This window comes from Anabaena sp. TISTR 8404 (genome assembly GCF_056847745.1).
This window is the reverse complement of record NZ_CP180578.1, coordinates 5,847,133-5,904,803: the sequence shown is the minus strand read 5'-3', so window position 1 is coordinate 5,904,803 and position 57,671 is coordinate 5,847,133. Positions and strand designations below refer to the sequence as shown.

The window sequence follows — 57,671 nt, the reverse complement described above, 5'->3', positions numbered from 1 at the left end:
TGCGCCTTTGCGCCTCTGCGTGAGACATAAAATCCTGATTCTTAAATATGAAACAGCAACTCACTACCTTACCGCCATCATCCAGTCTCAATACTAAAGCAATCAAAGTAGAGAGTTTACACAAGCACTATGGAAACTTAGCTGCTGTTCGAGGGATTGATTTCAGCGTCCAGAAAGGCGAGATGTTTGGACTAATTGGCCCTGATGGTGCAGGAAAAACTACCACCTTTCACATCTTGGGCGGTGTGATGGAAGCAACGGCGGGAGAAGTGCAGATATTTGGACAACCTGCACGAGATGCCAGGTTAATGACAGGTTATCTCACCCAACAGTTTTCGCTGTATTTAGATTTGAGTATTGATGAGAATTTGCGTTACGCAGCAGGATTGCGGCAAGTAGCAGATGATTTGCTGTGGCAACGCCGCCAGAAATATTTAAAATTAATGAATTTGGATAAATTTGGCGATCGCTTGGCGGGGCAACTTTCTGGTGGAATGAAGCAAAAGCTGGCTTTATGTTGTGCTTTAGTTTCCCAGCCGGAAGTTTTGTTATTAGATGAACCTACCACAGGTGTTGACCCCGTTTCTCGGCGGGAATTTTGGGATGTGTTAGCGGAACTGTCAGCCGAGGGAATGACAATTGTTGTGGCGACACCTTACCTCGACGAAGCCGAACGCTGTCACCGTGTAGCTTTGATGTACAGTGGGCAAATTCATGAAATTGGCACACCCGCAGAGTTACGCGCTAACTTGGGCTTGCATCGCTTGGAAGTGCGAACAGCAAATTTAACAGCCACAGAAGAGATACTTTCTCAAACTACACAGAATAATATTATAGATGTGCAGATTTTTGGCGATCGCTTAGATGTTCTCGTTCCAAATTTAGACACTGGAGAAACTGAAGTCCGCCAACTCTTGCAACAACATGATTTACCCTCACCCACTATCGAACGTGGCGAACCCACATTAGAAAATGTCTTTGTTACGCGACTGCGCCAACAAGGTTCCGTACCGCAATTTTTTCCCTTTCCTCGTTCTCGCAAGCGAGGGAGTGGAGAGTGGGGAGTGGGGAGTACTCAGCACTCAGCACTAGCTATCTACGCCCGCAACCTCAGTCGGGTTTTTGGTAAATTCCAAGCTGTGAAAAATGTCAACGTCGAGGTACGCTACGGCGAAATATTTGGGTTATTGGGTGCAAACGGTGCAGGAAAAACCACCACAATCAAAATGCTGTGCGGACTTTTGGAAGCCAGTGGTGGAGAGATTTCTTTAGGTGGTGAAACGGGAAATTTGCGGAGTGCAGACTTACGGCGACGCATTGGTTATATGAGTCAAAAATTCACTCTCTATGACGATTTAACCATTCTCCAGAACCTAGAATTTTATAGCGGAGTTTACGGCGTACCCCGCAAACTGCGGCGGGAAAAAATTGACTGGGTAATTGCTACCTGCGGCTTAGAAGGACAAGAAAATCTCATCACCGGACAATTACCTGGAGGTTGGAAACAGCGTGTAGCTTTCGGTGCTTCCGTGATGCACGAACCAGATATTTTATTTTTAGATGAACCGACATCGGGCGTAGATCCTTTAGCGCGTCGCCAATTTTGGAAGCTAATTAATGACTTCGCCCGCAACGGTACAGCCATCTTAGTAACAACCCACTATCTAGAAGAAGCTGAACAGTGTAACCGGATGAGTTTTATGGTTGCAGGCGAAACTGTCGCCGAAGGTTCACCTAGTGCTATTAAAGCCTCCCAACCGGGAAAATTAATCGAAATCATCGTCAACCAAAACCAAGCAGCTTCCAAGTTACTCAAACAACACTTCGACTCTTGGCGAGTTTCGATTTTTGCCGATAGTTTACACGTTGTTCTCGACAACCCCGAACTAGAAATCGACCAAATAACTCAACTGTTAGCAACACATCAAATTACCATTAATTCCTTACGTCCTATTCCCTTCTCTTTAGAAGATGCCTTTATCGGCATAGTAGAACGCTCTCAAATATAAAAAACTCCGCGAAACTCCGCGTTAATCTCCGCGCCACTCTGCGTTAAAAATATACTATATATGAAAAGAATCATTGCCCAATGTATCAAAGAAATAGCCCAATTTCGCCGCGATCGCCTCACCTTAGCATTAGCATTTATCTTACCATTTATCACCTTAATAATTTTTGGCTTTGCTATCAGATTAGAAAGTAAAGATATTCCTTTAATTGTGCAAGATTTTAACCACACAAATCTCAGTAACAGCTACATTGAAAGATTATATGGTACCAATCAATTTATTCCAAAACAATGGTCAGGCGGCAATCCCATACGAGATGCTATAGATAAAGGCATCGCCAAAGCCGCTGTAATTATTCCACCTGAGTTTAGCCGCGATATTCAATCAGGTAAAAATACCACAGTGCAAGTTTTAATTGATGCGACAGATGTTAACAATGCGCGGGTAATTAGAAATAGTATTCAAAGAGTCACAAACTTTTTCATGCAAGAACATGGATTGTTACCACCTACTAATAGTATTACAGCGCGAATGCGTTTATGGTTTAATCCTGGTAGATTAGAATCACTGTATATTGTGCCAGGAGTATATGGCGTTGTGCTGTGGATTTTTCCTTCATTGCTGGCAGCGATCGCAATGGTACGAGAAAAAGAAAAAGGTACAATTTTACAAGTCTACGCTTCTAGTATTAGCGCTACTGAACTATTACTCGGTAAAGGATTAGCTTATTTATTAATTGCCATAACTGAGACATTAATAGTGATGGGATTAGGTTCCATTATTTTCCAAGTTGGTGTAGTTGGCAACCCTATAACTTTGTTAATTGGAACTTTTTTATTTCTCATAGATAGCGTTTTTTTCGGGTTACTTTTAGGAGTACGTAGCAGTAACCAAAACGCTGCTGTACAAGGGGTTTCCCTCGTTGGTTTTATCACATCCTTATTATTGTCTGGATTTATTTATCCACTGAATAATATTCCTTTCCCTCTCTCATTAGCGCCTAATGTAGTTCCAGCGCGTTATTACATTGATATTACTCGTGATGCTTTTGTGCGTGGTACAGGTTTTGCCGGAGTCTGGTTTGATTTACTCATGCTGGCAATCTTGGGATTGCTATTTTTTAATGTATCGCGCCGAGTTTTAAGCCGAATGCAGCTACCTAATTAACTATATGAAATTTATTCGTCAATTATTCGATAGCCCATTTTGGGCATTAGTAAGAAAAGAAATTAATCAAATTTTACGCAATAGACAGTTAATAGTTTTACTAATTGTCCCGCCAACAATACAACTATTACTTTATGGATTTATCCTGAATCCAGATGTGCATAACTTACGATTAGGTGTGATTGACTATGCCAACGTCAGTGCTAGTCGTGAGTTAGTGTCAGCTATGACATCAAATAGAATTTTCACACTTGAATCTGTACCAAGTAGTGAAAAAGATTTGAGTCGGCAGGTAGAAGAAGGTAAATTAGATGTTGGAGTCATAATTCCGCCTGATTTCTCTCGTCAAATAACACAAAAATCAGCAGAAATTCAAGTATTTATCGATGCAGTAAATGCTAATACAGCCGGGATTGCTGGAAATTATATGAATCAAATTATCCAGCAATATAATTTGCATTTAACTCAGGCGCGAGTTAGCCCGCCAGTCTCACCTGAAGTAGTATTTCTTTACAACCCTGGATTAACTAGTAGCTGGTTTTTTGTACCGGGTGTTATGGGTTTAGTTTTAACATTAATTGGCACATTAGTTTCTGCAATTACAGTTGTGCGGGAGAAAGATACCGGGACATTAGAACAATTATTAATGACTCCTGCTGCTAATTGGCAGATTTTGCTGTCAAAAATTTTGCCTTTAACTGTTTTGTTACTAGGTGATGTTCTACTAGCCTTGACATTAGGAACGGTAGTATTCCAAGTACCCTTTCGCGGTAATTTCCTATTATTTTTTGGGCTGTCGAGTATGTATGTGTTTGTGGGGATTAGTTTAGGAATTATGTTGGCGACTGTTTGCCGTTCTCAACAGCAAGTTGTACTGACATCTTTCTTTATCAATTTACCAATGGTACAGACTTCTGGCGCGATCGCACCTATTGAAGCTATGCCACCTTTGTTTCAAGTTTTGTCTTTACTCAACCCCCTACGTCATTACATCGCCATTATCCGAGGAATTTTACTCAAAGGAGTTGGGTTAGATGTACTGTGGATTAATGTTTTAGCATTAGTTGCTTTTGCGGTTGTTTTATTAACTATTAGTATTAACAAGTTTCGCAGCCAATTAAGCTAAAAATATTTCTACACTGCTTGGAATGGTTCAATTTGCAGTGTTTTTTTAAATGTAAAAAAGAATGTACTACCCTGCTCAACTTTTGATTCTACCCAAATCATTCCACCATACATCTCGACAATCTTCTTGACTATAGATAAACCAATTCCTGTGCTTTCTGAATCTTGAATAATAGATAATTTTTGAAAAATCTGGAATATTTTTGTAAAATATCGTTCTTCAATACCTATTCCATTATCAGCAACACTAATTTGCCAATAATCATCTTCTTCTGTACAACTAACTATAATTTTCCCTTCGGGTTTATCCGAGAACTTAATGGCATTACTCAGCAAATTTTGAAAAACTTGTTCAAGTTTAGTCTTTTCGCAGTAGATAATAGGTAAAGAATTACTTATTTCAATTTGAATATTTTTTCTGGGTTCTAGAATTTCAATTACATCTCTGACTAAATCATTCAAATTCACTTCTTTTTTCTCTTCTCTAATCCGCCCAACTCTTGAATATTCTAAAATTCCATCAATCAGATTTTGTAACTTATTAACCCTATTGATAAGTCTGTTAACTAAATCTTTTCCTTCTTCATCAAATTTATCTGCATAGTCATTTAATAACCATTCTGATAATAAACTAATACCTCTTAAAGGGGCTTTTAAATCGTGGGAAACTATATGAGCAAAATCATTTAATTCTTGATTAGTATTTTTTAGTTCTTGTAACAATTCGCTCATTCTTTCTTGAGATTTCTGACGTTGTGCAATCTCCATCTGAAGTTGTTTATTGGCTGTGGCTAGTTCAGTAGTGCGTTGTTCTACAAGTTCTTCTAAACGTTCTTTGTATTGGCGTAATTCATTTTCTACTAATTTACGTTCTGTGATTTCAACTTGTAAAGCTTGATTGGCTTTCTCAAGTTGTGCTGGACTTGGCAAAGCAAGCGCTTGAGGAACTAAAGGTATTAAAGTCAAAGCAGTATAGAAAGAAATAATCGCGGTCATTGCTTTTATAGTTCCAGATAGCCAATAATAGGGATGCCAAAGTGTCCATATCTCCATCACATGAGTTGTGCCACAAGAAATAATAAAAGCACTGAACAAAATAAAAATATTTTTAAATGGTATATCTTCTCTTTTACGGATAAAATACACCAGCATCAGTGGAATTGAATAATAAGAAAAAGAAATTAGAGAATCTGAAAAAATATGTAGCCAAACTAAATATGGTTGCCAGAGGTAGCAATGTCCATGAGGAATAAAGTTATTTGATACAAATAGATTAAGAAAAAGTGCCACTTAAACACGCCCCTGATTTATTCCACTTTTTAATACCATAAATCAGTTAGATTTTAACTTATATATCAAGAAAATATTATAAAAATATTGAGAGTAGTACAGCTTTACATTCCTACGAGTATCAATGTTCGTCTATAGTTATTATTTCTGTACTTACCTATGCGGGAATAGCTATATTCCTTGATTACTACTATGGTAAATATTGACCAGTATGAAAATAGAAGGTTTTTGGGAATATATTATTTATTTTAGAGGAGGCGATCGCATTTTCTCAGTAACAGTTAGTATACGTCAGGTCAGGCGATCGCATTGAAGAAGCATAATGATAAGCTGTTAATAAAGACTCAGTCCAAAAAATATGGAGAAAGCAGTAACCCTAGAAGAAGCTCTGGCATTGGTAAAGCAACTTTCATTAATAGATAAAATACGCTTGATTGAACAAGTTGCGCCCCAAATTGAAAAAGAGTTAACAATTCAGCCAAAACAACGAACTTCCTTAAGAGGACTGTGGAAGGGTAGTAACATCACAGAGTCAGATATTGCTGAAGTGAGACAGCAAATGTGGTCAAACTTCCCCCGCGAGGATGTTTGAGGGTACATTAGATAATGCACAGCTGACTCACTTATACTGTAATACAACAGTTAAGCATTAAATGCTTTTAGTGAAAAATAATGCACTTACTACCTCTTCATCGCTGGATATTGTTCCAACACCTGCTGTAAATATTTCCCAGTATAAGACTTAGAATTCTTCGCTACATCTTCGGGTGTTCCGAAAGCAATTACTTCTCCGCCTTTATCACCACCTTCTGGCCCTAAATCTATTACCCAGTCAGCACAACGAATCACATCTAAATTGTGTTCAATTACGAGAATAGAGTTACCTTTATCTACCAATCTTTGCAATACATCCAACAATTTATGCACATCATAAAAAGATAATCCTGTAGTGGGTTCGTCGATTAAATAAAGTGTCTTTCCTGTGGCGCGGCGAGATAATTCTGTGGCTAACTTAACGCGCTGTGCTTCACCACCAGACAAAGTAGTCGCAGGTTGTCCAAGTTGAACGTAACCTAAGCCAACATCAACTAAAGTTTGTAGTCGTGTCACCGCTTTCGGAATATTTTGGAAAAAGTCTAAACTTTCCTCAACAGTCATATTGAGAACATCAGAAATAGACTTATCTTTGTATTTCACTTGCAAAGTGTCGCGGTTATATCTTGCACCTTTACAAACTTCGCACTGCACGTAAACATCAGGTAAAAAGTTCATTTCAATGACGTTCACACCTTGTCCACTGCAAGCTTCACAACGTCCACCTTTAACGTTGAAAGAAAATTGTCCGGGTTTGTAACCTCTAGCTTTAGCTTCGACGGTTTGAGAAAAAACATCTCGAATTACATCAAAAACACCTGTGTAAGTTGCAGGGTTAGAACGTGGTGTGCGTCCGATAGGAGATTGGTCAATGACAATGGCTTTATCAACTGCATTTAATCCTTGAATTTTTTCTAATTCTTTGGGTAAAGGTACTTTCTTTGTCAGATGATGTTGCAGGGATGGGTACAGTAATTCGTTAATTAAAGTCGATTTACCAGAACCAGAAACCCCAGTCACGGCGACAAGTTTACCGAGAGGAATTTCAACATCAATATTTCTTAAATTGTTGCGATGGGCGTTTTTAATTATTAAACTTCTACCATTACCTTCGCGTCGTTCTGCTGGGGTTTGAATTACTTTTCTTCCTGATAAGTATGCACCTGTTAATGATTTTTCTGCTGTTAATAATGCTTGTAAATCACCTTGAGCAATAATATGCCCACCATGAATTCCTGCGCCAGGGCCAATATCAACTAAATAGTCAGCAGCCCTAATGGTTTCTTCATCATGTTCAACTACGATTAAAGTATTACCTAAATCACGTAATCTAATTAAAGTTTTGAGCAATCTACCGTTATCTCGTTGATGCAAACCAATACTTGGTTCGTCTAAAACGTAGAGAACTCCTGTTAAACCAGAACCGATTTGTGTAGCGAGGCGAATGCGTTGTGCTTCGCCACCAGAAAGAGTCATGGCGGGACGGTCGAGGGTCAGATAATCTAAACCGACATCTAACAAAAATTGCAATCTAGCTTTGATTTCTCGCAAGACTAAATCAGCAATTTGCATTTGGCGATCGCTCAATTTTAACTGATCAATTCTCTCCTGTGAATCTCGAATTGATACGCCTGTCAAATCCAAAATTCGGTATTGTCCCAACCGCACCGCTAACGCTTCCGGTTTCAACCGTTTTCCACCACAAACTTCACAAGGTTGGTCGATTAAATACTGTTCTAATTTTTGCTTAACTAACTCTGAACCACCTTCATATTGACGCTGCAATATGGGAAGAACGCCTTTAAAATTAGTTTTGGCTGTCTCTTTGTTTTTCTCTTCCCCATTTAAAATAATTTGCCGTTGTTCTTCCGACAACTTGCTCCAATTTGTTTGTAATTCAAATCCGTGTGCTTGACCTAAACTATAAAGTAGTTCCAAATAATAAGAATTTTCCTTTTCTGACCAAGGCGCGATCGCAGCGTATACTGGTGCTTCAGGGTCAGGTATAACTAACTCTGCCGAAAATCTTCTTAAAGTTCCAAGTCCATGACAGTGAGGACAAGCACCGTAGGGAGAGTTAAACGAAAACAACCTTGGCGATAACTCCTCCATCACCGCGCCATGTTCAGGACAAGCGAAGTTTTCCGAAAATACCATTTCTTCTTCTTTCGCTTCTAGGTTTTCAGTAGCTGGACTGATGAGGATGGTTGCAATACCTTCAGATTGCTTCAAACACGTAGACAAAGAATCAACTAAACGCTCTTGGATACCGTCTTTTTTCACCAAACGGTCAATTACAACTTCAATGGTGTGAGTAACATTTTTATCCAACTCAATCGAGTCTGAGAGTTCCCGCACTTCGCCATCAACTCGTACCCGCACAAAACCTTGGGAAGCCAAACTGGATAACAGCTTGCGGTGTGTACCTTTTTTCCCCCGAACCACAGGCGCAAGGATTTGAAATTTGGTGCGGTCTGGTAAGTCCATGATGCGGTCTACCATCTCGTCGATAGTTTGGGGGGCAATACAGCGATCGCATATGGGACAATGGGGTTCACCAGCCCGACCAAACAACAGCCGCAGATAGTCGTAAATTTCTGTTACCGTCCCCACAGTGGAACGGGGGTTATGCGAGGTAGATTTTTGGTCAATCGATATCGCCGGACTTAAACCTTCAATTGCTTCGACATCTGGTTTATTTAACTGTCCTAAAAATTGCCTAGCATAAGCACTGAGAGATTCGACATAACGCCGTTGACCTTCAGCAAAAATCGTATCGAAAGCCAGCGAAGACTTACCCGAACCTGATACACCAGTAAATACTATCAGGCGATCGCGTGGCAATTCCAAATCAATATTCTTCAGATTATGCTGTCTCGCACCCCGAATTCTAATCGTATTTTGGCTGTTGTTGTTTGTCTGGGGAAGATGCCCATTTAAAAGGGATGCGACTAGCTTGTTATCTGACATATTGGCAGGCTGATGGTGAGAGGCAGTATGAAACAGTTCTTAATAATACTATTTTTACTCTGCTTATACTAGAACAATAGTACTATTTTAAGTAGGGATTGCCCTATATTCAGACTATAGACATCTTCCCATGTCTGCTAATTTAAAAGCATCTCAATTCAACATCCTGCTGAGGGTGAAGTTGCCGAACAAGCCGAACAAGCTAGACACAATGTTATACCCCAGTTGTTGCAAATGGGTTTAAGCGTAGAACAAGTTGCTCAAGCTTTGAGTTTATCAGTAAAAGAAGTGCAAGCAATGTCTTCAGACATCACCCTCTAATATTCCAAATTCTGGGACACAACTTAAACTGCAAGTTACTTGACAAGCACTGTAGCGATCGCGTTATTTACAGCAAGATTATCTAATTATCATTTACTCTGTCTCGACAAGATTTCTCTATCTGCCAATTTCTTTTTGTAGCTAACGTTTATATCTGCGGAAAATACAGATCCCCGTTGTAATATTAAGTTTTGTAACTATTACTCCAAATTCCGCCCAATGACAGATGTCTTTATTAAAATTTAAACTGTGTCAAGTTATAAACAAGATCGGATTTTTACACTACCGTTTCCGAAAAAATTGCGATTTACTTAACGTAGTAAGAAATGGGTTCTGACGAAAATAGTTACTCTAATGTCTTATTGTATCTCTGTCAGAACAAGATTTTTCCGGTAAATCTGGTTGTCACATTGTATATATTCATCAGAAAGGTGAATACCCTCAATAATACAGAGGCTGAACCATGAAGGTATTCGATAATACCACAAAAAAGATTTTTCTGGCAAGCTGGGTTTTAATCAATCCGGCAGAGGTTAGCAAAACTCATGTAACCCAGCTGCACCCTCCAAAATCCCAGTCTGGCTTTGATATTCTCCAACCCCTAAAACGGTGGTTAGACAACATTCAAATCCGCGATCGCGAATTAGCTCATCGTTTGTGTCAACTGATCCCCGCTCAATGTCCTTTTGAACGCGATATTAAATTATTCGGCAAAACCGTACTACACATCCCGCCGATGTGCAAACTTAATCCTTTATATGAAGAAGTCGTAAGTTTGCGTTTCCGCGCCCTATGCTATTTAGCAGATGAATGCGGCGAAGACGTTTCGCAGTACTGTTGAGTGCTGAGTCAAGAAGTCAATGGTCAATAGTCCATAGTCAAGAGTAATTAACTTTGACTATGGACTATTGACTTTAGACTAATAACTATTTTTTCTGCCATTTGCGGATTGCTTCTTGAGCATCTTCGTAAACAGATGTGACCTCTGGAACTAAGGTGGCGGTGGCAATGGCTGCCTGGGGATCACCTTCAGCAGCACGGGTTTTCGCCAAATCTAAAATTTTTTCGCTCCATTTATTGATTGATTTTTGTGCCAAATCAAATCCGGGTTGACCTTGGGGGACTCGCTTGGCAACTTCAATGGCGCGATTATATGTAGATGCTTGCCCTGGCTTAATTAAGGCATTAGCTGCATCTAACAAAGTTTTGTTAGCTAGATATTGCTTGGCTTCTTGTCGCCACTGCTTAATTGCGGCTTGCGCTTTCGGATAAAGTGAGCTTTCTTTGCTGATTAATTGCGCCGCTGCGATCGCATTGGTATATTGCCTTTGTTTAGCACGACCCTCAGCTAAATTGAGGATCATATTGCTCCAAATATTGATATTTTCTTGAGCTTGTTCGTAAAGTGGTTCACCTGGCTGAATTTTCCGTGCCGTAGCAATAGCTAAACTCAAGTCGCTGGCTTGAGTTTGTCTGAGAGACATTTTCGCCAAATCTAATACTGCTTGATTTCGCTTCTTGGACTCGGAAAGAGAAGCTATTTGGGCATTAGACTGATTTTTGGCTGGAATTAACTTTTCATCAGGTGGGGCCGATAACATCTCTCGACCTGCAACAAATTTGGCTTGATTGCGGAGAAATACAACAGTTACCAAAGCCACTGCTAACATTGTTCCACCTCCCCAAAAGACAAACTGCTGCCACAATGAGGTCGTCTTTTTTTGTGGCAAACGCGAGATGTATGGTTGGGGAACATCGGGAATGAATCTACCTCCCAAACCTGCTTCTTGGGAGGGAGTGACTAATTGGGGTTGTTGATTGTAATGCTGTTCTTGAGTTACTAAGTCTGGTGATTTTGAGCGTTGTTGTTCTTCCAGAGTGAAATTTGGTAAGTTCAGTTGCGGCGATCGCCCTTTAATAAAAGACTGTAGAGACGAGGACTCTGCCCAAATCCCTACTTGCGAAGAATTATCTGTATTTTTTGGTGTTGGTGCTAAGGAGGGAGCCGCTAAAGCTACAGCAAAGTTTTCTTCTGGAAAAATACTGCCTTCTTCTTCATTTATCTCTAATTCATGAGGTGCGGCTTCAGATGGCTCTAACGTACTGGGAATTTCTGTATGAGGATGATTCACCTCTAGATGCGGCAAGATGACAGGGGGATCAGCTGGGACGATGGCGACCGGGCTTTGAGTAGGCCGCCAATAATGTTGGCATAATTCTGGAGTAAAAACATCTAAATAGCTGTCTAACTCTGCCAAACTGCTGCCATGACCAGAACGCAAAGCAGCTAACAACGCAGCAGTAAAAAATCCGTAACCTAGCTCACTACTTTCACGGGAAAATTCCTCTGGTTCGCAAGACAGAATCGTTGCTAGTTGTAATTCTTGAGCAAGTTCAATAGTTTCTTGTCCAACGGTTGCGTCTGCTTGGGTACTGGAAGCACGGTTAATATCCAGCAGCACCAAAACATTCAGGTCAGCTAGTTGCAGACTTTGCATTAGCGATCGCACTTCGATGGCAGTTTCTTGCACCAACTCTGGATTACCTTCCACAGGCATGAGGTAATCTTGCCCTGCGTGGTTAACACCATAACCGCTAAAGAAAAACCATAGATAATCGCCTGGTTGCCAACACGCCGCCGCCAAATCCTCCAGCAACAGCAGAATATTTTCTTTGGTGGGATAGGTAGATCTATCGCCAATCGGTGGCGAAGTATCTGTCATTAATAAACAGCGTTGGGGTGTAAAACCAGCTTCTTGAACCAAAAAATCTTTCAGCGCCTCGGCATCGGCTTGGGCGCAACGTAAAGGTTGAAAGAATTGATATTGATTGATGCCGATCGCGATCGCCCAGTAATTTGCCATCCGCTCTTTGTAGGTTGTGGTTGACTTGCCTAAAATTGCGGTTGGCTTTGCTGAAAAAACAAAGCTAACCTATGTCTTATAGTCTAGGAGTTTCTGATTAAATCCTAAAAACTAAGTAATTTTTATTGCCTTTAATTTCAGTAAAAATCCTCAGACAATTTCAATTACAGGCCATTAATAGTAAGGAGCTTTAAGGTTATGACCAGGAATGTTGCTTACCAACTATCATCGATCATTCCCTTTTTATTTATTAGCCAAGTTGCCAAACAAATCCGGATATTTCCATTAATATTTTTGCTCTTTTCTACCCTACCTGTATGGATTGTGGCAGAAGCAATATCACCGCAGATGGTAAGAGCTTACACCGCTAGAGTTGACTTAGTTATTGATAGATTACCAGATGAAAACTATGAAACAACACTGCGCAGAGCCGAAGCAACGGCTAGAGCGGCCGCTCAACGCAGTTTTGACCAGGATATATTAGCTACAGATGTATCGATTATCGTTTCCGTACAAAGTTACGGTGCGATCGCGCCAATTTTGTCCTTAGAAGTTAGCCGTCCCCAATGGCGTTCTCGTCCTGATGCTCAACGTTGGGCGACTTACTTTAAAACAGCGCGATCGCTACTATTCTTTGAAAAAACCCCAACTAACCCAGTTTCCATCACGCCAATTACTACTGTTGCGCCACCAACTACCACACCATAATACTTTCTCTCTCCTTGTCTCCGCGTCCCTCCCTTCGGGTTCACCAGTCGCCTACGGAGGGAAACCCTCCCGCAGCGCTGGTTCACTGCGCCAACCTTAGCGCTGCTTTGCGTTTAAATATTCCTCATAGGAACACCATTGCAGATGCCAATAGATGGCTTAGAATAGAAAGGTTGTCAAAAATTGCGATATCCGCTACTATGGCTGTCCCTAAGAAGAAAACTTCCAAATCTAAACGCGATAAACGTCGAGCCACTTGGAGACATAAAGCTGCTATTGAAGCTCAAAAAGCTCTCTCCCTTGGCAAGTCAATTTTGACTGGACGTTCTACATTTGTATATCCTGCTGCTGAAGAAGAGGAAGAAGAATCATAATTTCCGATTTAGGAAAAACACCAGCATCACCGAAGATTTGAGCGGTAAAAGTCACCGCTCAGGCTTTTCGGCAGTTTATCAAAAGTTTTTCCTAGATTACCTAAATAAATTAGCCACAATACATAGCGTGCAGAAACTCTTCGGGTAAATAAAAAATCGGTAATGAATAATCAGGAAAATCCATTATCCATTACCTCTTACCCATGACTGATGATCAGATAATCATAATCAAACAGTAAAGTATCTGGATATCCTAACGATTAGGTGTTCAGCAAAATTAATATTTGTTCTCTTCCTGAGTCTAATTGTTGATGCTCAGGCTCTCTAACACAGTTAGGATACGGTTTAGATAGTCATTTCAAAATAGCCCAGTATCTCACATAAAGAGTGCTGAGTTAAAAGTGCTGAGTGCTGAGTAGAAAGACCATACACAAGCAGCATTTACCAGGTCTCACGTCTTGCACCTAGCCCTAGCGATTAGAAATCGCGGCTATACAAACAAAGTCCGCCTGCGCGGACTAACAGAAAATCAAGGTTTTTAACCCGCGTAGGCGGGTTTTGCCTGTGTAGCCGCGACTTCCAGTCGCCTGGTGCAAGATATGAGAAGTCTAAAGTGATGAGTACTTTCTACATCACTCTGTACTCAGCATTTAGCACTGAGAAAGTAAACTGATTTTGCTGAGAGTATGTTAGGAAAGTTTTTTCAAAAACCAGATAAAGAACAGGGAGAACGTGTCCCGCCTGGACAACACCTAGCTAAGGGTTTTCCTGTATTAACTTATGGAGCAACACCCCAAGTCAATATAGAAGAGTGGGAATTTCGAGTTTGGGGTTTAGCCAAACCTGCTGTTTTCACTTGGTCAGACTTTATGGCGCTACCACAGCACGAATTTACAGCAGATTTCCACTGTGTCACCCGTTGGTCAAAACTAGATGTCAAGTGGATTGGCATTAAGGTAACAGACTTCATGAATTTGATAGAGGTAGAGCCAGAAGCAGCCTATGTGATGGAACATTGCTATGGCGGCTACACCACCAACATTGCAATGGAAGACTTTGTACGGGAAGAAAATTTCTTTGCTTTTCAATTATTTGGAGAGCCATTACCCGCAGAACATGGTGGCCCACTGCGTTTAGTTGTCCCCCACCTCTACGCCTGGAAAAGTGCCAAGTGGATTAATGGTTTAGAATTTCTGAATCGAGAAGAACTAGGTTTTTGGGAGCGTAACGGCTACCACCGCCGAGGTGAACCTTGGGCAGAAGAACGCTACAGCGGTGGTTTTGGGTTTTAGAATTTTGTAGAGACGTTGCATTACAACGTCTCTACATTTTTTACCCAATTAATCGCTTCAAGAAGGATAATTTGTCTTTATACGGAGCGTAGCGCCATTTTAAATCCAGCCAAAATGAATTACTAAGTACACTTTTCTTATGAGAAAAAGTGTCAAAAGAAGCTTTGCCATGATAGTTACCAATACCACTATCACCTACACCACCAAAGGGCAAAGATAAGACACCAAGATGCACTATTGTGTCGTTAATACAAACGCCTCCAGAGGAAGTTTCTTGTAAAACTCGCTGTTGCAAGTTTTTGTTTTGTGTGAACAAGTACAAAGCTAAGGGTTTCGGTTTGGAATTAATTAAGGCGATCGCTTCTTTAATATCTGTATATTCAACTATAGGTAAAATTGGCCCAAAAATTTCTTCCTGCATTACAGGGTCGGTTAACGAGACTTGATCAATTATTGTGGGAGCAATGTAGCGCTCTTCAATTTTGCTTTCTCCACCAATAATAATTTCGCCCTGATTCAGAAGATGCGTCAACCTTTCACAATGTTTTTGACTGATAATCCTGGCATAATCAGGGCTATTTTTGGGATTATCTCCATAAAATTCTACCAGGCTTTTTTTCAAGCCATGCAGTAAATCTTGTTTGATTTTTTTATCAACTAAAAGATAGTCGGGTGCAACACAAGTTTGTCCTGCATTAATGAATTTACCCCAAGCAATGCGCCTCGCTGTATGTTCTAAATTGACATCAGCATCAACAATACAAGGGCTTTTTCCACCTAGTTCTAAAGTCACTGGGGTGAGATGTTTTGCCGCTGCTTCCATAACAATTTTGCCGACAGCTGTGCCACCTGTAAAAAAGATATGATCAAATTTTTCTGCTAGAAGCTTTTGGCTGGCTTCTACACCACCTTCAACTACAGCAATAAACTCTGGCTCAAAATATTTACCAATAATCTGAGCTAACACACTAGAGGTAGCTGGTGCAATTTCTGAAGGCTTGAGAAGTGAGCAATTGCCTGCGGCGATCGCACCAACTAAAGGTGCAATAATTAAATTAAAGGGATAATTCCAAGGGCCGATAATTAAAATTACTCCTAAAGGTTCGGCATAAATTTTAGCTGAGTAGGAAAAAAAGTCTAAGGGAACTTCTGCTTTTTTAGGTTTAGTCCATGAGTGAATATTTTTAATAGCATAATCAATTTCTTTGATTACGCTCATTTCTCCTATGTAACTTTCAAATTCAGGTTTATGTAAATCTGCTTGCAAAGCTTGCACAATAGCTGTTTCGTTTTCTTTTATTGCTTGCTTAAGTGTTCTCAGTTTATCTAAACGAAAAGCTATATCTTTAGTTTTTCCTGTTTGAAAAAATTCGCGTTGTTTGTGAATAATCTCATTAATATTTGATAATTCTGTGGTAATCATTATGTTAGCCTCTGATAAAATATTTGGTAATAGTAATTAGAATTTAATTAAAATTATATTAGTTAATTTTTTAAGGTCACATAAATAAAAAATAAAAAATTACGAGTTAAGCAATCTAAACATCACATAACTCATAATTTATCATTCATTATTACTTCAACATTTAAATGGTAAGCGTACAATAAATTCACTACCCTTACCTAAGACGGAATTGACAAATATCTGGCCTTGATGTGCCTCGACAATACGACGAGATAGGTACAATCCTAAACCACTACCAGAACTTTTATGGCTGCCTTGGCGAAATCTTTGAAACAAGGTGCTTTGTTCTTCTGGCGGAATGCCTGAACCCGTATCGGCAACCACAATATTAATATAGTCACTACTAGAGGTGGATGACGAGACTCCAGAGGAGGAAAGTACATTATTTTCTTGTAGAGGCGAGAGGCGAATCGCTACGTAGCCAGATTCCGTAAATTTGATCGCATTACCTATCAGGTTAGTTAACAAACGGTGCAGTTCCAAGCGATCGCCCATAATGTTAGTGTTAGTTAATTCCTCCGCATAATCTAGTTTCATAGTTAATGCTTTAGCTTCTGCTAAGGGTGTCAGTTCCCCCACAACTTCTTCAACTAACTGTTTTAAATCAACTGGTTGAAATGCGAGAGTTTTGCGCCCAGCTTCAAAGCGATAAACTTCTAGTAAGGTATTCACCATCGACAACAAGTTAGCATTGCTACGCGCCATAATGGTGAGTGCTTCTCGCATTTGCGGTGATAAAGTACCTAAAGCACCTTGCTCAAACAGCATTAACATCCGATCTGCTGCAACTAAGGGAGTACGCAAGTCATGGGTGAGGCGGGAAACAAAATCTTCTCGCTGACGGGCAATTTCATCACGCTCATCCATACTATGCTTGAGCCGCAGGAGCGATCGCACTCTTGCCAATAATTCATCTACCGTCACAGGTTTACGAATAAAATCATCAGCACCCAAATCTAATCCATGTGCGACGTTGGGCGCATCGTGAGCTGTGATTAACAAAATTGGAATATATTGCTGCAAGTTCATCTCCCCACGAATGCGCTTGGTGACTTCATAGCCATCCATTCCTGGCATCATTAAATCCAGCAATACCAAGTCACAGGGAGAAGCTTCTAATTGTGCTAACGCTACAATACCGTTTTCTGCGGTACTAACCGTATATCCTTCTTCCTCAAGAATGGTTTTAATTAAAAAAACGTTATCTGGAGAGTCATCGACAACCAAAATTTTGTCAGGGTAAGGCGATAGTGAACTCATGTGTGAGGAAAGTTTCGGGTAGATGTGAGTTTTTCAGCGAAACTGCTATATTGCTACCACTTTTTGGTTATTTGTTTTTTAGCTTACATTCCGCCATATAAAGTGGCACAGTCAGCAATTTTACTTCAATTGTAGAATATTAAAAATCAGTTAAATTCAATAATTTCAGCTTGAATAAAAGCGGTCGCTGCATTTACAACAAGCCTCTAGAGAATGATTTTTGTTAGCATCCTCAGATAATATTTATTATCAGGCTGTTAATTATAACAAACAGAAAATTCTTATTAAAATTACTGTTAATAGTTATAAGTTTTTTCTATTAAAAATATCCGGCTATCAAACTAATCTAGCAGTCTAATAACCGGATATTCTCAAGAAGAATACAGAATTCAAGAGTTAGAATTCAGAATCAAGTGTTGGGTTTTCGCATAAATCAATCACCCAGTCTAAATTGCTACAAGCCTTACTATCACAGTTTTTTCATTTCAGACTTCAAACTTCAGACTTCAGCTGCTACCTTCTCTAAAATCAATTTAGAACGTTTTACTTGTTCAGGAATGGCGATGGGGTAATCTCCAGTAAAGCAGGCAGAACAAAAACTATTGGTATCTTCTCCTGTAGCTGTCAGCATTCCTTCCCAACTCAGATAAGCCAGGGTGTCTACTTTCAGTTGCTTGGCAATTTCTTCAACTGACTTGGTAGCAGCAATTAATTGATCTTGGCTATCAGTATCAATTCCATAAAAGCAAGGATGTGTGACAGGCGGGGAAGAAATTCGCATATGTACTTCCGCTGCGCCTGCATCACGCAAAGCTTTTACTAGTTTACGACTGGTAGTACCACGCACAATCGAATCATCCACAATCACGACTCGTTTACCCGCCAGCACATCTTTGAGAGGGTTGAGTTTCATGCGGATACCCGACTCACGCATATTTTGGGTTGGTTGAATAAAGGTTCGTCCTACATAGCGATTTTTAATCAGTCCTTCACCGTAGGGAACACCAGAAGCTTGAGAAAACCCAATAGCAGCGGGAATACCAGAATCAGGTACACCAAAAACAATATCAGCTGCGACAGCAGATTCGGCAGCTAGTTGTCGCCCTAAGCGCATCCGATAGCTATATAAACTTTCGTTATGCATAACGCTATCAGGACGAGCAAAGTAAATCATCTCAAAAATGCACAATTTACGTTGCGGTTTTTGACTCCAGTGGTAAGAAGCCAAACCTTCTTCAGTAATCCAAACTAACTCACCTGGTTCTACATCTCGGAGGTATTCAGCACCAATAATGTCTAAACCACAAGTTTCAGAAGACAATACATAACGGACTGGATTACTACCGACAGTCCCAATTACCAAAGGACGAATACCATTCGGATCACGGGTTCCCATTACCCCAATTGGTGTCCCGATGACTAAACTAAAGGCTCCTTGACAGCGGTGAAACGCTTGTATTGCACCATCTAACCAATCTGCACCCCCATTGATTGCTTCAGCGATCGCAAAGGCAATCATTTCTGAGTCGGTGGTAGTTACCAAGTTAAAATTACTCTTGAGCAATTCGTCACGCAATTGCGTTGTATTGACAAGATTCCCATTGTGTGCAAGAGCTATGGAGCCTAAGCGAGTTTCCACCACAGCGGGTTGAGCGTTGACTTTGCGACTAGAACCAGTGGTGGAATAACGAGTGTGACCGACGGCGAGATTTCCTGGTAACTCCTCTAATATTGACTCGTTAAATACTTGAGACACCAAGCCCATATCTTTGTGTAGGTGGACTTTTTCACCCTCAAAAGTGGCAATCCCAGCTGATTCTTGACCCCGGTGCTGGAGGGCATATAGTCCAAAGTAGGTCAGTTTCGCAACGTCTTCTCCTGGTGCGTAGAGTCCAAAGACACCGCAAGCTTCTTCTGGCTTGTCAGGACGATTTTCTTGACTATTAGTGAGGTTGGAAGTTTGTTCGGGGTATTCATCCGAAGTGACGGAATGAGTGGGAATCATGCTGGCTTTGCTCCTGGTGGGGGTGTCAACGCAAATTACTAATTCGTAATTTGGAATTCGTAATTAAACCGAGAGTTAGAGAAAGCGACCTCTACAAATTGTCCAATTACGAATTGTCAAGTCACTGGGATTATGGCTTTAGGTGGTTACTTGTTCTTAACAAATCTTTAACCACTTATTAAAACAGTACCTTAAGAAGGATGAAGTATGAAGTATAAAGTGTGAAATTTTAGACTTCAGCCTACAGACTTCATACTTTTTCAGGCTGTAGTGTGTGCAGCTAGACGTGTTGCGATCGCATTATTGTAACGACCCTTCATATCTTCCATACTAACTGCGATTAAGGTTTGGTTATCAGTAGTTAAAACCGTCAAACCTGCATCGAGATTACTAACCATGCCGAGTTTTTGCCAATCTTGTCCCAGATGTGCCTGTAAGTAGGATTCCCACATTTGTTGTTGTTCTAATCCCACCGACACTACAATTCTCGCCCCAGCTTCACCGAACAGCACTTCATCGAGACGTTGTAACTGGTTGGGAGATATTTCCAAAGAAACGGTCGCACCTAAGTTGCCAGCAATGCAACATTCTGCCAAAGCTACAACCAAGCCTCCCTCAGCACAATCGTGGGCTGAACGCACCCAACCCTCACGAATACCCTCACGGCAAACCTGCTGCACACGGCGTTCCAAGTCATAATTTACTCGTGGTGGTCTACCAGCTACAGTGTTGTGGATAGTAGCTAAATATTCTGAGGCTCCCAGTTCAGTTTTGGATTGTACGGTTAACCCTAATAAATAAATGACATCACCACTTGCTTGCCAAGCTTGACCACAAATTTTGGTGAAATCAGGAATCAAACCAACCATTCCCACCACAGGAGTTGGATAAATTGGTTGGGGGTTTCCTTCAGAATCGAGGGTTTCGTTATATAGGGAAACATTACCGCCTGTGACTGGTGTAGCTAATTCTTGACAAGCTTCTGCCAAACCGCGACAAGCTTCTGCCAGTTGCCAGTAACCAATGGGTTTTTCAGGACTACCAAAATTCAAGTTATCAGTAACAGCCAATGGTTCTGCACCCACACAACTTAAATTACGTGCTGCTTCTGCGACTACCGCCTTAGCACCTTCATAAGGATCAAGATAAACATAACGGGGATTACAATCTACCGTTGCTGCCACAGCCGATTTGAGATTTTGCGATGTGAGATTAGGAATTGCTTCTAGTGGACGCAAGCGGACTACAGCAGCATCTGCACCGCCAGGAAGGGAGACAGTATTGTTTTGTACCTGATGGTCGTATTGACGGTATACCCAATTTTTCGATGCGATCGTGGGTGTATCGAGTAAAGTCAATAAAATATCATTCCAATTGTAGCTACGTCCTGAGATTTCGATACCCGCAGTTGTACAAGCTGGCAAAGTATCAGCTGTCCATGCCCAAGCTTGACGGGCGTATTCTGGCGGTTCTGCTAACAACTCACGCTCGTACAGTGGCGTATTTTCTGCTAAAGCATCAGCCGGAATTTCAGCAGCAATCTTACCCCGGAATAAAATTCTGACGATGGGTTCAGCAATCACTGTCCCAGCCACAACAGCATGAAGTCCCCAACGGTGGAAAATATCGATTAATTCCTGTTCCCGGCCTTTGTGGGCAACAAACAGCATTCTTTCTTGAGATTCCGACAGCAAATATTCATAGGGAACCATGCCAGTTTCCCGCACCGGAATCTTATCTAAATTTAATTCAATGCCGACACCGCCTTTGGCAGCCATTTCTGAAGTAGAACAGGTGATACCTGCTGCACCCATATCTTGGGCTGCGACCACTGCACCTGTTTTAAATGCTTCTAAACAAGCTTCAATTAAAGACTTTTCTAGGAATGGGTCGCCGACTTGCACCGCCGGACGGTCATCCATTGACTCATCACTTAATTCGGCACTGGCGAAGCTTGCACCGCCCATACCATCACGTCCTGTAGTAGAACCGACATACAATACTGGATTACCTAAACCAGAAGCACCTGATTTAACGATTTCTGGGGTTTCCATCAATCCCAGCGCCATCACGTTAACTAAGGGATTTCCGGCATAAGCAGGATCAAAGTAAACTTCGCCACCAACAGTGGGTACGCCAACACAGTTGCCATAATGGCTGATTCCTGAAACTACACCAGTAAATAGCCTTTGGGTTCTAGCATCATCTAGAGAACCAAAGCGCAGGGAGTTTAACAACGCAATAGGACGCGCACCCATTGTAAAAATATCTCTGAGAATACCACCCACACCTGTGGCGGCTCCTTGGAAAGGTTCAACGGCGGAGGGGTGGTTATGAGATTCAATTTTAAATGCTAGGCGTAATCCTTCACCCAGGTCAACAACTCCGGCATTTTCGCCAGGGCCGACAAGAATACGGGGGCCTGTAGTCGGAAATTGTTTGAGCAAAGGTCGGGAATTTTTGTAGCAGCAATGTTCTGACCACATCACCCCAAACATTCCCAGTTCTGCTTTGTTAGGATGACGACCTAAACGTCGCACAATTTCTGCATATTCTTCTGGCTTCAGACCTTCGGAGGCAATTTCTTGGGGAGAAAACGGATCTTTGGGGGTGGTGGTCATGGGAATAATGCACCAAGGGGACAGAAGACTATTTTATAGTCAATGGTCAATGGTCAATAGTCAATGGTCAATAGTCAATAGTCCATAGTCAAAAGTGCTGAGTAAGATATTCTCCCTCTGCCTCCTGCCTCTGCTCTCCCTACTCCCCATTCTCTAATTTCCACATAGGAACTTTCTTAACTGCACTCTATTGCATTATGACTCACTTAAGTAGATACCGCTCGATGGTAACACCCAAGTGACGACAATCACATAGAAACATGATTGAGATCGTCTCCCTACCTTTGCCAAATTGGCATAATTACATACAACTGAACTCTAGCCGAGTCATTAATAGGGAACACACTAATCGCCGACAGCTTTGATGAAAGACTGTCGGCTTTTTGTATTTAGTTAAAGTCTGAAGTGTGTAGACGCGTAGCGGTGAAGCAGTGCGTTGGGCGGGTTCCCCGACTCCCTCACTGCTGAACCCGAAGGGCTTGCCGTTCGCGTAGCGTCTCCTTTTAAGAGAAGGCTAGTATAAAGTATGCAATCTCATTCTTTAGGCTTCTGTCCCCTGCCTTTTGACCATTGACCATTGACCAAACAAAATTTCCCCACAGTTGGTTGATAGCTTGACACTGAGACTGCCACAGCCACTACCAAATGTGGGGAGGGTATGATCAAATTAGAGATCTTATCTTTGAGTGCTAACACTCTGCACTCACTTTAGTAGACCGGAAGACACATCTAAAGAAGCAAAACTAACTTTGAATTATGACATCGCTTGAATGATGTAATCAAAGTATGGTGATGCTGCTGCTGCGTCGTCTGCACTTAGTAAGTCAAGGGAGGCTTTTTTCAAACAGTTAATGGCTTCTACCATTCCAGGAACGGGAACACCGAGAGAGTTGTACATCTCCCTAACTCCAATTAAGCCAATTTTTTCAATTGGCTCTTTGTCACCAGCAAGTACGCCATAGGTAATCAGGCGTAAGTACCAGCCAAAGTCACGGATACAGAGAGCGCGTTGGCGTTCACCGTAGGCATTGCCACCAGGTGCGATAAAATCAGGGCGCTTCTGCCAAAGTTGCTTGGTAGCTTCCTGAACTATCTTTTTTTCATTTTCAGCTAAGGTCGCGGCAATTCGCGTCCGTTGCTCGCCAGTTTGCAAAAATTCTTTGATACTCTTGAGTTCGCCACTGCTGGGGTAACGCAGTTCGTCGTCGGCTTTGAGAATAACTTGGCTAATTACAGTCATGATTATTGTAATCACGAGAAATATTATTTGTTAGTTTAACGAGTTGGAGGTACAGAAGTGAAGGGAAAAAAAAGTATGAAGTGTGAAGTCTGAAGTATGAAAATAAACTTCTGCCTCTTGACAAATGACCATTGACTATTGACTAATGACAAATATTTGGAAACAGGGTGAATTAATTGAAGTAGCGATCGCAGACCTGAGTGATACTGGTGATGGTGTCGGTCGCTATGAGGAGCGTGTGGTATTTGTGCCAGATACTGTACCAGGCGATCGCGTCCAGGTACGCTTATTACACGTCAAGCCTAAATATGCTCATGGCAAACTAGTGCAACTATTGCACCCATCACAGCACCGCATTCGACCGAGTTGTATCGTGGCTGATAAATGTGGTGGTTGTCAGTGGCAGCATATTAATTATGAATATCAGCTAGAAGCTAAACGCAATCAAGTTATTCAAGCTTTGCAGCGTATTGGTGGTTTTGATGCACCATCAGTAAATCCCGTATTGACAGCTGTGTCACCTTTGGGCTACCGCAATAAAGCCACTTATCCTTTCAGTGTTTCTACTACAGGTCAAGTACAAGCGGGATATTACCAAAAAGGTAGCCACCATTTAGTTAACTTGAATCAATGTCCTGTACAAGATTCCCGATTAAATCCTTTACTGGCGGATGTTAAGCAAGACATTCAAAAGCGCGGTTGGAAAATTTACAACGAACAGCGACACCAAGGACAAATCCGGCATTTAGGTTTACGTATTGGCCGCCGTACTGGCGAAATGTTGTTGACTTTGGTAGTTACTGACTGGAATTTACCGAAAATTACAGAACAGGCTGAGGAATGGTTGCAGCGCTATCCGCAATTAGTAGGAGTGTCTATCAATCGCAACCCTGAACGGACTAATGCCATCTTTGGTAGAGAAACTCACTGCATTGCAGGTGTTCCGTATCTGCGAGAAAAATTTGCAGATTTAGAATTTCAAGTCCGCCCCGATACATTTTTCCAAGTTTCTACGGAAACAGCCGAAGCATTGTTAGAAGTCATTCAGTCAGAACTGAATCTACAAGGAAATGAAGTGCTAGTTGACGCTTACTGCGGGATTGGGACGTTAACTCTGCCCTTAGCCAAGCAAGTGCGTCAAGCCGTAGGGCTGGAAGTGCAAGCTGAAGCAGTAGAACAAGCAATATTGAACGCCGATCGCAACAGTATATATAACGTTACATTCCAAGTCGGTGCGGTAGAGAATTTACTGCCGCAAATGGGAATAATACCGGATGTGGTCATACTAGATCCGCCACGTAAGGGATGCGATCGCACTGTCATCGATTCATTACTGCGATCGAAACCTGCACGCATCGTTTACGTCAGCTGTAAAGTAGCCACACTTGCTCGCGATCTGAAATTGTTGTGTCAAGGAGGCATATATAAACTTACAAGGGTGCAACCTGCTGATTTTTTCCCACAAACATCTCATGTAGAAGCTGCTGCCTTTCTTGTGTTATGACTTTTAAATGAGAGTACGCAATCTTCATCAAAATCTTAAATTGCAAATTTGTAGTCTCTTGCATAGTAAAAATGCTAAAATCGTATTAACCTAAAAATAGAAATGATTTTGTTAAAACAACTAAAGCTGCATATACTCTCACTACTTATGAATCAGGTTGTCTGACATAAAAATCGGCAATACAAAAGTCATCCTAATAGTTCTCAAAAAATTTCAGCAAATTTTAATTTGCTAACTGCAATCGCAGGTTTTTAACAGCCGTTTTATGTATCAACAATCGAATTTCATAAACAGAGTAAATGCTCCCTAGCATTTTCAAAACTTAGTATAAAAGACGCAAGTTTGAAGGCAGCATGACCACCTTTAATTTTGTCAGGGTGCGCGTACAAGCAAACTGATGTCTGGCTAACTGAAAGCTATGGGGTTTCTCTTGTGATTAGTATTTCGCTCCGTCCAGTTGGACGTTATTGGGGTACACTTAGTTTTGCCTCAACACTTTATCTTTGTCCTATACTAGATTTACTGTTGGCAGAGATTCCAGCAAAATTACAAGCAGAACTGCGGCTAGGACTCCAAGAAGCCTTAGTAAATGCCGCCAAACATGGTAATAATCTTGATCCGAGTAAAAGAGTTGTAGTCCGTTTTTCTCTGATAGATAATCAGTATTGGTGGGTCATATCAGACCAAGGTCAAGGCTTTACGCCCACCCCAAGTTCTAACGAAGATCCTACAGACTATTTACCACCTGATGATTCAGAAAGTGGTCGCGGTCTATGTCTTCTTCATCAAATTTTTGATCAGGTAGAATGGAGCCGCAAAGGTACAGAATTACGGCTTTGTAAGCAAATGGAAAATCGTCCCCGCTTATCTTTGAGACGATGAAAAAAGTATGAAGTGTGAAGTATGAAGTCTGAAGTGATGTTGCATTTCAGACTTCATAATTTAGAGTTTTTATCCCCATGTGTGGGGCATGGGGGCGCAGAAATTGAATTGTCTAACCAACCTGCTGCTTGTTCTAAGCGGGCAAGTGCTTCTTGTGGCTGATTTTTGAGGAGAAATACCAGCGCCGCAGCCGCTTGTTCACTAGCGCGAGAATTGCGGTTAGACTTGAGGCGATGCCAATCGTTAGGAGAGATGGTGAGTCTTTCCATGAGGGCTTGGGCTAGTTCTAGAGTGCTGAGTTCTGAAGTCTGAGTGCGGAGAGATTCCATGTCAGTGCCTGTTAAGTGTTGGCATTACATTAATCTTAATTTACAACCAGTCAATGAAGCCACCTAGACAGTTACATAATTCTTCTGCTGAAGAAAATCAAGAGCCGGATTTTGAGCAAGAATTAGCAGAAGTAGAGCGATCGCTTTTATCCTTAAAAGAAAGGTATAACCAGGTAAAAAGTGATCAACAGCAAAAGGCAGAATGGCAACAACGCCATCAGCAATTAAAAGATAATAAACATCAGACACCAGAAATCAAAGCTGAGTTACGGCAAATTCAAAAGCAGCTGGAATTGCTAGAAATTAACTTAGAAAGCCAGTTATTTTCTTGGCGTAGCCTGAAAAAACCTTTCTGGCAAGCCGTCCGCTTTGGTGGAATGGGCGTTATCATAGGCTGGATATTAAAATCCTGTGCTGGGTAAATATGGTAAATCGACGGATTGCAGAAATATTGCGAAGTGGTCAACCTGATGAGTCTCTTGTAGTTCAAGGCTGGGTAAGAACAAAGCGTGACTTGAAAGGGTTTGCTTTTATTGAAGTCAATGATGGTTCATCACTAGCGAATTTGCAAGTTGTCATCAATCAGGATTTGCCAGACTTCGAGGCGATTTTGAAAAAACTGAATACAGGTGCGTCTGTTGAAGTGAACGGCGTACTCGTGGCTTCTCAAGGGAAGGGACAGCGCATTGAATTGAAAGCCGAGGCGGTGAAAGTTTACGGTGAAGCTGATCCCGAAACTTATCCTTTGCAAAAGAAACGCCACTCTTTTGAATTTTTACGCACGATTGGACATTTGCGATCGCGTACCAATTCCTTTGGTGCAGTTTTCCGGGTTAGAAATGCTTGTTCGACAGCAATTCACCAATTCTTTCAAGAGCGCGGCTTTTTGTGGGTACACACCCCAATTATTACTGCGAGTGATTGCGAAGGTGCGGGTGAATTATTTAGCGTCACCAGTTTGGATCTCAAGAATGTTCCTCGAACTGACAACCAAGCTGTAGATTACACTCAAGACTTTTTTGCTAAACCCACATATTTAACAGTTAGCGGCCAGTTAGAAGCAGAAGTCATGGCGATGGCGTTTTCTAACGTCTACACCTTTGGCCCGACATTCCGTGCCGAAAATTCTAACACCTCCCGTCACCTCGCAGAATTTTGGATGGTTGAGCCAGAAATGGCTTTTTGCGACTTAGACGGTGATATGGATTTAGCAGAGGCTTTTCTCAAGCATATTTTTAATTATGTGTTAGAAAAATGCCCCGAAGATATGGAGTTTTTCAATCAGCGCATTGATGATACTGTTTTAGCAACAGCCGAAAATATTATTAACAATCAATTTGAACGCCTGACTTATACCGATGCAATCAAGCTGTTAGAAAAAGCTGATGTTAAGTTTGAATATCCTGTGAGTTGGGGTTTAGATTTACAATCAGAACACGAACGTTATCTTGCAGAACAACTGTTTAAAAAGCCAGTAATTGTCACAGATTATCCCGCACAAATCAAAGCATTTTATATGCGTTTGAACGACGATGAAAAAACCGTCCGCGCAATGGATATTCTCGCCCCAAAAATTGGTGAAATTATTGGCGGTTCTCAAAGAGAAGAACGTTTAGATGTTTTAGAACGTCGCGTAATAGCCCAGGGAATGAAACCTGAAGATTTATGGTGGTATTTAGACTTACGCCGTTTTGGGACTGTTCCTCACGCGGGTTTTGGTTTGGGTTTTGAAAGACTTGTGCAATTCATGACAGGTATGGGCAATATTCGTGATGTCATCCCCTTTCCACGCACACCACAAAATGCTGAGTTTTAGAAAAAGTATCTTGTAATTCATAAAAAGCAAAACCCGCAAGTGTGGGTTTTGCTTTTTAGTATCAGCATTTAAGTTTATCCTAGATATAGACAGATATACAGCAGATTTGAGGTTCATGAGGTACAGTAGCAGCAATTAGTAAACCAATTTTTTAGATGCTTTGGATCAACTAGTTTCAGCGCAATTTTAATTAAACCATCAACGACAGATGCACTCTTGGGAGAAAATTGTTTCAGAAAAGCTTTTAATTGTGACCACCAATGTTCAATTGGATTGAATTCAGGAGAATAAGGAGATAGATAAAGAACACTTGCTCCCACTCCTTCAATCAAAAGCTGAATCTCTTCGACTTTATGAGCAGGTAGATTATCCATTACAACGACTGCACCAACCCATAATTGCGGAAGTAAAAAATGTTCTACAAAAACTTTATATGCATCTCCATCCATTGAGCCGTTTAAAGTCATCACCGCTAAAACTTTCTTTAAGCTAATTCCTCCGATTACACTTATTTTTGCTCCCCGGTAATATGGTTTAAAATTATACGCTCTAGTGCCGCGCTCGCTTCTTTGATGAGTCCTAGTTAAGCCAAGTAAAACACCCATTTCATCTATAAATACAAGGTTTTCTGGGTCTACTTGCTTTACTTTCTCCCAATACTCTATTCTCAGTTTTTGGACTCTTTCTGTTTTTCCTTGGCTGCTACGCAAAGTCTTTTTTTTCGAGTTAATTTTTGTTTTTGTAATGCACAACACATCACACTTGCACACACCCAAACGTTGTATTTTTCTCCAAAATATTCGCAATATTCCAATAAAGTTGCATCTGGGTAAATTTGAACCATTTCGGCTAATTCGCTCGCGAAATCATCTAGCCTACCCTTCATGGCTCCACCTTGCTTTTTGGGTTCTAGATGTCCTTGCACTCTATGAAGTTGGATTAGCTTTTGCACATAGCTTTTTGCTACACCAAATTGCACAGCAACCTTTCTTATTGAAGTACCACCCTTTTCGTAAGTATTTACTATTTTTTCTCGTAAATCGATTGAGTATGCTTTCATTTTAAGTCTTGATGCACCAATACTATGTGTACCTCATTTACCTCGAAAGTGCTGTAAGAATAAGAGCTATAGCAATCATACTTGATTAGTAAAAATCTAAAATTTCAGCTCCCCGACTTCTTTAAGAAGTCGGGGAGCTTTATTGTGACAAATGATTTATCACTGCTATATATGATTTACATATTAGATGAATCTTCTCCAGGAAATATATCATTGATACCGATAACCCAGGGAATACCTTGGTTGACTGGAGAACTGATGCTAATTTTCGCTTGGTTAGCAAAACGTTTTAACTTATCAGCTAAGTAGGGAACAGTCATCATAATATTTTGATAGCTTTCGATATCATGACAAACCATGATTAATATCAAAATGCCGCTATTAATTTTAAAATACCAGTGGCAACTAGATAATAAAACTCGGACTGTGCGATCGCAAGCTAAAAAAAAGCGTTGTTTGATAGTTTCTTCCAGTTGGCTGAGTAATACTTCACTAATTACTGTTGTTCTATGAGTAGGTAAATCATCAGGAGAAAAATATGGTTGATTCATAGAAATTTGCCCTTATTCAAAATGGTAAGCAAATCACCTGGCATAACCTGAATAATTTTTAGATGTTTGCAGCAACATCATATTCAGTTGTTAAATTATGTCAGATTTTCAAAAAGGCTAATCAGATATCCATTCACTCCTATACACCCCTTTATACAATTGATATCTCTTGTTTTTTATTTTCCTCAGATTTCTTTAGGATTTTCTCTACAAAAATAAATATTTTGCATTTCTTCTTAAGAAAGAATATTTGAAAGAGAAAATAAGGCAAAAGTAAGAAGACAAATATGAACCAAAACTTTCTCTAGAGATTTTATCTAAATATTGCAAAATATGAAGTTATGAATCAAGTAACTGAATTTTTACCTAAACGTATAGGATGAATTTTAAGTATATATGCACAATCAACAAATAATATTTTATTTACTAACAAGTAGATAGAAAGTATGTTTTTTATGCCGTAGGCTAACGCACCACAAAAAATTATAACAAGAGGGTGCGTTGCATTACACGACAACACACCCTACTAGCTTTATTCCGAACTCAGGTTAATTAATCAACTTGTGAATATTAGCTTCCCAATTTGCACCATCAAAAGGTACGATCTCAAAATTACCGATAACATCACCATCCAAACATCTTACATTTACATCTACACAATCAGGATGGCTGCGAGGAATATAAAAAGAATGTATCCCACAAATGCTACAGAATTTATGTTGGGCTACTCCTGTATTAAATTTATAAGTTGTTAATTTATCTTCACCTTGAAGTAACGTAAATTTATCTTGCGGCACAATTAAATGCAAAAAGCCTTTTTTGCTACAAATTGAGCAATTGCAATCATCAACTTTGTGTTTGTCAACAATTACTTTAAAACGTACTGCACCACAATGACAGCCACCTTCATAAGTGGCTGTTGTTTGAATGACTTCTGCCATAATAATTTAAATTCAGCAATTAGCGTGCTTCTAATTTAGCAATTCGCTTTTCTAGAGTATTGACTTGTTGCTTTAATTCAACCACTAAAGTTGCTAATCGGTCAAACATTCTATCGCGCTCTGACTGTGGTATTTTACTAATTGACTGTCGAGGTGTGAGTGTTGTTCTTGCAGATGATGGCTGGCGGTTTTGATAAATTTGAGATTCTATTTGGTTTAACCGAGACTCAACACGATTAAAATCTGCTTGTAAATTGTTGAGGCGTGATTCGATTTGCTGTGATGATGCAGTATTAGAAAATAATCCACCCCAGATAATTAATACCAACACTACAGCTAGGGTTAGTACTTTTATTCGTTTCATTTATTTATCAGGTTGCAATTGCGAAAATAATTGTTGCCAATTAATGTAATTAGCTTTGTTGTCACCTGCTTTTACTTCAAGAGTGACATTATATGCTTGACTTTGTTCTAACGCTTGTAGGCAAAGTTCTGCCACATCCTCTCGACTGATTTTGCCGCGAATATTATCACCTTGTGCAAAAATTAATTCCTGACCGCCTAGTTCTTCAGTTAAGGCACAAGGTCGAATAATTGTATAGGGAATACCACTTGCTCTTAAACTATCTTCTCCCTTTAATTTCCAGGTGAGAATACCTCCTAACTGGTCATTTAATCTGACTGCGGGTGGTTCTTCGTCTAGATTAATACCTGGCCTTCCGGGACGCGTTACCCCTGCGGAACTGACGAGAATGAATTTTGGTAAAGTTTTGCCACCATAGGCTTTAATAGATTCTATCTGCAAACTAAAACCACCAGGTGTAAACTTAGGATTTAAAGCACCATCATATTCAAATTTGCTCAACATTAATTGAAATGAGCTAATTCTACTAGTATTCAATGGTGGAGCATCTTTAACAGTTTTTGCCCGAAATACAGGAGTTAATTCCGCAAAAGGAATACGAATGTTTATCCAAGTATCAGCTACAGTATCAAAAGAATAGCTATAACCTAAACCATCCCAGGTTGCATCTGGACGCAGGAAGATTTTATAACGTTGACCATCACCTTTAACGCGTAATTCTACACCTGTGTAACCAGATAAATTAAAAGGTGGTTCAAAATTTTTAGTTCTAACAGAAGCAAATCCTCCTGAGTTAGCTGTAGAAACGTTACCAGCAAACACAGCGGTATTTTCTGTTAATTGAATATTACTGGAACTAACTCCACCCATGACGACATCATCTAGCGCACCCCAGATATTTTTTAATTCTGCGGATGGATGGGTAAAATCAAATATAAGTTTTTCATTGGCTGCGGGGAGGTATTTAGCAGCTGCTTCTACTAAGTTCTTGACACCTTGATATTCGACGTTTTCTGGAGTGTCGCCAACAATTTCAGGCTGGTAAAATTTAATGCCTTGATAATATTTGGCTCTATCGGCTGTGTCTCCTTCTACTGGTTGGACACGCACTGCTGTACAACAAATCACGGCTTGAATATTCGCCATGACTAAGCTATTTAAAGTTTCGGGTTTGGTGATGTCTGCAACTACTAAGTTAACATCGTTACCAAGAATTGACCGTGCTTTTTCAATATCACGCACCAGACACCTTACTGGATAACCTTTTTTTACAAGTCTTTGCACGACTCGTTTACCAAGACCACCCGTTGCACCCGCTACTAGTATTACACCCACGCTTTTTCCTCCATCAGGTCTAGCTTGTATCTCTTGGGGACGACCTTGGATGAGTTGCTGTATCCAGTTGAGAAAAGGAATTACCTCGAAGTAAGACAGAGTTTCGATAAACCTGCCTAAGTCCCATTGAGAACGATTTTTGTCACTCACAATTGCGTCCTCATTACTTGCTTTCTTGTTACATGATATCGGTTTTGTTCTCAAAGATGAGGTATTAGCTATGATGAATCGCGTTTCCAGTACACAGGAATGTCTACTTCAATAACTTTTTAACTTTTACTCAGCACTCAGCACTTTCAACTCAGCACTTTTAAGTTAGCTACAATTAGTCCAAATCGTTTATTGTTTTTGCGATCGCCCAAAAACGCTAAAATACTTACTTAAATGTTGCTAATCATACAGATATTTACTTATGAGCCAACTAGAACAAGCTCAAGCTGAATACGAAAATTTTCTGCACGATTTTGAAAGTGTCATTATTAGTACTGTCAGTCAGGAAGGCATACCTAATAGTAGTTATGCTCCTTTCGTGATTGATGACGCAAAAAATATTTACATTTATATCAGTGACTTGGCAGCCCACACACAAAATATTTATGCTAATCCCCGTGTGAGTATTTTATTTATTGAAGATGAAGCAAATACTAATAATATTTTTGCTCGTCGTCGCTTAAGTTTTGATTGTACTGCCACTTTAATAGAGCGCGATACGGACACTTGGAATAAAATTGTTGACCAATTTCAAGAACGCTTTGGCGAAATGATTGAAGTATTAAAAAGCTTGACTGACTTTCGGATTTTTCAACTTACTCCAAGTTCAGGCCGTTTTGTTCTGGGATTTGGAAATGCTTATAAAGTTAGCGGCGATAACTTAAATCAGCTAACTCATATTACTAGAGATAATGCTAAATAAAGGGAGTAGAGAGTAGGGAATAACAAAGCTTTCATTCTTTTATTTCATACTTCATACTTCATACTTCACACTTCATACTTCATACTTTTTATGCTTCAGTTTCAACCTCCTGGCTTTGGGCATAAAGTTATTCATACTTCCTTGGGGGCGATGGTTTATTATACTCAGACATCTGCACCTTGGTTGAATGCTGATACTGAAGATTTAGCCCCACTATTATTTCTGCATAACTTTGGAGGTGGGGCTTCTGCTTATGAATGGTCGAAGGTGTATCCAGCTTTTGCTGCAAAATATCGAATTTTAGCGCCTGATTTGATTGGTTGGGGCGACTCTGCACACCCTGTACGCGATTATCAAATTAAAGATTATCTGACTGCGATCGCAGAATTTATTACTCAAACTTGTCACCAGCCTGTAACAGTTATTGCCTCATCACTCACAGCGGCTTTGACTATTCGTTTAGCTATTACGCAACCGCAATTATTTCAATCATTATACTTAGTTTGCCCTTCTGGTTTTGATGACTTTGGTCAAGGTTCTGGTCGCAGATTACCACTATCAGTGATTAATACGCCATTTGTAGATAGTTTAATATATAGGCTTGGGGCGGAAAATGAATTAGCAGTGAGGAATTTTTTACAAAGTTTTCTCTTTGCTAAACCCGAACGCGTCACCCAAGAAATGGTAGAGGCTTATTTAAATTCAGCACAACAGCCAAATGCTAAGTTTGCGGCGTTGGCATTTTTACGCGGGGATTTGTATTTTGATTTGAGTTTATATATTCAACAGTTAACAATTCCCAGTGTGGTGTTTTGGGGAGAGAAAGCACAATTTACAAGTATTAAATTAGGGCGAAGATTAGCAAATTTAAATTTTGGTGCTATTCGAGAATTTTATGCGATCGCTGACGCTGGAATACTACCTCATTTAGAATTACCAGAAATAATTATTGGTCTATTACAGCGACATTTACAGTAATTTCCAATCACATAAATTATATTCCTAACCTCTAGCCCCTAGTTCCCTGCATTGTAACAACTGCCTCGTTCTTAGCGTTGTGATGGTTCGTTTCCATCACAACCCTGTGGCAAAATTTATTAGAGTCCTTCCACAGTTAGTTTTTCCCAGCATGACCGCAACTATATCGAATCTCCCCAGTCTTTACGATCCCTTTACCACTGAAGCTAAGTGGCAAAAATTCTGGGAAGAAAACCAAGTTTACAAAGCTGACCCTAATCATGGCGGTGAACCTTACTGCGTTGTTATTCCGCCGCCGAATGTTACTGGCAGTTTGCACATGGGTCACGCTTTTGAAAGTGCGCTAATTGATGTTATTGTGCGCTATCACCGGATGCAGGGACGCAATACTTTGTGGCTACCTGGAACTGACCACGCTAGTATCGCCGTCCATACGATGCTAGAAAGACAACTCAAAAAAGAAGGTAAAACTCGCGCCGAGTTGGGACGTGAAGAATTTCTAGAACGCGCTTGGCAGTGGAAGGCGGAGTCTGGGGGAACAATTGTTAATCAGCTACGCCGCTTGGGTGTCTCGGTGGACTGGTCGCGCGAACGGTTTACCTTAGATGCAGGCTTATCTAAAGCGGTGATGGAAGCTTTTGTGAGTCTTTACGATGAAGGGTTAATTTATCGTGGGGAATATTTGGTGAACTGGTGTCCGGCTACTCAGTCGGCGGTGTCGGATGTAGAAGTGGAATCACAAGAGGTTGATGGTAATCTCTGGCACTTCCGCTATCCTTTAACAGATGGTTCTGGTTATGTGGAGGTGGCGACAACTCGACCAGAAACCATGCTGGGTGATACAGGAGTAGCGGTGAATCCCAATGATGACCGATACAAGCATCTGATTGGTAAAACTTTAACGCTGCCAATTATGCAGCGGGAAATTCCGATTATTGGCGACGAGTTGGTTGACCCCACTTTCGGTACTGGTTGCGTGAAAGTGACACCAGCCCATGATCCCAACGACTTTGAAATGGGTAAACGCCACAATCTGCCGTTTATTAATATTTTGAATAAAGATGGGACTCTGAATGCTAATGCTGGAGAGTTTCAAGGACAAGACCGCTTTGTAGCAAGAAAAAATGTAGTTGCCCGTCTCGAAGCTGATGGAGTGTTAGTAAAGGTAGAAGATTATAAGCATACCGTTCCTTATAGCGATCGCGGTAAAGTCCCCATTGAACCTCTCCTTTCCACGCAGTGGTTTGTCCAAATTCGCCCAATGGCAGACCGCGCTTTAGAATTCCTCGACCAACAAAATTCGCCTGAGTTTGTTCCCCATCGCTGGACAAAAGTCTACCGTGATTGGTTAGTAAGTCTCAGAGATTGGTGTATCTCCCGACAATTGTGGTGGGGACATCAAATTCCCGCTTGGTATGCTGTCAGTGAAACAAACGGACAAATTACTGATACCACCCCGTTTGTCGTTGCCAAGTCTGCCGATGAAGCTTGGGAAAAAGCCAAAGCCCAATTTGGTGAAAACGTCCAGCTACAACAAGACCCAGATGTACTAGATACTTGGTTTTCTTCGGGACTGTGGCCGTTTTCGACTTTAGGCTGGCCAGAACAAACCAAAGATTTAGCCACCTACTACCCCACAACTACCTTAGTTACAGGCTTTGACATTATCTTTTTCTGGGTTGCCAGAATGACGATGATGGCGGGTCATTTCACGGGTAAAATGCCGTTCCAGACAGTTTACATTCACGGTTTGGTACGGGATGAAAACAATAAAAAAATGTCGAAAACGGCGAATAATGGCATTGACCCGTTAATTTTGATTGAGAAATACGGCACAGATGCCTTACGCTACACCTTAGTTAAAGAAGTTGCGGGTGCAGGTCAAGATATCCGCTTAGAATACAACCGTAAAACCGATGAATCATCGTCAGTAGAAGCTTCGCGTAACTTTGCCAACAAGTTGTGGAATGCAGCGCGGTTCGTAATGATGAATTTGGATGGACAGACACCGCAACAACTCGGTCAACCAGTGGCGACTGAATTGAGCGATCGCTGGATTCTTTCCCGTTATCATCAAGTTGTTAAGCAAACTACCAATTACATCAACAACTACGGTTTAGGGGAAGCCGCCAAGGGAATTTACGAATTCATTTGGGGCGATTTCTGCGACTGGTATATTGAATTGGTCAAATCCCGGTTACAACCAGGTGCAGATTCCGCATCCCGACGCGCTGCCCAACAAACTCTCGCCTACGTGTTGGAAGGGATTTTAAAATTACTGCATCCCTTCATGCCGCACATCACCGAAGAAATTTGGCAAACACTCACCCAACAACCCACCGAATCTCAGCAAACTTTAGCTTTACAAGCTTATCCCCAAGCAGATGCCAAATTCATTGATCCCGCTTTGGAAGAACAGTTTGAACTGCTAATTGGCACTATTCGCACGATTCGGAATTTACGGGCGGAGGCGGATGTCAAGCCAGGGGCGAAAGTCAAGGTGAATTTGCAAACCGACAGTCCCAAGGAACAGCAAATCTTGACGGCTGGACAATCTTACATCAAAGATTTGGCCAAGGTAGAGACTTTGACTTTTGCTGCGGAACAAAAAAGTTCAACTGTAGCGCCACCAAAAACACAGTGGAATTGGAAGACTATTGGTTTAGTTATTGCAGGACTGATCTTTCTCAGAGTTGGTCTGGCTGTAGCAAATACCGTTAGTAGCATTCCTCTGGTCGGCACTTTCTTTGAAATTATTGGTTTAGGCTATAGTATTTGGTTTATTATCCGCAGTATCTTGTCTGCTGAAGCTAAATCAGTGACTAGTGTCCCAGAACAGCCACCAGCAGTCTTAGAACCAGTCCCAGCACCAGAACAAAACATTGCTGGGGTAATTGGTACAGTCCAAGTAGTAATTCCCTTGACTGGTGTCGTTGACATCGAAGCGCTACGTGCAAAATTAGAGAAAAGCATCAGCAAAGCTGAAGCCGAAGCCCAATCCCTGAGAGGTAGGTTAAGCAATCCTAAGTTTGTGGATAAAGCCCCAGCGGACGTGGTACAAGGAGCAAAAGATGCTTTAGCCGAGGCTGAGAAACAAGCAGAAATTTTGCGCGATCGCCTGCGCGGTCTAGCATAACTGTAATGGGTAATAGCAGAGTAGCTCGCAAAACTCTCTGCAATTACCCATTCCTAACTGATAACTTTCAACAAAAAATCAGTATTTTAATTTTGTTGTTTAATATAAATTTTTGTATTTATTTTTTAATTTTTAATTGTAAGCTGGAGCAAAACGACGATTATGCTATATCTAGCTCAGGTACATAAAAACGAATTTTTAGACCAGTACCAGTTACGCTTGTTAGCACGTCAAGAAGCTGATAACCTCTGGACAATTATTCCTGAAGAAGCCTTTATTCTGCTGGGAAAAGGCAAAACCATAAGTGAAGAATTGCTGGTTTTAGTTGAACTTTCTCCCACAGGTGAAATCGAAAAGTTAGAAGAAGCTAGTAATTGGGTAATGAATTTAGTTCAAGCTTACCTCACTACTGGCATTACTCCAGAAATGTTGCAACAAGAAGCAGAACGCGCTGAACAGTGGCGACAATCTCTCACTTTGCAAAATCAAGACTTGGCACGTCGTTCTCTAGAATTGGAAGCCCGCCGTGAACAAATTCAAGCTTTAGAAGAAAGCCTCAAACGCGAGAGAAACGGTCATTACAAAGATGAGGCTGCTGATAGTTGAAGAATACACAATTACAGCAAATTTCATGTCAATGAATTACACAATGTCAGTCTCAAACTGAGGTATAGAGCCTGTTATTATTCTGAATTCTGGCTCTGTTCGGACTTCGGCGTGAGCGCTCAGTCGAACGCTGACGCTCACGCCGAAGCCTAAATTCTACTGTGCTAACTCTATGGGGTATTAACCATTAACTTATTGCTTGGGAATTGACATAAAATCACAAAGGATTAATAATCCTGGGATACCAGGTGCAGTTTTTAAGAGTGATAGCTGGGTGCAGCAAACTGTTAACCACCTAATACTTACGTATGTATCGTTGTTTTTTAACAAAAAACATACGTGTAGCAATATCAAAAAAATGAAGTAATATGACAGCTAACTTAAGCTTTAATTTAGCCGCAGTAGACTGTTTATCGCGTTGTCATTGAATTCAGTGAGGTCATTTTTAGTATCATGAACGCCTTCCAACCATCTAGAGAGCCGTTACAACCTATACCACAACGCCGGACTACACCTCGGCCAAAGCGGCATCTTCGCCAGCGTTCTCATCAAATCATGGCGGTAGAAACCACAATTAAGATTGGAGTTAATTTAGCAATTTTGGGAGCAGCAGCGTCAGCCTTGACACAACTTCTGCCTTACCACTGGTCACAGCAAGAAAGGTTGCGGGAAGTTCGCACTGAAGTCAAAATTATGGAAGCGCGTGTTAGTACTTTACAGGCAGAATTTGTCCGCAACTTTGATCCCCGCCAAACTAAAAGTATTAGCGAACAGCAAGGATTTAGATTTGCACCTAACCAACGTCCGATTGTGTTGATGAATCAGGACGGTAAAGAAATTGATGTCATAAATTCCTTACCCTAAATAAAATCTTAGTTGATTTTAAGATTTGGGGTGATTGTGATTACTTCTATGCATAGTTGCATATATAGATGTAGAAACATCGAAAATATATAAAGTGGAAACAGCTAATAGCTAATTTTTGACGATTAATCTAGTGATCATCTATTAGCCATTAGCAATACAGGGTCGTCATACTAATTCGTAATTCGTAATTTGTAATATCCTCTGGAAAGCAGAGTAAGGCGTGTCTAGGTAATTCGTAATTAAAGTAAGTGAATTTAGTTCTAGTTCTTCGGGGTTATATTGGTATTTATAAGCCCCTATTTCCTATTTTCTAGACAGCTAATTAAGGGAAAAACCTATAATCGATGAAAACGGTTTATTCCCCTATTATCTACTTTCCAGATAGCAGATCATTTAACCAATTTTCGATTTGTAACCGCAAACGATAACCTGAAACATTAACGCTATTATCTAGTGAAGCTAATTGCGCCATAGCACGACGATAATCTGCGATCGCACAATTCCAATCACCCCAAAGATGGTAAGTTCTGCCCCGTTCTGCCCAAATATGCGCTTCTAACTGGCCAAACAGCAGTGCAACTTCAAGATTCTCAATAGCTTCTTCATACTGTCCCAAATCGCGGAAGGTAATACCTCGATTAATCCAGGCTCGCACATAACTGGGTTTCAAATCAATTGCTTGGTCGTAATCAGCCAAGGCTGCTACTAACTCTCCACAAGCGGCGTAGTAATTGGCGCGGTTATTATAAGCACTAGCTAAATTGGGATTTAAGTTTAGTGCTGTGTTGTAGTCACAAAAAGCCTTGTACTTTTCACCACTTTGAAAATAAATTAACCCGCGATTGTTGTAATCAACAGCATTGTGGGGATGACGGCGAATTAATTCATTTAACAGTGCGATCGCTTGAGTATAATTTCCTTGTTTAGCCGATTTCAAAGCACAAGAGCGTAAATAACTTTCTTTTACAGCAGATTCACCGCTACCATTAGCCTCATGCCTTGGCAAACCTAATGTATTATTTACAACATATTGATAACAATTATTTTGCTGCTCACCAGAAGTTAAAAAAGAGTGACTATTCATACTAAACCGCCTCAGATGCTCGTGCCTAGAAATTAATTTAGAGTTTTATCTATGGTGGTAGTTCTGCCCTAATATTATTTTTAGTGTGCTTTTGATTACTTAGTAATAAGTATCTCAGCTGCAAGAGTAAGTATTACAACCAGGAAAATACTTGGTCTTATACATACAATTCATGCACTAACTTAGTAATAGATACTTCACTCGCAAGTAGAATTCCAGAAAAAAATAAATATCAATCTTGACGAGGATTAGGAAGAGGTAGGTAGTAAGCTTAAAGGTGTGTTGTTTTTACGTTTTGCTCCTAGAACACTGGTATTAGGGTGTAAAGTTGAGAAAATGGAAAATGAGCAACAACTTGGTAGAATCCTACTAGCCGTTCATGAGAGATGGAGAAAAGGGTAAAGAGACATAGCGACTCAAAGAGGCTTTGGCTATTCTTTCCGCCGCTGTGTTTCTCCCTTCACCAGCATTTGCACTTCAAGTTTCTAGTTATTAGCTTCTAATTTTAAAGTTTTGCGACAATTTTCTGATGACAACAGCAATTTCTGATCACAATAATTCCGGTTTAGCCGCCGATGATTATGTCGTTATTGGCTTGGCAACCTGCTTTATTAAAGAAGATGGGGAAGTTTATCAAGTGGAAGTAATAGAGCCAATTCCCTCTGCGTCTTTAGAAGCATTAATGAAAGATATTCCAACTTCTTACAAATTAGCGTGTGCGACAACTGTAGGCGCAGTTTTGGATGGGGATACACCATTACTACCCGCAGATTTTCCCACATCAGCGCAATTTGGGGAAGAATTCGCCCAACGAGTGTTTGCGGCGGCGCGTACTTATAAACGCAGCGAAAGCAGCAAAAATTTGATTCCTTTGGGTACAACTTACACTAATTTTCAGTATTCAACTGAACGCAAACGCGTGTTAAATGCTGCCAGAGTTGTCACTAAAGAAGACAATATAAAACAGCATTCTCATACACACAAAGTTCTTTAGATAAAAGTAATTATGCTAAAACTTTACGGTGGTGCTTTTAGTCGGGCTGCAATTGTTAAGTGGTATCTAGAAGAACTACAAGTTCCTTACGAGTTTGTTCAACTAGATATGCAAGCAGGCGAACATCGTCAGCCAGAATATTTGCAGATTAACCCAATGGGTAAAGTCCCAGCCATAGTTGATGGAGATTTTCAGCTTTGGGAATCTGGGGCGATTTTGCTGTATTTGAATGATAAGTATGACAAAACGTCACTTTCTCCAGAAGAGCGGGCAAAATTATATCAATGGGTTTTGTTTGCTAACTCTACCCTCGCGCCAGGAATTTTTACAGAAGCCACTAGAGAAAAAGAAGTACCCAAGTTGTTAACTCCGCTCAATGAAATTTTTCAAAAGCAACCTTTCATCCTGGGTGATGAATTTAGCGTTGCGGATGTTGCAGTTGGTTCAATTCTCGCTTACATCCCCATGATGCTGAAACTAGATCTCAGCGCCTACCCCGCAGTTGTGGAATATACCAAACGGATGTCTGAGCGACCAGCTTTTAAAAAAGGAATTGGTGAACGGTCTTAGATTTTTCGTAATTTCGCAAAATGTAGAGACGTAGCAATGCTACGTCTCTACAAACCCATTAATTCTTAATTCCTGTTGTGGCAATACCGCGAATAAATTGCCGTTGACCAATCAAAAACAGTACCATCACTGGCACAGTTGCAATCGTCACTGCGGCCATCATCAAAGGCCAGTTATTGGTAAATTGCTCTTGAAATTCTGCTAACGCCAACTGTACTGTTCTTAATTCTGGGCGTGTGGTAAATACTAAAGGCTTAAACAAATCATTCCATTCAGCAATAAAGGTGAACAAAAACAATGTCACCAACGCCGGACGGGCTAAAGGTAACAATACTCGCCACAAAATTTGTAACCTGTTCGCCCCGTCAATAGTTGCGGCTTCTTCCAATTCCACAGGAATCGTTTGGAAATACTGCCGTAAGAGGAATATGCCAAAGCCATTAACAGCAGTTGGTAAAATCAGCGCCCCGTAGGTATTTATTAAGTGTCCCCACTTCAACACCAAAAATATAGGTATAACCAACAACTGAAAAGGAATTACCAAGGTTGCTAAGACAACTAAGAGTAGGGCTTGTCTACCGCGAAATTTCAATCTTGCTAGGGCGTAACCAGCCAAAGCCGAAGTAACCAACTGAAACGCCGTAACTGCGATCGCTACTAAGCTAGAATTAGCAAACGCTAACAGGAACTTACCTCGCTGCCACGCATCATGGTAATTACCTAAAGACCAATTTTTAGGCATCGTTATATCTGGAGTAGCGCCAGGAGGTGCAAAAGATGTGAAAAACACTACCAAAAGAGGTAGCAAGACAATTAATGCACCAAGTAGCAGCACTACTAAACTAATAATATCGGCAGATTTCAGATTCCAATTTGATTTAACCATAAGTAATAGGCAGCAAGAATTAGGGGCTAGGCAGGAAATGATAAATAACCATTGACTATTGACTCATTTGTTTCTTTAGTACTAGAGCATCGCCCCCAGCAAGAGCTAATCTATTACATAGTGACTTGTTAAGTTAAATTAAACAACAGTGAAGATTACCCTGAAATCCCAGGGTAAATTAACAATTGGTATCAAATGATTCATTTTACAGGAGTGAACATACCATGCAGCAGTTGGCAGCCGAATTAGAAATAGATTTCCAAAGCGAAACATATAAAGATGCTTATAGCCGGATCAATGCGATCGTTATTGAAGGGGAACAAGAAGCCCACGAAAATTACATCAAATTAGCTGAACTGCTGCCAGCACATCACGATGAACTAATTCGCTTGTCGAAAATGGAAAGCCGCCATAAAAAAGGCTTTGAAGCTTGTGGACGGAATTTACAAGTTGTACCAGATTTGCAATTTGCTAAAGAGTTTTTTGCACCTCTGCACGATAACTTTAAAGCAGCTGCCGCCGAAGGTAAAGTTGTGACTTGCTTACTGATTCAATCTTTGATTATTGAATGTTTTGCGATCGCTGCATACAACATTTACATCCCCGTTGCTGATGATTTTGCTCGCAAAATCACTGAGGGAGTCGTCAAAGATGAATACAGCCATTTAAACTTCGGTGAAGTCTGGCTCAAAGAAAACTTTGAAGCATCCAAAGCTGAACTAGAAGAAGCAAATCGTCAAAACTTGCCCATTGTCTGGAAAATGCTCAATCAAGTCGCAGACGATGCCCAAGTATTAGCAATGGAAAAAGACGCTTTAGTCGAAGACTTCATGATTCAATACGGTGAAGCTTTAAGTAACATTGGCTTCACAACTAGAGATATCATGCGCTTGTCAGCCTACGGACTTACCGCTGCTTAAAAAAGTATGAAGGATGAAGGATGAAGTATGAAATTTAGACTTCAGACTTCACACTTCAGACTTCACACTTTATTGTATTTTTAAGGTTAGGTATTGTCACCTACCCCCTAAAATCCACGCTTTCGACGCAGCAAACGCCTAATAAATCACTACATGTTTGGTCTAATTGGACATCTGACTAGTTTAGAACACGCTCAAGCGGTAGCTCAACAATTGGGATACCCAGAATATGCCGATCAAGGGCTAGATTTTTGGTGCAGCGCCCCGCCGCAAATTGTTGATCACATTAAAGTTACCAGTCTGACTGGAGAGACAATCGAAGGCCAGTACGTAGAATCTTGCTTTTTGCCAGAAATGCTGGCTAATCGGCGAATCAAGGCGGCAACGCGTAAAATTCTCAATGCTATGGCGCACGCTCAAAAGCATGATATACACATCACAGCTTTAGGCGGTTTTTCATCAATCATTTTTGAAAACTTTAATTTGGAGCAGTTCAGTCAAGTCCGTAACATCACATTAGAGTTTGAACGCTTCACTACAGGCAACACACACACTGCCTACATTATCTGTCGGCAGGTCGAGGCAGCAGCAAAACAAGTAGGCATTGAACTGTCGAAAGCAACAGTGGCTATATGTGGAGCAACTGGGGATATTGGTAGTGCTGTGACACGCTGGCTAGATGCCAAAACTGATGTTAAAGAACTTTTGCTCATCGCCCGGAACCAAGAACGTCTGAAAGATTTACAAGACGAACTAGGGCGGGGAAAAATTATGGCTTTGGATGAAGCATTACCCGAAGCTGATATTGTCGTTTGGGTGGCGAGTATGCCCAAAGGCGTAGAAATTGACCCCAAGGTATTAAAACAACCTTGTTTACTAATTGATGGTGGCTATCCCAAAAATTTAGCTACGAAAATTCAGTATCCTGGCATTCATGTACTCAACGGTGGCATTGTTGAGCATTCTTTAGATATTGACTGGAAAATTATGCAAATCGTCAATATGGAAGTGCCAGAACGCCAGTTATTTGCTTGTTTCGCCGAAGCTATGCTACTGGAATTTGAGAAGTTACATACGAACTTTTCTTGGGGGCGTAATCAGATTACCGTAGACAAAATGGAGCAGATTGGTCAAGCATCGGTGAAACATGGCTTTAGGCCTCTGCTGCTTTAAAAAAATCAAAAGTTAAAAGGTGAGGCAGTGCGTTGGGCGGGTCTCCCGACTCCCTCACTGCCGAACCCGAAGGGCAAAAGCCAAAAGATTCTTTTACCTTTTTACTTTTAACTTTTTACTTCTTAAATCCCCAATCCCTAGTTCCTCATCCCTAAATTATGGCCACTACCGAGCGTAAACCACTACTGTTGGATTTTGAAAAGCCGTTAGCAGAACTCTCTAATCGAATTGAACAAATTCGGCAACTTGCAGACGAAAATGGAGTCGATGTATCTGGTGAAATTCGCAAACTAGAAGCACGCGCCACAAAACTGCGTGAGGAGATTTTTAGTACGTTATCCCCAGCTCAAAGACTACAAGTTGCCCGTCATCCTCGTCGCCCTAGTACTCTGGATTACATTCAGGCAATTACCGATGAATGGATGGAGTTGCATGGCGATCGCTGTGGTGGTGATGATCCGGCTTTAATTGGTGGTGTGGCTCGTTTAGGTGGGCAACCTGTGGTGATGTTGGGTCATCAAAAAGGCCGCGATACCAAAGATAATATTGCTCGAAATTTCGGCATGGCTACCCCTGGCGGTTATCGTAAAGCCATGCGACTGATGGAACATGCCAACAAGTTTGGTATGCCAGTTTTAACTTTTATCGACACACCGGGAGCTTTACCTACCGTAATAGCCGAAAGGCAAGGAGCCGGGGAAGCGATCGCTTATAATTTGCGGGAAATGTTTTCTCTGGATGTGCCGATTATCTGCACAGTTATCGGTGAAGGCGGTTCTGGTGGCGCATTGGGTGTTGGTGTGGGCGATCGCCTGCTGATGTTTGAACACGCTGTCTACACTGTCGCTACCCCCGAAGCCTGCGCCGCAATTTTGTGGAAAGATGCCAGCAAAGCTCCCCAAGCAGCAGTTGCCTTGAAAATTACCTCCCACGATTTAAAAAATTTAGGCATTATCGACCAAATTTTGCCTGAACCTATTGGTGGCGCTCATTCTGACCCTCTAGAAGCTGCAACCATCCTCAAGCAAGCACTTTTAGATAACTTAGATGAACTTAAACAGTTAACATCTCAAGAAAGACGACAACTCCGTTACGACAAATTCCGCAAAATTGGTGTTTTTACAGAAATTGCCCATTAGAAAGGTAAACCTGAGTCATTAACTCAAGAGCAATGTTATAATTGCCTGTGGTTCTTAAAGATTTTTAACAATCTTTTTAACCGCAGGCATTTGTATTTATGATGAATCGGCTCAGTTAAATGAGAGATTTGTGTAGTTTTTAGTAACTAACTGCGAGTAGATAGCCTAAACTCCAGATGAAACTTGAATTTTCATAACTGGGTCATATCAAATTGGAAAAAATTTCCATATTGACAATTCAATATAGCAATTGTCAAAAAAAAATTATGGAAATTTAAGGTTACTTTAATGTATCCATTCCGAAAGACTTAAATAATTTGGTGGCAAAGAGCTTGGGTCACTGCCAAAACAACAGGGGAAAGCATGAGTATTGAGCAGAAACAACATGCCCTGATTACTGGGGCAAGTAGCGGAATTGGCAAAGCAACCGCTTTGGCATTTGCCAAGGCAGGCATAAATGTTGCCTTAGTCAGCCGTTCTTTAGATAAATTAGAGGCGGTAGCAACAGCAGCCAAACAAACTGGTGTAGAAGCCAAAGCTTATGCCTTGGATTTAGCCGACTTACCGCAAGTAGAAGCAAAAATCAAAGCGATCGCCCAAGATTTTGGCAACATAGATATTTTGGTCAACAATGCCGGAATAGGCTATACAGGTAACTTAAGCGACACCAGCTTAGAAGACTGGCAAAAAGTGATTAACATCAATCTCACCAGTGTATTTGAGTGCATCAAAGGAATTTTACCGGGAATGCGCGATCGCGGCACAGGCACAATTATCAACGTAGCCTCAATAGCTGCCAAGCAAACCTTTGCTGGATGGGGAGCCTATTGTGTTAGCAAAGCCGGACTTCTAGCCCTTTCTCAAAACCTGGCACAAGAAGAACGCGCCAACGGTATCCGTGTTACGGCCATTTGTCCTGGTGCTGTAAACACAGAAATCTGGGACACAGAAACCGTTAACGCCAACTTTGACCGTTCAAAAATGTTAACTCCAGAAATTGTGGCACAGTCAATTCTCCACACTGTCTTATTGCCACCACAAGCAGTGATTGATGAATTGATTCTTATGCCCAATGCAGGCACTTTTTGAGTACTGAGTGCTAAGCGCTGAGTATCTCTTTGAGTAATAGCAAACATCCAAAATCTAACTGAAAATTACATCATGACTATTGCTAGTTCTAACGGTTCCAATCGTTTTCAATCTCCTCTGATTTCCGATTTGGCAGATGCCATCAATACCAGACCCGATCGCAACACCCACGACGGACGACAACCGGATTTGCACCCGCCTTCTGAGGAACAGATGGAGCAAATGATGGATGCTGTCAGGAACATCATAGTCGGCGTTGGCGAAGATCCTGAACGCGAAGGACTGCTAAAAACTCCTAAACGGGTTGCTGAAGCTATGCGATTTCTCACCAGTGGCTACAGCCAATCATTAGATGAACTGGTGAATGGTGCTATCTTTGATGAAGGTCATAACGAGATGGTACTAGTTCGGGATATAAACTTCTTTAGCCTCTGCGAACATCACATGCTGCCTTTTATGGGGAGAGCGCACGTTGCTTATATTCCCAATCAGAAAGTTGTGGGCTTAAGCAAATTAGCTCGGATTGTGGAAATGTATTCCCGACGTTTGCAAGTCCAAGAAAGATTAACTCGCCAAATCGCCGAAGCAATTCAAACAATTTTGGAACCTCAAGGTGTGGCAGTAGTCATGGAAGCCACTCACATGTGCATGGTGATGCGGGGTGTTCAGAAACCCGGTTCTTGGACTGTTACTAGCGCTATGCTGGGTGTATTCCAAGAAGAACAAAAAACCCGCGAAGAATTCTTTAACTTGATTCGTCATCAACCATCATTCTTCTAGAAGTGTGTAGACACCCTTTGGGTGGCTTGCCATAGGCTAGTGTGAAGTATGAATTATAAAATTTCATACTTCACACTTCAGAATTCAGACTTTAGCCTTCAACCTTTCAAATAGTAGTGATACTTTATTTAAATCTTTATCTCCTGGTTGAATTTCGACACCGCTTGATAAATCAATACCATCAGGCTTAACCTGGCTTAAAGCTTCTAAGATATTTTCTGGTGTTAATCCCCCAGCTAACAACCAAGGGCTGCTGGGGTTGAATTTTTCTAACATTGCCCAATCTAAAGTTTGACCTGTACCACCCAACTGTTGGGGATGATAGGCATCAAGTAATAAAGTATCTACGTTTTGACTGTAAATAGATGCTTGTTCCAGATGGTCAAGACTGCGTATCCTCAAAGCTTTGAGAATTTCTACATTTGGTATTTGTTGACGTACTTGGTTGCAGAATTCTGGTGACTCATCTCCGTGTAACTGCACACCAGTTAATCCAGAATCATTAACTATCTGGCTAATCTCTTCAATGGTAGTGTTGGCAAAAACGCCGATTTTGTCAATATCGTCTGGTAACTGTGTCACGACTGCCCGAATTTGTGTTGCAGTAACGTAACGAGGTGAGGCTGGGACACAAATAAATCCTAGGGCTGTTGCGCCTAAAGATGCGATCGCAGCCCCTTGCTGTGGTTGAGTGATGCCGCAGATTTTAACCCGCATATAGTTCTAAAGAGCGAATTTTTGCTAACAATCTTTGGTTGCTGACTCACTAATTCTATAATTTTGGAGGTTTTATGAATTTTGTCATTTAGGAGACAAAACCTTGATGTTATCAAATTTACTGGCAGCAGCCGCAAATGTTCCTGCTACCCCCGCGTGGAATCCCACTGTAGGCATCATTATCAGCGTTAGCAGCATCATCATTCTTTTGCTATCTACCCGCATTGAAAAACCTCAAGTTGGGCCAAAGTTGCCAGTTCTGCCCGTTAGTGTTCCTACATTTATCGCGGCTATGGCTTTTGGTCATATTATTGGCATCGGTATCGTTTTAGGACTGACTAATATTGGTCGTCTGTAAATCTGAGATGACAGAGATATGAGATTTTATATAAATCCCATACTCTGAACACTCATACTTGTTCTTTCTCCAGCAATGTGACTCTCAAGTTGAGCCACAGTTGAATTTTGTGATTTTTGTTAACTTAAAAACAGATAACACAGCAAATTCATCATTACAGCTAAATTTGTGGTTCTTGTCTGGAGAAAGAACCATGATTTTGGGGAAATAGGATGTTTAGGCGACGGTAAACAAGCAGATGCAAAGTAAATTATCTAAATTGATTTGGTTAGCATCGGCTGCGATCGCACTATTGGCCAGCGGCTGTGAGGAAGTATTAAAATATATGCCGCCATTGCCAGACATTGAATTACCATCACGCCAAGCACCACTGCCTTCTATTGCTCCTGAATCTGCCAAACTCGCAGACATGGAAACTTCAGTTCTTCAAGGTATCAACAAAGTCCGACAGCAAAATGGACTCCAGCCTCTACAAAATGATGAAAAACTAACCCAGGTTGCCCGCAACTATAGCCGCCAGATGGCACAGAAAAACTTTTTTAGTCACACTGGCGCAGATGGTAGCACATTACCAGATAGAGTACGTGCAGGTAGAATTTCTTATTGGATGGTTGGTGAAAACTTATTTACATCGAAAAATGTACCGCAACCTGTACCAGCCGCCATTAAAGGCTGGATGAATAGCCCTGGACACCGAGCAAATATTCTCCGCCCAGTCTTTAGAGAAACGGGTGTCGGAGTCTGGCGAGTTGGTAATACATACTACATTACCCAGTTATTTTTGCGACGTTAATTAATAAAAGTGCTGAGTTGAAAGTGCTGAGTATAAACCTAGTCACTGACTGCTATACAGTATGACGCAGAACAATAAAAAATACTCTACTCAGCAACGCCAGTTGCTACAACGCGGGGAACCCGCGCAAAGCACTGGCTCCTCAGCACTCAGCACTTTCCTCTGAATCCAGACTCAGGATAGGTGCAGGGATCGCAGATTCAATCTAAACTACAAGTGTAGTATTATTCTGGCAGGAACCCCGCGTGAAAGCGAGATGGATTATTACAGCAGTTTCAGCCGCACTGTTTTTTGGTGGTAGCTTGTTCACATCGCTGCGCGACCCTTGGTTTCAAAATCTGCAACGTCCTAGTTGGTTAACTTTCGAGTTTCTTATTCCCTTTATCTGGACTTTCATTTGGGTTTGTCTCACGATTTCTGCAATTATCGTCTGGGAGAAATGCACTAAAAAAGGAAAAGGTTCTCGTCCTTGGGGTTTGATGGCAATTTATGCCGCCATTGCTTTACTGACATCGATTTACAGTCCTGTGGTGGTAGAACTTAGGAGTTTAACAGGCGGTATCATTGTTGGCGGTTTAGCAACACTTTTGGTGTACATTTTGGCTTTTGTCGTTAAGCCAATTTCGCAAACAGCTTCATGGCTATTTCTTCCTTATGCACTGTGGGGGCCGTTCGGCACTTATCTAACTTGGTTATTACTACAACTCAATAGCCCTATCAACCCATAATGAAACGACTTCTTCCCCAATTCTCGCTTTACCTAGTTTTGCTATTAACTGGTTGTGGTTCCAATAGAGAAGTGAAGAATCCTCTAGTAACAGCAACACTCAATCCATCAGCACCAATCAATGTTAATCAAGATGTCAATTACATTACTCAAGTTGTCCAACAAGTAGGGCCAGCAGTGGTACGCATCAATTCGACTCGAATTGTCGCAGTATCTCCGCAAGACTCTTATTTAGGACGTTTTTTTGGCGAAGAATTACCGCGTCGAGAAGAAGTACAACGGGGCATTGGCTCAGGGTTTATTATCAGTGCTGATGGCATTATCTTAACTAATGCTCATGTAGTAGCAGATGCAGATAAAGTCTCAGTTGTGTTAAAAGATGGCCGCAGCCTTCAAGGTAAGGTGGTAGGAGTTGACCGCGTAACTGATGTGGCGGTGGTTAGAATTAAAGGTACAGGACTGCCGACAGTTAAGTTGGGTAACTCAGATAATTTGTTACCAGGGCAGTGGGCGATCGCGATCGGCAATCCTCTAGGATTAGATAATACCGTCACTCAAGGAATTATCAGTGCAACACAGCGTTCAGTTGCCGATTTAGGAGTGCCAACAGAACGAGTAGATTTTATTCAAACTGATGCTGCAATTAATCCTGGTAACTCTGGTGGCCCCTTACTCAACGCTCAAGGAGAAGTAATTGGCATGAATACCGCCATCATCCAAGGAGCGCAAGGATTAGGCTTTGCTATTCCTATCAAAACTGCGCAAAGAATTGCCAATGAATTAATCGCTAAAGGACGAGTAGATCATCCCTACGTCGGTATTCAAATGGGTGAATTGACACCTGATTTGCGCAGCAAAATTAATCAAAGTGACCTGGGATTACAAGTCAATCAAGATACAGGTGTAATTATTTTAGGAGTCGCCCCAAACTCCCCAGCTTCCCGTGCTGGTTTGCGTCCGGGCGATATTATTGACAGTATTAACGGTGTTGCTATCCAAAATATTAAGCAAGTGCAACAACAAGTAGAAACTACCAAAGTCGGTGAAGTTATGCAAATCACAATTAATCGTAACGGCAGAAAACAGGCGATCGCAATTCGGACAGTAGCCTTACCTGCACGAGATATTAGTTGAGATTTGGGAAGTTAGACTGCAATCAGTACTTAGAAGATTTTTGCCAAACTGCTGAGTCTTTCATAAACAGGGATGAGGCGATCGCCTTCTATTTCCACAGTATTATCTGGATAATGGCGAATTGCTCCTAGCAGCGTGATTTCTCCATCTTCCTGAATAGATTTATTCAAAGCTGTTTGCAGCGCCTGTGCATCTAATTCTCCCGCAGGCGGATGAACTACATCACCAACTTGAGAAATTACAATTGGCCCCGCCCAGCCAGACAGCAAGCGCTCTAAATCAGCAGGTTCAGCTTTTAAGCCTGCGACTAGTGCTTTACGAGCTACATCTGGTTCTTGTTTTGATACCTGCAAATAAGTTTGGATTGTTGGGGTAGTCTTACCTGTTTGGACAAACTCATTCAATTCCGCTACAGAAACAGGCCCTTGAAAGCTACCATATTTTAAGATCACTTGCTCAGCAGCATTAGCACTAGCATTGAACAGTAAAACACTAGCACTTACTCCTAAAGCTAATGTCTGACTCAGTAATTTGGTAAACTTCCACCTGGTTAATGGATTCAAAACTTGAAAAATTTGCATTTAATCTAACTTCCTAGTAGTGCGGAGTGTACACAGGCATAAAATGCCTAAGTTTGATGATGAAGACATAATTACTAGGTTATCTAAATAGATTAGTTTTGTGGGCTGTTCTAGACTATCACCATTGATAGAAATTCAACTGCAAACATGAGTAGGGTGGGCATAATTATGCCCACCCTACTTTATTTTATTAACTACAGCAGATTGCAGGTGAATAAGGTACAAGTTTTCATTAAAAAGCCATATAACACAAGACTTTCAAGCCTGTTCCCTGCTGTATGTGTTTAATAGCTTAAGAATGAGGTTCTCCTAGCAAAACAATCGAGCATTTTAATTCTCTCAAAATTTGGGTTGTCACTTGACTAAATGCCAGACCGCCTGCTGTGCGATAGCGAACCGAACGCAACACAGCCAAATCAAAAGATTGAGCTTCTCGAATAATAACTCTAGCGATATCATCACCTTTAACTGTCTGGATATTTGTCTTTACCTGTAACTGACTTTTAGTGGCAATATCAGACAATTGGGATGTAAATTTTTCAACTAAAGCTGGGGGAGTGTTGCGATCGCTCACATGCAACAATACTACCTCTGCCTGATTCACATCCGCTAAAATTTGGGCAAACCTAATAGCACCGATAGTTTGTCGTGTCAAATCACCCACAGGTACAAGAATTCTTTGGATAGTTGTCGGACTACTCAATAAACGTGTAACCGCCACAGGACAGTGTGAAGACCAAAACACACTATCAATCACACTCCCAAACAACCGAGCGCGAAAGCCTGTAGTCCGCGACCAACCCATCACCACTAAATTAGCGTTGCGTTCCCGACTAGCACGACTAATTCCCAAAGCCGCATCATCATCAATGCGAATTGCTGGCGCAACTTCCACATCAAATTCTTGAGAGATTTCTTTAGCCAACTTCAATCTTTTCTGACTTTGATCAAGCGCCGTAACTAATTGCGGATCATCCATCTGAATCAAAGCTTTGGTAATAGCTAATGGCACAATCCTTCCTGATTCGTGACGTGCTAGTAATGCTGCCATTTCTATTAGATAGCGCTGAGTTTGAGGATTATAAATTGGTACTACTACAGTGAAAGGTTGTTGTTGTTCTTCTATATCACTCTCATGACTTTCCCACCAAGTTGTGAGACTATCTGTTTCTAAATCTGCTTCGCTAACTTGTAAAGCAGTAGCAGATCTAGCTGTAATGACTGGGCCTAAAATTGCAGTCACCAGCATCAAAACAATCACACTGTTTAATACACCCTCACTAATTAACCTTTCACCAGCCGAGTTAACAGTTTGATAAGCCACCAATGCCGCAGCCAGTGTAGCCGCTACTTGAGGTAAAGACAACGACCACATTGTTAGCATTTCTGCTGTGTTATAGCGGTAAAACAATTTTGCTAAAAATGCCGCAATAAATTTACTGCCAATTAAAGCGATCACAATTACCACAGTCAACCAAACAGAACTGAGAGTTTTCAGAAATGCTGGAATATCAATCAATAATCCCATATCTACAAAAAAACATGGGATAAATAAAACACTACCAATAAACTCAATTTTTTCTTTAACTGGGCTGCGTCCTAAAACATCATTAACTGCCAAACCTGCTAAAAATGCACCAACAATTTTCTCAACACCAATAACTTGCGCTCCTACAGAAGCCAAAAATAAAGCCAACAAGATAAACAAAAATTGGTTGCTTTGTTCATCGCCAGAACGCCGAAAGAATTCCTTACCTGCCCAGTCAAAGCCAAATAAAACAACAACAGAATAAATTGCTAATCCACCCAATAGTGTAGCTAAACTCAGGGCTGTAAATTCTCCACCATGAATGCCTACACAAATTGCCAATACCAACAAAGCACCTGTGTCAGTAAAAATTGTCGCCCCAATCGTTACTGTCACAGCTTCATTTGTGACCACCCCTAAACGACTAACAATTGGATAAGCTAAAAGAGTGTGGGATGCCAGTAAAGAACCAATCAAAAAAGCAGAATTCCAACCAAAATTAAACAAACGCCCAACAAGAACACCCGCTATCAACGGCACTATAAAAGTCAAACCTCCAAATCCAATTGAGCGATTTTTAGTTTTACGAAACTGATCTAAATCAATTTCCAAACCTGCTACGAACATTAAATAAATTTTGCCAATATCCGAAAGCAGCTTGAGTGTGTCTGATTCTGAATTGAGTAACTTTAAGCCATTTTCTCCTAAAATGACACCTGCGACTAGCAAACCCACTAATCCAGGTAACCGCAATTTCTCAAATATTGGAGGTACGGTAAAAATTACTGTCAGGAGAATGGTAAATGCAATAATTGGGCTTTCTGCTAAAGATTGGAGTGCCATTGGTAAATAAATAATTTCTAGGGAAGATTGTATATGCTGAATTTGTTTAACTCAATCAAATTAAATCTTTAAAATTATAAGCCTTCACAGTTTTATCTTGAGAATAATTTTTTTTACATCTATACAGAGATAGAGTGACATATTTTCATAAATAGGCATAAAATCGTTTTTATAATACCTTAAATGTGAAAAACAGGGAAAAAGGCTAATTCTCTTACCCTTCCCCTGCAACTTTGCTCTAATTTTTGCACAAAGTCTGATATTTACTGCCAGATGTAAATCAAGATAAACAAAATAATCCAGATCACATCAACAAAGTGCCAAAACAGTGAAGTAGCATTAACACCAAAGTGACCAGAATCGTAATTGTCAGGAATGAAAGAGCGGACAAAAATTATTAATTGTAACAGGATACCTGTTAAAACGTGCAAACCGTGAAACCCAGTTAACAGGTAGAACATTCCGCCAAAGGTTCCAGAAGTGAAACCAAAAGCCAAGTTACTCCATTCAATTGCTTGCCCTAGCAAAAAGTAACTGCCCATAGCCATTGTTGCGAGCAGAAACACACGAAAACCCCACAAATTGCGTCGTTGTAGAGCGCGTTCCGCCAAATAAATCACAAAGCTACTAGCAACCAGCACAACAGTATTAATGGCAGGTTCTCTAACTTCTAATCCTTCAACACCAGGCGGTAACCAGTTAGGAGTTGTCAGCTTGTAGACAATGTAGCCAGCGAAAAAACTTAAGAAAATCACACTTTCCGACAGTAAGAAAACAATAAAACCAAACATTTTATTGCCTTCTTCGTCATGTCCATGTTCGCCACTATGATGAGAGTGATTTTGCAACTCTTCAGAAACAATATAGCTGTCCATAAATAAGGGTGTATGGGTTTAAGGGTGTATGGGTGTAAAAATAGCTAGGCGCTTCCATTGGCTTTGGAGTAAAACGAAGTAGCACTGATATTAAGAAGCACCAATGCAGTCGTATCGAGATTTGAAGGTTTAGCAAGAAGCCATGAATGTTGCTGAGTGCTGTTACAAAGCAACACAAGCATTTCCTAAAGAAGAAACTTATGGAATGATTGCTCAAATTCGCAGAGCGGCAGCATCAATTCCAGCTAATATTGCTGAAGGGTATGGAAGAAGAACGCGTGGCGAGTATATTCAATTTTTATACATCGCCCAAGGTTCCTTAAAAGAGCTAGAAACACATTTGTTATTGTCTATTCATGTTGAACTAGCTTCATCACAAACTATTATTCCTGTGGTCAATCAATGCGAATCTGTTGGTAGGTTATTATTTTTCCTGATTCGTTCGTTGGAGAAATAGGGTTTGAGGGTTTAAGGGTGTGAGGGTGTAAGGGGTGTTAATTCCCTACACCCTTATACCCTTTACACCCCTACACCCTTTTCTTCTACCAAAGGTTCTGATTTGCCGTAACCGTAAGGTTCAGAGATAACTACAGGAATTTCCTCGAAGTTCTCAACAGGTGGTGGTGAAGAAACTAACCACTCTAAACCAATTGCCCGCCAAGGATTATCAGGCGCTTTTTCACCTTGCATCCAAGAAATCACCATATTGAAGATGAATGGTAAGGTAGACATCCCTAACAAAAATGCACCCAAACTTGCAATAATATTCCACAGTTCATACTCTGGCGCATAAGAAGAAACCCGGCGCAACATTCCTTGCAAACCTAATGGGTGCATAGGCAAGAAGTTGAGGTTAGTACCGATGAATGATAACCAGAAGTGCAACTTACCCCAGCCTTCGTAGTACATCCGCCCGGTCATTTTGGGGAACCAGTGGTAAATAGCGGCGTACAAACCCATTGTCACTGTGCCAAACAAAACGTAGTGGAAGTGACCAACTACAAAGTAAGTATTGTTAACGTGAACATCTACAGGTACAGAAGACAGCATAATTCCTGTGATGCCAGCGAAGACAAACATGATTAATCCACCCAAGGCAAATAACATGGGTGTATTCAACCGCAACTTACCGCCCCAAACTGTGGCTACCCAAGCAAACACCTTAATGCCAGTTGGTACAGACACAAACATGGTTGTCAACATGAAAATCAACCGCATCCAAGCAGGAGTACCGCTGACATACATGTGGTGAACCCAAACAATGGCACTGACTACGGCAATTAATAAAGATGAAATGGCAACGACTTTGTAGCCAAATAATGGTTTACGAGAATAAACAGGGAAGATTTCGGAGAAGATACCAAAAACTGGCAGAATGATCACGTAAACAGCGGGGTGAGAGTAGAACCAAAAGTAATGCTGGAACATGACTGGGTTGCCGCCGTTGCTGGGATTGAAAAAGCCAGTACCAACGGTGAGGTCAAGTAGCAACATTACCGCGCCTGCTGTCAGTGCGGGTAAGCCAAACAATTGGATGATTTGAGCGCTGAATACTGCCCAGACAAACAAAGGCATCCGGAAGAAGGTCATACCGGGCGCACGCATCTTGACGATGGTGGTAACAAAGTTGACAGCACCCATGATTGAGGAGACACCAGAGATGGCGACTGCCAACAACCATAAAACTTGGCCGTTAATCAAGTTACCTGTGGGATTCTGGAGACTGACTGGAGGATAAGCCCACCAACCTGCTTGGGCTGGGCCACCAGGAACGAAGAAACTAGACATCAACAAAATCCCGACTACCGGAACCATCCAAAAGGCGACGGCATTGAGGCGAGGAAAGGCCATGTCTCGCGCCCCAATCATTAAGGGTACGAGATAGTTAGCAAAACCAACGAGTGAAGGAAATGTCCACAAGAACAGCATCACAGTGCCGTGCATGGTGAACATACCGTTATATACAGTGCGGTCAACTAAGTCGGCTTCGGGGGTAATTAGTTCTCCCCGCAGTATCATTGCAAAGATACCGCCGATGAGAAAGAAGAAGAAGGAAGTAACAAGGTATTGGATACCAATTACTTTGTGGTCGGTGCTAAAGCTGAAGTATTGCTTCCAGCCTCCTGGAGTTTCGTGTTGAGGTTTCTCAACCGGCAGGCTGAGACCATCAATAGGGATGTTAGTCATTGTTCTTTTGAAGAAACAGGGGTGTAAGGATTTGAGGATATAAGGGTGTGAAGGGTTTGAGGGTGTAGGGAATTAGTTTGCTGTCAACCAGAGTAATTAACCAAAGGAGGCGCAGCGGGTGCGACGGTTTTCCAACCATTTTTCACAGGTTCGGTGGCTGCTTGGGCGTATTCAGATGCAGCTTGGTTATCTGCGGGTGAGAGTTTGTGTGTGGCTATTTTGGCCAGCCATTTGTGGTACTCTTCAGGCGATTGCACAACTACGTTTGCTTGCATGGTGGCAAAGTATGTGCCGCTATATTGCGAGTCGGTGAGGTGATATTGACCCTGGCGGATGGGGGTAAATTCAAAGTCGATGGTATGGTTGGGAATGATGTCTTGTTTGAGGCGGAATGCAGGGATGTAAAAGCCATGCAATACGTCTTCAGATTGCAGTGCTAAACGCACACGGCGATCGCTTGGTAAATGCAATTCGGTACTGGTAACATTTCTCTCAGGGTAATGGAACACCCACGCCCATTGTTTGGCGATAACATCAATTTTTTCTACGGGTTCGCTGATAGCAGCATCTTTTTCTGCTGCATAAGCTGATTCCATACCCACGGGATTATGCAAATGCACTAGCTGTGTGGGGCCTTGAATTCCCATTTGTTCATAGACTTGGGAGCTATAGCCAGCTATCCACAGTACTAACAAAATAGGGATGG

General features: G+C 41.2%; 52 protein-coding genes (1 of these 52 running past the window's edge). 29 read left to right on the top strand and 23 right to left on the bottom strand.

Annotated elements, in window-relative coordinates:
- Positions 1-47 precede the first annotated feature (47 nt).
- Genes ACMX3D_RS25735 through ACMX3D_RS25725 form a run of 3 tightly spaced genes read left to right on the top strand, consistent with a single transcriptional unit; the run spans position 48 to position 4,302 of the window.
- Positions 48-2,009: an ATP-binding cassette domain-containing protein gene (locus ACMX3D_RS25735; protein ID WP_482748621.1), complete on the top strand. Its 1,962-nt coding sequence runs from the start codon at positions 48-50 to the stop codon at positions 2,007-2,009.
- A 60-nt stretch (positions 2,010-2,069) separates the two neighbouring features.
- A complete protein-coding gene (locus ACMX3D_RS25730) occupies positions 2,070-3,176 on the top strand; it encodes an ABC transporter permease (protein ID WP_482748620.1) in 1,107 nt (368 codons plus the stop codon).
- Between the two features lie 4 nt (positions 3,177-3,180).
- On the top strand, positions 3,181-4,302 hold the full coding sequence (locus tag ACMX3D_RS25725; RefSeq protein ID WP_482748619.1) for an ABC transporter permease: 1,122 nt from the start codon (positions 3,181-3,183) through the stop codon (positions 4,300-4,302).
- Between the two features lie 8 nt (positions 4,303-4,310).
- Here the strand turns inward: ACMX3D_RS25725 and ACMX3D_RS25720 are convergent, their stop codons facing one another.
- The gene (locus tag ACMX3D_RS25720) at positions 4,311-5,591 is read right to left on the bottom strand and encodes a sensor histidine kinase (protein WP_482748618.1); all 1,281 of its coding nucleotides are present in this window, start codon (positions 5,589-5,591) and stop codon (positions 4,311-4,313) included.
- Between the two features lie 358 nt (positions 5,592-5,949).
- On the opposite strand from ACMX3D_RS25720, the gene ACMX3D_RS25715 reads away from it, so the two are divergent.
- The gene (locus tag ACMX3D_RS25715; protein ID WP_482748617.1) at positions 5,950-6,183 is read left to right on the top strand and encodes a hypothetical protein; all 234 of its coding nucleotides are present in this window, start codon (positions 5,950-5,952) and stop codon (positions 6,181-6,183) included.
- Positions 6,184-6,272: 89 nt separating this feature from the next.
- On the opposite strand, the gene uvrA is transcribed toward ACMX3D_RS25715, so the two are convergent.
- On the bottom strand, positions 6,273-9,155 hold the full coding sequence (gene uvrA, locus ACMX3D_RS25710; protein WP_482748616.1) for an excinuclease ABC subunit UvrA: 2,883 nt from the start codon (positions 9,153-9,155) through the stop codon (positions 6,273-6,275).
- Positions 9,156-9,939: 784 nt separating this feature from the next.
- Here uvrA and ACMX3D_RS25705 point away from each other — a divergent pair.
- Positions 9,940-10,317, top strand: coding sequence for a Mo-dependent nitrogenase C-terminal domain-containing protein (locus ACMX3D_RS25705; protein WP_482748615.1), 378 nt, complete (start codon positions 9,940-9,942; stop codon positions 10,315-10,317).
- An 85-nt stretch (positions 10,318-10,402) separates the two neighbouring features.
- Here ACMX3D_RS25705 and ACMX3D_RS25700 read toward each other — a convergent pair whose 3' ends face one another.
- Positions 10,403-12,340 (bottom strand): caspase family protein, encoded by a 1,938-nt coding sequence (locus tag ACMX3D_RS25700; protein WP_482748614.1) that lies wholly within the window; start codon positions 12,338-12,340, stop codon positions 10,403-10,405.
- 198 nt (positions 12,341-12,538) lie between these two features.
- Here ACMX3D_RS25700 and ACMX3D_RS25695 point away from each other — a divergent pair, with 198 nt between their 5' ends.
- The 3 genes from ACMX3D_RS25695 (at position 12,539) to ACMX3D_RS25685 (ending at position 14,714) form a co-directional block, all read left to right on the top strand.
- Positions 12,539-13,048 (top strand): hypothetical protein, encoded by a 510-nt coding sequence (locus ACMX3D_RS25695; RefSeq protein ID WP_482748613.1) that lies wholly within the window; start codon positions 12,539-12,541, stop codon positions 13,046-13,048.
- 200 nt (positions 13,049-13,248) lie between these two features.
- Positions 13,249-13,422: a 50S ribosomal protein L32 gene (gene rpmF / locus ACMX3D_RS25690; protein WP_482748612.1), complete on the top strand. Its 174-nt coding sequence runs from the start codon at positions 13,249-13,251 to the stop codon at positions 13,420-13,422.
- Positions 13,423-14,108: 686 nt separating this feature from the next.
- Positions 14,109-14,714, top strand: coding sequence for a sulfite oxidase-like oxidoreductase (locus tag ACMX3D_RS25685; RefSeq protein WP_482748611.1), 606 nt, complete (start codon positions 14,109-14,111; stop codon positions 14,712-14,714).
- Between the two features lie 40 nt (positions 14,715-14,754).
- Here the strand turns inward: ACMX3D_RS25685 and ACMX3D_RS25680 are convergent, their stop codons facing one another.
- The 5 genes from ACMX3D_RS25680 to ACMX3D_RS25660 form a co-directional block, all read right to left on the bottom strand.
- Positions 14,755-16,137, bottom strand: coding sequence for an aldehyde dehydrogenase (locus tag ACMX3D_RS25680; protein WP_482748610.1), 1,383 nt, complete (start codon positions 16,135-16,137; stop codon positions 14,755-14,757).
- Between the two features lie 156 nt (positions 16,138-16,293).
- The gene (locus ACMX3D_RS25675) at positions 16,294-17,439 is read right to left on the bottom strand and encodes an ATP-binding response regulator (RefSeq protein ID WP_482748609.1); all 1,146 of its coding nucleotides are present in this window, start codon (positions 17,437-17,439) and stop codon (positions 16,294-16,296) included.
- 499 nt (positions 17,440-17,938) lie between these two features.
- Positions 17,939-19,444 carry an amidophosphoribosyltransferase gene (gene purF / locus ACMX3D_RS25670; protein ID WP_482748608.1) on the bottom strand — a complete coding sequence of 502 codons (1,506 nt, stop codon included), beginning with the start codon at positions 19,442-19,444 and terminating at the stop codon, positions 17,939-17,941.
- 260 nt (positions 19,445-19,704) lie between these two features.
- Positions 19,705-22,065 carry a phosphoribosylformylglycinamidine synthase subunit PurL gene (gene purL, locus ACMX3D_RS25665; RefSeq protein WP_482748607.1) on the bottom strand — a complete coding sequence of 787 codons (2,361 nt, stop codon included), beginning with the start codon at positions 22,063-22,065 and terminating at the stop codon, positions 19,705-19,707.
- 754 nt (positions 22,066-22,819) lie between these two features.
- Positions 22,820-23,305: an allophycocyanin gene (locus ACMX3D_RS25660; protein WP_482748606.1), complete on the bottom strand. Its 486-nt coding sequence runs from the start codon at positions 23,303-23,305 to the stop codon at positions 22,820-22,822.
- A 145-nt stretch (positions 23,306-23,450) separates the two neighbouring features.
- Between ACMX3D_RS25660 and rlmD the strand changes: the two genes are divergently transcribed.
- A complete protein-coding gene (rlmD, locus tag ACMX3D_RS25655) occupies positions 23,451-24,809 on the top strand; it encodes a 23S rRNA (uracil(1939)-C(5))-methyltransferase RlmD (protein ID WP_482748605.1) in 1,359 nt (452 codons plus the stop codon).
- Positions 24,810-25,241: 432 nt separating this feature from the next.
- Positions 25,242-25,691, top strand: a complete 450-nt coding sequence (locus tag ACMX3D_RS25650) for an ATP-binding protein (RefSeq protein WP_482748604.1) — start codon at positions 25,242-25,244, stop codon at positions 25,689-25,691.
- A gap of 53 nt (positions 25,692-25,744) precedes the next feature.
- Here the strand turns inward: ACMX3D_RS25650 and ACMX3D_RS25645 are convergent, their stop codons facing one another.
- A complete protein-coding gene (locus tag ACMX3D_RS25645) occupies positions 25,745-26,020 on the bottom strand; it encodes a DUF6439 family protein (protein WP_482748603.1) in 276 nt (91 codons plus the stop codon).
- 53 nt (positions 26,021-26,073) lie between these two features.
- Here ACMX3D_RS25645 and ACMX3D_RS25640 point away from each other — a divergent pair, with 53 nt between their 5' ends.
- Positions 26,074-26,442: a sll0565 family protein gene (locus tag ACMX3D_RS25640; protein ID WP_482748602.1), complete on the top strand. Its 369-nt coding sequence runs from the start codon at positions 26,074-26,076 to the stop codon at positions 26,440-26,442.
- A gap of 2 nt (positions 26,443-26,444) precedes the next feature.
- Positions 26,445-27,836 carry an asparagine--tRNA ligase gene (gene asnS / locus ACMX3D_RS25635; RefSeq protein ID WP_482748601.1) on the top strand — a complete coding sequence of 464 codons (1,392 nt, stop codon included), beginning with the start codon at positions 26,445-26,447 and terminating at the stop codon, positions 27,834-27,836.
- Positions 27,837-27,949: 113 nt separating this feature from the next.
- Here the strand turns inward: asnS and ACMX3D_RS25630 are convergent, their stop codons facing one another.
- The 6 genes from ACMX3D_RS25630 to ACMX3D_RS25605 form a co-directional block, all read right to left on the bottom strand.
- Positions 27,950-28,546, bottom strand: coding sequence for a transposase (locus ACMX3D_RS25630; RefSeq protein ID WP_482747408.1), 597 nt, complete (start codon positions 28,544-28,546; stop codon positions 27,950-27,952).
- Positions 28,504-28,896, bottom strand: coding sequence for a helix-turn-helix domain-containing protein (locus ACMX3D_RS25625; protein WP_482747409.1), 393 nt, complete (start codon positions 28,894-28,896; stop codon positions 28,504-28,506). Before ACMX3D_RS25625 ends, ACMX3D_RS25630 begins: the two co-directional genes overlap by 43 nt.
- A 176-nt stretch (positions 28,897-29,072) precedes the next feature.
- On the bottom strand, positions 29,073-29,447 hold the full coding sequence (locus ACMX3D_RS25620; protein WP_482748600.1) for a hypothetical protein: 375 nt from the start codon (positions 29,445-29,447) through the stop codon (positions 29,073-29,075).
- A 548-nt stretch (positions 29,448-29,995) separates the two neighbouring features.
- Positions 29,996-30,388 (bottom strand): GFA family protein, encoded by a 393-nt coding sequence (locus ACMX3D_RS25615; RefSeq protein WP_482748599.1) that lies wholly within the window; start codon positions 30,386-30,388, stop codon positions 29,996-29,998.
- Positions 30,389-30,407: 19 nt separating this feature from the next.
- Positions 30,408-30,752 carry a hypothetical protein gene (locus ACMX3D_RS25610; RefSeq protein WP_482748598.1) on the bottom strand — a complete coding sequence of 115 codons (345 nt, stop codon included), beginning with the start codon at positions 30,750-30,752 and terminating at the stop codon, positions 30,408-30,410.
- Positions 30,753-32,237, bottom strand: a complete 1,485-nt coding sequence (locus ACMX3D_RS25605) for a CIA30 family protein (protein ID WP_482748597.1) — start codon at positions 32,235-32,237, stop codon at positions 30,753-30,755.
- A gap of 262 nt (positions 32,238-32,499) precedes the next feature.
- Between ACMX3D_RS25605 and ACMX3D_RS25600 the strand changes: the two genes are divergently transcribed.
- The 5 genes from ACMX3D_RS25600 (at position 32,500) to ACMX3D_RS25580 (ending at position 38,584) form a co-directional block, all read left to right on the top strand.
- Complete coding sequence (locus ACMX3D_RS25600; RefSeq protein ID WP_482748596.1) at positions 32,500-33,000, top strand: HugZ family pyridoxamine 5'-phosphate oxidase; 501 nt, start codon at positions 32,500-32,502, stop codon at positions 32,998-33,000.
- 90 nt (positions 33,001-33,090) lie between these two features.
- The gene (locus tag ACMX3D_RS25595; RefSeq protein WP_482748595.1) at positions 33,091-33,978 is read left to right on the top strand and encodes an alpha/beta fold hydrolase; all 888 of its coding nucleotides are present in this window, start codon (positions 33,091-33,093) and stop codon (positions 33,976-33,978) included.
- A gap of 151 nt (positions 33,979-34,129) precedes the next feature.
- On the top strand, positions 34,130-37,114 hold the full coding sequence (locus ACMX3D_RS25590; RefSeq protein WP_482752427.1) for a valine--tRNA ligase: 2,985 nt from the start codon (positions 34,130-34,132) through the stop codon (positions 37,112-37,114).
- Positions 37,115-37,276: 162 nt separating this feature from the next.
- The gene (locus tag ACMX3D_RS25585; RefSeq protein WP_482748594.1) at positions 37,277-37,720 is read left to right on the top strand and encodes a hypothetical protein; all 444 of its coding nucleotides are present in this window, start codon (positions 37,277-37,279) and stop codon (positions 37,718-37,720) included.
- 453 nt (positions 37,721-38,173) lie between these two features.
- Entirely contained in the window at positions 38,174-38,584 is a 411-nt protein-coding gene (locus tag ACMX3D_RS25580) for a slr1601 family putative cell division protein (RefSeq protein WP_482748593.1), read from the top strand.
- Between the two features lie 373 nt (positions 38,585-38,957).
- Here the strand turns inward: ACMX3D_RS25580 and ACMX3D_RS25575 are convergent, their stop codons facing one another.
- Positions 38,958-39,671: a tetratricopeptide repeat protein gene (locus ACMX3D_RS25575; RefSeq protein WP_482748592.1), complete on the bottom strand. Its 714-nt coding sequence runs from the start codon at positions 39,669-39,671 to the stop codon at positions 38,958-38,960.
- A gap of 529 nt (positions 39,672-40,200) precedes the next feature.
- Between ACMX3D_RS25575 and ACMX3D_RS25570 the strand changes: the two genes are divergently transcribed.
- Together ACMX3D_RS25570 and ACMX3D_RS25565 are read left to right on the top strand one after the other, a co-directional pair.
- The gene (locus tag ACMX3D_RS25570) at positions 40,201-40,665 is read left to right on the top strand and encodes a hypothetical protein (protein WP_482748591.1); all 465 of its coding nucleotides are present in this window, start codon (positions 40,201-40,203) and stop codon (positions 40,663-40,665) included.
- A gap of 12 nt (positions 40,666-40,677) precedes the next feature.
- Positions 40,678-41,235, top strand: a complete 558-nt coding sequence (locus ACMX3D_RS25565) for a glutathione S-transferase family protein (RefSeq protein WP_482748590.1) — start codon at positions 40,678-40,680, stop codon at positions 41,233-41,235.
- 58 nt (positions 41,236-41,293) lie between these two features.
- On the opposite strand, the gene ACMX3D_RS25560 is transcribed toward ACMX3D_RS25565, so the two are convergent.
- Complete coding sequence (locus ACMX3D_RS25560) at positions 41,294-42,121, bottom strand: carbohydrate ABC transporter permease (RefSeq protein ID WP_482748589.1); 828 nt, start codon at positions 42,119-42,121, stop codon at positions 41,294-41,296.
- Positions 42,122-42,345: 224 nt separating this feature from the next.
- On the opposite strand from ACMX3D_RS25560, the gene ACMX3D_RS25555 reads away from it, so the two are divergent.
- The 5 genes from ACMX3D_RS25555 to folE all read left to right on the top strand — a co-directional run bounded on the left by ACMX3D_RS25555 (position 42,346) and on the right by folE (position 47,222).
- A complete protein-coding gene (locus ACMX3D_RS25555) occupies positions 42,346-43,041 on the top strand; it encodes an aldehyde oxygenase (deformylating) (RefSeq protein ID WP_482748588.1) in 696 nt (231 codons plus the stop codon).
- A 153-nt stretch (positions 43,042-43,194) separates the two neighbouring features.
- Positions 43,195-44,214 (top strand): long-chain acyl-[acyl-carrier-protein] reductase, encoded by a 1,020-nt coding sequence (locus ACMX3D_RS25550; RefSeq protein WP_482748587.1) that lies wholly within the window; start codon positions 43,195-43,197, stop codon positions 44,212-44,214.
- A gap of 158 nt (positions 44,215-44,372) precedes the next feature.
- The gene (locus ACMX3D_RS25545) at positions 44,373-45,353 is read left to right on the top strand and encodes an acetyl-CoA carboxylase carboxyltransferase subunit alpha (RefSeq protein WP_482748586.1); all 981 of its coding nucleotides are present in this window, start codon (positions 44,373-44,375) and stop codon (positions 45,351-45,353) included.
- A 363-nt stretch (positions 45,354-45,716) separates the two neighbouring features.
- The gene (locus ACMX3D_RS25540; RefSeq protein WP_482748585.1) at positions 45,717-46,442 is read left to right on the top strand and encodes an SDR family oxidoreductase; all 726 of its coding nucleotides are present in this window, start codon (positions 45,717-45,719) and stop codon (positions 46,440-46,442) included.
- A 72-nt stretch (positions 46,443-46,514) separates the two neighbouring features.
- On the top strand, positions 46,515-47,222 hold the full coding sequence (folE, locus tag ACMX3D_RS25535; RefSeq protein ID WP_482748584.1) for a GTP cyclohydrolase I FolE: 708 nt from the start codon (positions 46,515-46,517) through the stop codon (positions 47,220-47,222).
- Positions 47,223-47,306: 84 nt separating this feature from the next.
- Here the strand turns inward: folE and ACMX3D_RS25530 are convergent, their stop codons facing one another.
- The gene (locus tag ACMX3D_RS25530) at positions 47,307-47,939 is read right to left on the bottom strand and encodes a phosphoribosylanthranilate isomerase (protein ID WP_482748583.1); all 633 of its coding nucleotides are present in this window, start codon (positions 47,937-47,939) and stop codon (positions 47,307-47,309) included.
- 106 nt (positions 47,940-48,045) lie between these two features.
- Between ACMX3D_RS25530 and psaK the strand changes: the two genes are divergently transcribed.
- The 4 genes from psaK to ACMX3D_RS25510 all read left to right on the top strand — a co-directional run bounded on the left by psaK (position 48,046) and on the right by ACMX3D_RS25510 (position 50,951).
- Positions 48,046-48,297 carry a photosystem I reaction center subunit PsaK gene (gene psaK, locus ACMX3D_RS25525; protein WP_482748582.1) on the top strand — a complete coding sequence of 84 codons (252 nt, stop codon included), beginning with the start codon at positions 48,046-48,048 and terminating at the stop codon, positions 48,295-48,297.
- A gap of 238 nt (positions 48,298-48,535) precedes the next feature.
- Positions 48,536-49,090, top strand: a complete 555-nt coding sequence (locus tag ACMX3D_RS25520) for a CAP domain-containing protein (RefSeq protein ID WP_482748581.1) — start codon at positions 48,536-48,538, stop codon at positions 49,088-49,090.
- 245 nt (positions 49,091-49,335) lie between these two features.
- A complete protein-coding gene (locus tag ACMX3D_RS25515; RefSeq protein ID WP_482748580.1) occupies positions 49,336-49,818 on the top strand; it encodes a TspO/MBR family protein in 483 nt (160 codons plus the stop codon).
- A complete protein-coding gene (locus tag ACMX3D_RS25510; RefSeq protein ID WP_482748579.1) occupies positions 49,818-50,951 on the top strand; it encodes an HhoA/HhoB/HtrA family serine endopeptidase in 1,134 nt (377 codons plus the stop codon). The genes ACMX3D_RS25515 and ACMX3D_RS25510 overlap by 1 nt, the downstream gene beginning before the upstream one ends.
- Positions 50,952-50,980: 29 nt before the next feature.
- Here ACMX3D_RS25510 and ACMX3D_RS25505 read toward each other — a convergent pair whose 3' ends face one another.
- From ACMX3D_RS25505 to ACMX3D_RS25495, 3 genes are all read right to left on the bottom strand, one after another.
- Complete coding sequence (locus ACMX3D_RS25505) at positions 50,981-51,532, bottom strand: alpha/beta hydrolase (protein WP_482748578.1); 552 nt, start codon at positions 51,530-51,532, stop codon at positions 50,981-50,983.
- Positions 51,533-51,824: 292 nt separating this feature from the next.
- Positions 51,825-53,903: a cation:proton antiporter domain-containing protein gene (locus ACMX3D_RS25500; protein WP_482748577.1), complete on the bottom strand. Its 2,079-nt coding sequence runs from the start codon at positions 53,901-53,903 to the stop codon at positions 51,825-51,827.
- A gap of 263 nt (positions 53,904-54,166) precedes the next feature.
- Positions 54,167-54,778: a cytochrome c oxidase subunit 3 gene (locus ACMX3D_RS25495; protein ID WP_482748576.1), complete on the bottom strand. Its 612-nt coding sequence runs from the start codon at positions 54,776-54,778 to the stop codon at positions 54,167-54,169.
- Positions 54,779-54,920: 142 nt separating this feature from the next.
- On the opposite strand from ACMX3D_RS25495, the gene ACMX3D_RS25490 reads away from it, so the two are divergent.
- Entirely contained in the window at positions 54,921-55,235 is a 315-nt protein-coding gene (locus tag ACMX3D_RS25490) for a four helix bundle protein (protein ID WP_482748575.1), read from the top strand.
- A 62-nt stretch (positions 55,236-55,297) separates the two neighbouring features.
- On the opposite strand, the gene ctaD is transcribed toward ACMX3D_RS25490, so the two are convergent.
- A complete protein-coding gene (gene ctaD / locus ACMX3D_RS25485) occupies positions 55,298-56,965 on the bottom strand; it encodes a cytochrome c oxidase subunit I (RefSeq protein ID WP_482748574.1) in 1,668 nt (555 codons plus the stop codon).
- Positions 56,966-57,048: 83 nt separating this feature from the next.
- Positions 57,049-57,671, bottom strand: the 3' portion of a protein-coding gene (locus tag ACMX3D_RS25480) for a cytochrome c oxidase subunit II (RefSeq protein WP_482748573.1). Its footprint extends 295 nt past the window's final position; 623 of the gene's 918 nt are visible here — the last part of the coding sequence; its start codon lies beyond the right edge, outside the window; it ends in the stop codon at positions 57,049-57,051.

Excerpts from the sequence above, each read along its gene's own strand:
- ACMX3D_RS25595 (WP_482748595.1), top strand. The coding sequence starts at position 33,091 with ATGCTTCAGTTTCAACCTCCTGGCTTTGGGCATAAAGTTATTCATACT.
- ACMX3D_RS25540 (WP_482748585.1), top strand. The coding sequence starts at position 45,717 with ATGAGTATTGAGCAGAAACAACATGCCCTGATTACTGGGGCAAGTAGC.
- ACMX3D_RS25695 (WP_482748613.1), top strand. The coding sequence starts at position 12,539 with ATGACCAGGAATGTTGCTTACCAACTATCATCGATCATTCCCTTTTTA.
- ACMX3D_RS25570 (WP_482748591.1), top strand. The coding sequence starts at position 40,201 with ATGACAACAGCAATTTCTGATCACAATAATTCCGGTTTAGCCGCCGAT.
- ACMX3D_RS25680 (WP_482748610.1), bottom strand. The coding sequence starts at position 16,137 with ATGATTACCACAGAATTATCAAATATTAATGAGATTATTCACAAACAA.
- ACMX3D_RS25490 (WP_482748575.1), top strand. The coding sequence starts at position 54,921 with ATGAATGTTGCTGAGTGCTGTTACAAAGCAACACAAGCATTTCCTAAA.
- ACMX3D_RS25505 (WP_482748578.1), bottom strand. The coding sequence starts at position 51,532 with ATGCAAATTTTTCAAGTTTTGAATCCATTAACCAGGTGGAAGTTTACC.
- purF (WP_482748608.1), bottom strand. The coding sequence starts at position 19,444 with ATGATTCCCACTCATTCCGTCACTTCGGATGAATACCCCGAACAAACT.
- rlmD (WP_482748605.1), top strand. The coding sequence starts at position 23,451 with ATGACAAATATTTGGAAACAGGGTGAATTAATTGAAGTAGCGATCGCA.
- ACMX3D_RS25550 (WP_482748587.1), top strand. The coding sequence starts at position 43,195 with ATGTTTGGTCTAATTGGACATCTGACTAGTTTAGAACACGCTCAAGCG.
- ACMX3D_RS25555 (WP_482748588.1), top strand. The coding sequence starts at position 42,346 with ATGCAGCAGTTGGCAGCCGAATTAGAAATAGATTTCCAAAGCGAAACA.
- ACMX3D_RS25580 (WP_482748593.1), top strand. The coding sequence starts at position 38,174 with ATGAACGCCTTCCAACCATCTAGAGAGCCGTTACAACCTATACCACAA.
- ACMX3D_RS25725 (WP_482748619.1), top strand. The coding sequence starts at position 3,181 with ATGAAATTTATTCGTCAATTATTCGATAGCCCATTTTGGGCATTAGTA.
- ACMX3D_RS25685 (WP_482748611.1), top strand. The coding sequence starts at position 14,109 with ATGTTAGGAAAGTTTTTTCAAAAACCAGATAAAGAACAGGGAGAACGT.
- ACMX3D_RS25585 (WP_482748594.1), top strand. The coding sequence starts at position 37,277 with ATGCTATATCTAGCTCAGGTACATAAAAACGAATTTTTAGACCAGTAC.
- ACMX3D_RS25560 (WP_482748589.1), bottom strand. The coding sequence starts at position 42,121 with ATGGTTAAATCAAATTGGAATCTGAAATCTGCCGATATTATTAGTTTA.
- folE (WP_482748584.1), top strand. The coding sequence starts at position 46,515 with ATGACTATTGCTAGTTCTAACGGTTCCAATCGTTTTCAATCTCCTCTG.
- ACMX3D_RS25730 (WP_482748620.1), top strand. The coding sequence starts at position 2,070 with ATGAAAAGAATCATTGCCCAATGTATCAAAGAAATAGCCCAATTTCGC.
- ACMX3D_RS25520 (WP_482748581.1), top strand. The coding sequence starts at position 48,536 with ATGCAAAGTAAATTATCTAAATTGATTTGGTTAGCATCGGCTGCGATC.
- ACMX3D_RS25640 (WP_482748602.1), top strand. The coding sequence starts at position 26,074 with ATGAAGCCACCTAGACAGTTACATAATTCTTCTGCTGAAGAAAATCAA.
- ACMX3D_RS25500 (WP_482748577.1), bottom strand. The coding sequence starts at position 53,903 with ATGGCACTCCAATCTTTAGCAGAAAGCCCAATTATTGCATTTACCATT.
- ACMX3D_RS25675 (WP_482748609.1), bottom strand. The coding sequence starts at position 17,439 with ATGAGTTCACTATCGCCTTACCCTGACAAAATTTTGGTTGTCGATGAC.
- ACMX3D_RS25735 (WP_482748621.1), top strand. The coding sequence starts at position 48 with ATGAAACAGCAACTCACTACCTTACCGCCATCATCCAGTCTCAATACT.
- ACMX3D_RS25610 (WP_482748598.1), bottom strand. The coding sequence starts at position 30,752 with ATGAAACGAATAAAAGTACTAACCCTAGCTGTAGTGTTGGTATTAATT.
- ACMX3D_RS25545 (WP_482748586.1), top strand. The coding sequence starts at position 44,373 with ATGGCCACTACCGAGCGTAAACCACTACTGTTGGATTTTGAAAAGCCG.
- ACMX3D_RS25575 (WP_482748592.1), bottom strand. The coding sequence starts at position 39,671 with ATGAATAGTCACTCTTTTTTAACTTCTGGTGAGCAGCAAAATAATTGT.
- rpmF (WP_482748612.1), top strand. The coding sequence starts at position 13,249 with ATGGCTGTCCCTAAGAAGAAAACTTCCAAATCTAAACGCGATAAACGT.
- psaK (WP_482748582.1), top strand. The coding sequence starts at position 48,046 with ATGTTATCAAATTTACTGGCAGCAGCCGCAAATGTTCCTGCTACCCCC.
- purL (WP_482748607.1), bottom strand. The coding sequence starts at position 22,065 with ATGACCACCACCCCCAAAGATCCGTTTTCTCCCCAAGAAATTGCCTCC.
- uvrA (WP_482748616.1), bottom strand. The coding sequence starts at position 9,155 with ATGTCAGATAACAAGCTAGTCGCATCCCTTTTAAATGGGCATCTTCCC.
- ACMX3D_RS25705 (WP_482748615.1), top strand. The coding sequence starts at position 9,940 with ATGAAGGTATTCGATAATACCACAAAAAAGATTTTTCTGGCAAGCTGG.
- ACMX3D_RS25660 (WP_482748606.1), bottom strand. The coding sequence starts at position 23,305 with ATGACTGTAATTAGCCAAGTTATTCTCAAAGCCGACGACGAACTGCGT.
- ACMX3D_RS25700 (WP_482748614.1), bottom strand. The coding sequence starts at position 12,340 with ATGGCAAATTACTGGGCGATCGCGATCGGCATCAATCAATATCAATTC.
- ACMX3D_RS25590 (WP_482752427.1), top strand. The coding sequence starts at position 34,130 with ATGACCGCAACTATATCGAATCTCCCCAGTCTTTACGATCCCTTTACC.
- ACMX3D_RS25565 (WP_482748590.1), top strand. The coding sequence starts at position 40,678 with ATGCTAAAACTTTACGGTGGTGCTTTTAGTCGGGCTGCAATTGTTAAG.
- ACMX3D_RS25510 (WP_482748579.1), top strand. The coding sequence starts at position 49,818 with ATGAAACGACTTCTTCCCCAATTCTCGCTTTACCTAGTTTTGCTATTA.
- ACMX3D_RS25615 (WP_482748599.1), bottom strand. The coding sequence starts at position 30,388 with ATGGCAGAAGTCATTCAAACAACAGCCACTTATGAAGGTGGCTGTCAT.
- ACMX3D_RS25495 (WP_482748576.1), bottom strand. The coding sequence starts at position 54,778 with ATGGACAGCTATATTGTTTCTGAAGAGTTGCAAAATCACTCTCATCAT.
- ACMX3D_RS25625 (WP_482747409.1), bottom strand. The coding sequence starts at position 28,896 with ATGAAAGCATACTCAATCGATTTACGAGAAAAAATAGTAAATACTTAC.
- ACMX3D_RS25715 (WP_482748617.1), top strand. The coding sequence starts at position 5,950 with ATGGAGAAAGCAGTAACCCTAGAAGAAGCTCTGGCATTGGTAAAGCAA.
- ACMX3D_RS25600 (WP_482748596.1), top strand. The coding sequence starts at position 32,500 with ATGAGCCAACTAGAACAAGCTCAAGCTGAATACGAAAATTTTCTGCAC.
- asnS (WP_482748601.1), top strand. The coding sequence starts at position 26,445 with ATGGTAAATCGACGGATTGCAGAAATATTGCGAAGTGGTCAACCTGAT.
- ctaD (WP_482748574.1), bottom strand. The coding sequence starts at position 56,965 with ATGACTAACATCCCTATTGATGGTCTCAGCCTGCCGGTTGAGAAACCT.
- ACMX3D_RS25530 (WP_482748583.1), bottom strand. The coding sequence starts at position 47,939 with ATGCGGGTTAAAATCTGCGGCATCACTCAACCACAGCAAGGGGCTGCG.
- ACMX3D_RS25620 (WP_482748600.1), bottom strand. The coding sequence starts at position 29,447 with ATGAATCAACCATATTTTTCTCCTGATGATTTACCTACTCATAGAACA.
- ACMX3D_RS25645 (WP_482748603.1), bottom strand. The coding sequence starts at position 26,020 with ATGGAATCTCTCCGCACTCAGACTTCAGAACTCAGCACTCTAGAACTA.